This window comes from Streptomyces sp. NPDC051217, from assembly GCF_044455465.1.
Taxonomy (GTDB): Bacteria; Actinomycetota; Actinomycetes; order Streptomycetales; family Streptomycetaceae; genus Streptomyces.
The window spans coordinates 565,634-623,154 of record NZ_JBITEV010000001.1 but is presented as its reverse complement, the minus strand read 5'-3'; the positions used below and the strand labels follow the sequence as shown (position 1 = coordinate 623,154).

Sequence of the window (57,521 nt, the reverse complement as noted above, 5' to 3'; positions counted from 1 at the left end):
TCCAGGGCAGGCTGGTAGCCGCGGCCCTTCTCGGTCAGGCAGTGCACCAGTACGGGGCCGGTGAAACGGCTCGCGCGGCGCAGCGCCGACTCGACGGCTCCGACGTCGTGTCCGTCGATGGGGCCCACGTATTTGAGCCCGAGGTCCTCGAACATGCCCTGCGGGGCGACGGCGTCCTTGAAGCCCTTCTTCGCGCCGTGCAGCGACCCGTAGAGCGGCCGGCCCACCACGGGGGTCCCCCGGAGGACTTCCTTGCCCCACGCGAGCACCTGCTCGTAGCCGTCGGTGGTACGCAGGATGGCGAGGTGCCTGGCGAGGCCGCCGATGGTGGGACCGTACGAACGCTCGTTGTCGTTCACCACGATGATCAGCGGGCGGTCCTTCGCGGCGGCGATGTTGTTGAGCGCCTCCCAGGCCATGCCGCCGGTGAGCGCCCCGTCCCCGATGACCGCCACGACGTGGTCGCGGCCGCCGCGCACCTGGCGGGCCTTGGCGAGCCCGTCGGCCCAGCCGAGCACGGTGGAGGCGTGGGAGTTCTCGATGACGTCGTGGTCGGACTCCTCGCGCGAGGGGTAGCCGGAGAGGCCGCCCTTCGTCCGCAGCTTGGAGAAGTCCTGCCGGCCGGTGAGCAGTTTGTGAACGTAGCTCTGGTGTCCGGTGTCCCACAGGATGCGGTCGGCCGGTGAGTCGAAGACCCGGTGCAGGGCGACGGTCAGCTCCACCACCCCGAGGTTGGGCCCCAGATGGCCCCCGGTCCTGGCCACCGCGTGGATCAGGAACTCCCTGATGTCCCGGGCCAGTTCGTCAAGTTCGGCCCGGCCCAGCGCCTTCAGGTCGCGCGGCCCCCGGATGTTCTCCAGCATCGACATGCTCGGCCCCCTCTGGATCCTCTCGCGGATCCGTCAGCTCTCTGTGACTGCCGGTCATGGCGCCGGAAGGACAGCGGCGGGGTGCGCCGCTGTCCTTCCGGTGGCCACGACGTCACAGGCCGCCGGTGTCACTTGCTCCCGGCGACCGTCTCCCGCACCGCTCGCAGCGACTCCTTGAGGGAGCCCATGGTGGCGAGTACGGCCGTCGGCTCGTAGCCGCAGTGCGCCATGCAGTTGGCGCAGCGCGGGTCCTTGCCCCGGCCGTACTTGTCCCAGTCGGTCTTCTCGACGAGTTCCCTGTATGTGGGGACGTACCCGTCGCTCATCAGATAGCAGGGGCGCTGCCAGCCGAAGAGCGAGTAGTTGGGGATCGCCCAGGCCGTGCAGGGGAAGTCGGCCTTGCCCTCCAGGAAGTCCAGGAAGAGGGGTGAGTGGTTCAGACGCCAGCGCCCCCTGTTGCCGCCGGCGAAGGCCTTCTTGAACAGCTCCCTCGTCTGCTCGACGCCCAGGAAGTGCTCCTGGTCGGGTGCCTTCTCGTAGGCGTAGGCGGGCGAGATCATCATCTCGTCGACCTTCAGGTCGTCGTTGAGGTAGTTGAGGACCTCGATGATGGTCTGCGGGGTGTCGGTGTTGAAGAAGGTGGAGTTGGTGGTGACCCGGAAGCCGCGCTTCTTGGCTTCCTTCATCGCCTCCACGGCCTCGTCGAAGACCCCTTCCTTGGCGACGGACTCGTCGTGCCGCTCGCGCAGCCCGTCGATGTGCACGGCGAACGCGAAGTACGGCGAGGGAGTGAACTTCTCCAGCTTCTTGCGCATCAGCATCGCGTTGGTGCAGAGGAAGACGTACTTCTTCTTCGCGACCAACTGCCTGACGATCTCATCGATCTGCGGGTGCATCAGCGGCTCGCCGCCGGCGATGGAGACCATCGGCGCCCCGGATTCGAGCACCGCCCCCACCGCCTGCGCCACGGGCATACGCTGCTTCAGGACCCCGGCAGGGTGCTGGATCTTGCCGCAGCCCTCACATGCGAGATTGCAGGCGAAGAGGGGTTCCAGCTCGACGATGAGTGGAAACTTCTCACGCCTGCGTAGCTTCTGTTCAACGAGGTATGTCCCGACCCTGATGGTCTGACGGAGCGGCATGGCCATCTAGCTCACCTCCTGGGGAGCAGCAAAGAACGGTGCCATTCAAGAAAAGCCGGAATGACGGCACGAAGGACACGGAAAGCCGATATTCCACCGCTCACCGTGCCAATTCGGACTAGCTCATGCTCTGGAGCGTCCACGACCACCCGTACGGCCGCAACCGGGCGGGGCCCGGCGCTCAGAGCGGTGCGCAGTGTCGCGGCGGACTCCATGTCCACGGCGACGGCTCCCGTGGCACGCAGCCCGGCCCTCTCGGGACCGCGCACCACATGGTCGGATCCGGCCAGTGGACCGGTGTGGACCGTGCGTCCGGGCAGCGCCAGGGACAGCGCCTCCACGAGCAGACCTGTTTCCGTACAACGCGTCAGGCCGTGGGAGTCCCGGGTCTCGTCGGCGACGATCAGGTCCCCCGGGTTCATCCCGGGGACCAGGCCGGCACAGAATCCGGACGCGATGACGGCCGCGTCCCCGTACCGGTCGGTTCCGAGCGCGCGCGCCGTCGCACGCTCGGCGTTCTTGGGGCCCATGCCCGTACGCAGGACGGTGACGGGCCCGGTCTCGCGTGTCCGGCCGCCCCTGCCCGCCAGACCTCTCCGCAGGGCGCTGCGCAGGGCCACCTGCTCGATGCCGAGGGCGCAGGCGATCAGCAGCGGCGTGGCGGCGGGGGCGGCTACTCCGTTCGTGGGAGCGGCGCTGTCGGCGCTGTCGGGGGGCGGCGAGTCCATCAGGCCCCCTTGCGGCTGTCCGCCCGGCTGTCGGGTCGTCGCTCCTGGACGTTCCTGGTCCGGCCTTCCCCCAGCAGCTCGGCGCGGGCGGGCCCACGGTCCGCGAACGGTTCCCCGTTGACGTACCGGCCGAGGGCCGTGAGCGGGAACACCTGCCGGTAGAGGTGGTAGTTGATGGAGAAGTCCCACGGGAACCCGGTGCCGGTGAAGTACGGCTCGTCCCAGGAGCCGTCCTCCCGCTGGGCCGCCGCGAGCCACGCCACCGCGCGCTCGACGGCCGGCGTCTCGCGCCGTCCGGCCGCCAGGAGCGCGAGCAGCGCCCACGCGGTCTGCGAGGCGGTCGACGCGCCGTGCCCGATCCACTTCTCCTCGCGGTACGAGCGCAGGTCCTCGCCCCAGCCGCCGTCGTCGTTCTGTACGGATTCGACCCAGCCGACCGCGCGGCGGATCGACGGGTGGCCGACAGGCAGCCCGGCGGCGACGAGCGCCGGTACGACGGACCCCGTTCCGTACACGTAGTTGACGCCCCAGCGGCCGAACCAGGAGCCGTCCGCCTCCTGTTCGGTGAGCAGCCACTCGATACCGCGCCGGGTGTCGGGGTGCTCGGCCATGCCCTCGTACGCCAGCATCTCCACGACGTGCGCGGTGACGTCGGCCGACGGCGGGTCGATGACCTCGCCGAAGTCGCAGAACGGCAGCCGGTTGGGGAACGGGCTGACGTTGTCGGCGTCGAACGCGCCCCAGGCGCCGTTCTTCGACTGCATGCCGAGCGTCCAGCGCGCGCCCCGCTCGACGGCCGTGTCCATCCGCCCGGTGTCCGGGTGCGCGACCCGGCGCAGCGCGAGGATGACCTCGGCGGTGTCGTCGATGTCCGGGTAGTTGTCGTTGTGGAACTCGAACGCCCAGCCGCCGGGGGCGAGTCCGGGCCTGCGTACGGCCCAGTCGCCGGGGCGCACGATCTGCTCGTCCAGCATCCACTCGGCGGCCTTCACGAGCGCGGGGTGGTCCGGGCTCACACCGGCGTCGGCGAGCGCGATCGTGGCGAGGCAGGTGTCCCACACCGGGGACTGACAGGCCTCGATCATGCGCGCGCCGTCCTCGCGCCAGACGGCGAAGCGGTCGAGCGATTCGAGTCCGGCGCGCATCACCGGGTGCTTCAGGTCGTAGCCGAGCAGATGCAGGGCGATGATCGAGTAGACGGCCGGCGGCTGGATACCGCCCCAACACCCGTCGTTCTCCTGGCGTTCGACGATCCAGCGGGCCGCCGCGTTCATCGCCGTGCGGCGTACGGCGCGCGGTGCGACCTTGTGGTACAGGCGCAGCACCTTGTCGACGCGCTGGAAGAGTCCGTCCCAACTGGCCGCCGGAGCCAGGGGCTTCACGGGATTCGGGCGCCGCACGTCCGCGTGCAGTTCGTCCAGCGCGAAGGGCGCGGGACGGACGGGGCGCAGGGCCGAGACGATCGTGAGAGGCACGATGGTCTGCCGGGCCCAGCAGCCGAACGAGTAGATGTTCAGCGGGAACCACTTGGGCAGGAAGATCACCTCGGGCGGGACCTCGGGGAGGTCGTCCCACTTCCACCAGCCGAAGAGCGCGAGCCAGATCCGGGTGAAGACCCGGCTCTCGGCGATGCCGCCCTGTTCACGGATCCAGGCGGCGGCGCGCGCCATGTGCGGGTCGTCGGGCCGGTCCCCGGCCAGACGCAGCGCGACGTATCCCTCGATGGTGGTGGAGAGTTCACCGGGCCCGCCGTAGAAGGTGGCCCAGGTCCCGTCGGCGCGCTGTTCGCCCCGGATGAACCGGCCGGCCGCCTCGGTGGTTCTCGCGTCCTGCACACCGAGGAACTGACGGAGCAGCAAGTCCTCGGCGTCCATGGTCACATTGGTCTCCAGGTCGCCCTTCCACCAGCCCTGGGCGTCCTGTTGGCCGAGCAGATGCTCGACGGATCGTGCGGTGGCACGCCGTGCGACCTCCCCGATGTCCCTCACGACGGGAGTGGTGTCGGACGGTTCGCTCGCCGCGGCAGCGCGGGGTCCCACGGCCCCGGTGCTTCCGTCGGTCGTCGCTGTCATGGCTTCCCCTTACGTGCAGTTGGTCCTCTGCTGTGCTGGGGTCTCCGTCGTCCGGGGGATCGGTCACGAACCGACGGACGGCGCGACTACGGAGGCTTTCGGTGCGTCAGCCTCCGGTGAGCGTGGATATACAGATGGCGATGGTGATCATCTCTTTCGTACGACGACGAAGTCCGCGAGCGCGGTGAGCTGCGCGCGGACCCGTTCCGGCATGTCGATACCGCTCAGGGCCTCGATGGCGACGGCGTGCTGCCTGCGGGCCTCCTGGGAGGTCCACTCCCGGCCGCCCGCCTCCTCGATGAGTGCGGCCCTGGTCGCGAACTCCTCTTCGGAGAAGCTCGCGAAGTCCGTGCTCTTGGCATCGGCGGCCAGCAGTTCGCCGAGCTGTGCCGACGCGGGGCCTCCGGCGGCGAGAGCGGCGACGACCGGCAGGGACTTCTTGCGCTGGCGCAGATCGCTCCATGTCTGCTTGCCGGTGGCCCCGGGGTCGCCCCAGATGCCGAGCAGGTCGTCGACGGCCTGGAAGGCGAGGCCGAGGTGGTGGCCGTACGACTCCAGGACGTCGGCCGTCCGGTCGTCGGCGCCGCCGAGGACGGCGCCGATGGAGACGGCGCAGGCGAGCAGCGCGCCCGTCTTGTTGCCCTCCATCTCCAGGCACTCCTCGACGGTGACCCGCTCGCGGTGCTCGAAGGAGATGTCCTGCGCCTGGCCGTCGATCAGCTTGCGGCTGGCGACGGTGAGCCGGCGGGTGGCGCGGCCGGCCTCGGCGGTGCCGATCTCCAGCAGGATCTCGTTGGCGAGCGCGAACAGGGCGTCACCGACGAGGATCGCCTGGGCGGGGCCGTGCACCTTCCAGACGGTGTCGCGGTGGCGGCGCTGCTCGTCTCCGTCCATCAGGTCGTCGTGCAACAGCGAGAAGTTGTGCACCAGTTCCACGGCGACGGCTCCGGGGACACCGGTCTCGGCCGGCGATCCCGCCGCCTCGGCGGAAAGCAGCGCGAGCGCGGGGCGCACCGCCTTGCCACCGTCACCGTCGGCGGGCCGGCCCTCGGCGTCGATCCAGCCGAAGTGGTAGGCGGCGACGGTGTCCATCGGCGAGGCGAGCCGGCCGATGGCGGCCCGCAGCACGGGGGTGGACAGGGCTCGGCCGCGCTCCAGCAGCGCGAAGACGTCCGCGGTGTCGACAGCCGGATTCGCCGGGGGCACAGTCGGCACGGTTTCTCCTCTTTTTGCAGTACTGATGGGTCCCGTACGCGTCGTCGCCGTACTCGTCCTTGCCGGGCCATTACTCATCGCGCCGTCACTCACCGCGCCTCCGCTCGCCGCACCCTTCACCGCGGCGTCCGGCCTCACGCGGCCTCCCGAAGGGGATGCCGATGGGTGCGGCCGAGTTCGGACAGGGCCTCGCCCGCCGCACTGAAACCGCTGCGAACCGCGCCCTCCATAGTCGCGGGCCAGCCGGTCGCGGTCCACGCCCCCGCCAGGAAGAGGCCGGACGCGCGGGTCCGCGCGGGCGGTCGCAGCCGCCCGACGCCGGGCGTGGGCGCGAATGTCGCCGTGCGCTCCCGTGTCACGAAGAAGTCCCGCACCTCGGCGCTCCGCGCGGCCGGGAGGAGACGTTTCAGCTCGGGCAGATAGCGGGCGCGAAGCTCGGCGACAGGCAGGTCGATCTCGTCCGCGACCGCCGACTGCGACAGCGCCACGTACTGGCCCTCCTTCAGGCCCGAGGCGTCCGTCCGGTCGAAGACCCACTGGACGGGGGTGCCGAGCGCGGCGAAGAAGGGGCGGCGCAGCACCTTGCGGTCGTAGACGACGTGCACGTTGAGGATCGGTGACGTGCCGATGTCGAGGAGCCGGCTCGGCTGGTCGAGCGCGCCGTCGGGCAGCAGCGTGTGCGTCTCGTTCTGCGGTACGGCGAGGATCACCGTGTCCGCCTCGATGCGCTCGCCCGGTACGTCGACGCTCCAGCTGCCGTCCCCGGTGCGGGTCACCGCCGTGACACGGGTGCGCAGTTCGGTCCGTACGCCCGCCGCTTCGAGGGCCTTGCGGGCCAGTGTGTCGTGCAGTTCACCGAGCGGCACTCGGGCCCAGCCGATGTCGGCGGCGCCGCGCTCGGAGAGCAGTCCGGTCTTGAAGACCATCGCGGCCAGGCCCATGGAGGCCTGCTCGGCGGGGACGTTGAGGGTGGCGACGCAGACGAGGTTCCACAACGCCTCGACGGCGCGCGCCGACTGGCCGTGGCGCCCGAGCCAGGTCGCGAAGTCGATGCCGTCGAGGGCGGGGTCGGCCGGGTCGAGCGCCTTGAGCGCCAGCGCCGCGCGTCCTACGGAGGCCTTCTCGGCGAGCGAGAGGTGCGGGTAGGCCGCGAGCCCGCCGGCGAGATGCAGGGGTACGGGCAGGGCGTTGCGGCTCAGCCGTCCGACCCGGGGCCGGCCCGCGCGGCCCACGTCGAGTACGGGGACGTCGAGCCGGTCCTGTACGGGGGCGAGGTCGGCGCCGCCGACCCGGTCGAGGAACCAGCGGTAGGCCGTGCAGCAGCGCAGATACACGTGCTGGCCGTTGTCGACGGTCAACTCGCCGCGGGTGAAGGAGAAGGCGAGGCCCCCGAGACGCGGCCGGCCCTCGACGAGCGTCACACGGACCCCGGCGTCGGCGAGCTGGAGCGCGGCCGTCACACCGGCGATGCCGCCGCCGACGACGACCGCGTGACGTGATGGCGTACTTCCGGATGTCGTCATGCGCCCTCCCCCGCGGCTGTCGCAGTCAGGGACGCGTCAGATCCCCGGGGGGTTGATCTCGGAACTCCGGAGCCCCCGGCCCCGGTGCCGGGCAGGGTCGTCACGGGCGCCTCCTGACGGCCTGACGGGAGATGCTCCTGGCGTCGAGTCCGGACAGGCCGCGCACCGCGACGTACGCCTTCTCGCGTCCGGGCAGCGAGACCCGGCCGCGCAGGACGGCCTCGGGGTCGCGTTCGATCCGGTCGAGCAGCCTGCGGTAGATGCCCGCCATGGCGGCGACGCAGGCGCCGCTGCGCCGGTCGAGCAGGGGCAGCAGCCGGTAGCCCTCGGCGAAGAGCGTGCGGGCGCGTCTGACCTCGAAGTGGACGAGCCCGGCGAAGTCGGAGCCGGGGGGCGGCGTGGCGCTGTCGAATCCGGCGGAGCAGCCGAACTTGGCGAGGTCGTCGGCGGGCAGATAGGTGCGCGCGTTGCCGGCGTCCTCGCGTACGTCACGCAGGATGTTGGTCAACTGGAGTGCCAGGCCGAGGGTGTCGGCGTACTCGGACGCGCGCTCGGCGCCGGGCGCTGCGGGGTCGATGCCGAAGACCCCGAGCGAGAGCCGGCCGATGGCTCCGGCGACGCACCGGCAGTAGATCTTGAGGTCGTCCCATGTCTCGTACGTCTCGCCCTTGACATCCATCAGGACGCCGTCGATCAGTTCGTCGAGCCCGCCGAGCGGGAGCGGGAAGCGGCGGGCCGCGTCGGTGAGCGCGACGGCGACGGGGTCGGTGTCGTCCTCCTCGACGCCGCCGTGTCTGATCCGTCCGAGGAGGGCACGGGTGTCCTCAAGTCTCGACTGCTTGGCCCCGGGCTCCAGCGTGCCGTCGCCGATGTCGTCGACGCGCCGCGAGAACGCGTACAGCGCCGACATGGCCTGCCGTTTGTCGGCGGGCAGCAGCCGGATGCCATAGGCGAAATTACGGGCCTGCTGCCCGGTGACGGTCTCGCAGTAGCTGTACGCGGCCAGTACCGGCGCCGACACGGGGGACTGTCCCTCCACGATCCGGCTCACCCCTTTCTGTGCGTTTTCCGCAGGACTGCTCCCATTTCACGCAGCAGACGTGGTGTGGTCGCTCTGGGCGGTCCGGGCAGTACATCGTGGCCCACGGCGGCGACCGAGGAGAGGGCGGCGCGCCCCCCGCCGACGAATCCGGCCAGCAGAAGTCTGAGCCTGCCCCGGACGCTGTGCACCAACGGCCCTCCCTCGTCGAGGAGTTGACCTGCGCGGTCGGCCTCGAAGGCGATCAGGCTCCGTACGGAGGCGTTCGCGGTCGGCGCGGCCAGGTCCGCCTCGGTGACCTGGAACCGCTTCATGTCGTCGGCGGGCAGATAGATCCGGTCGCTCGCCAGGTCCTCGGCGACGTCCTGGAGATGTTCGACGATCTGGAGCGCGGTGCAGACGGCGTCGGAGCGCCGGACGCGTTCGGGGGTCGCGGTGCCGGTGATCGCGAGGACGAGACGGCCGACGGGATTGGCCGAGAGTTCACAGTAGGCGACGAGGTCGTCGTAGGTGCCGTAGCGGCGTACGGACTGGTCCTGGCGGTTGGCCTCGATCAGGCCGAGGAACGGCTCGGGGGTGAGCGCGTGGCGCCGTACGGTCGGGGTGAGGTCTCTGAGCAGCGGGTGGCCGGGGGCCGGGCCGGCGGGGTCGAACACCCGGCGCAGGTCGGCCTCGAAGGCGTCCAGCATGGCGAGCCTGTCGTCGGTCGCCGCGGGGTCGAGGCCGAGGTGGCGGGCGTCGGCGCCGCCGGGTGCGAGGTCGCCGTCCCCGATGTCGTCGACGAGGCGGGCGAAGCCGTAGACGGCCATCAGATCCGCGCGCCAGGCGCGCGGCAGGAAGAAGGGGGCGACGGGAAAGTTCTCACCCGACGCCTTGTCGAGCGTGGCCCGCGAGGAGGTCTCGGTCTGCCTCTGGGAGGCGCCCGTCACCGCGGACCGCCTGCTGCGGGGACGGCGCGACCCTCGCGGAGCTGGAGATCAACCGTCATTGCCGTCACGTCTCCCGTTCTACACTGCCGACCCAAACATCCCATTTCGGACACGCCGCGCGGCCTGGCGACTGGGATACCGCCGATATGGGCGGGTCCGCGGCCGGTCAGCCGGGGCTTACGGACGTATCGCCGCTCTTGCCACGAATCAGCACCGGTACAGCTTACGTTGTACAACGCCCAGGCCCGCGCCGGGGCGTCTCGCGCACAACGACAACATCACGGCCCGCTTCAACCTTCCTCGGCGGCACGGGACTTGACGCAACTTTGACGATTGCCGGGCGGCGGGCGGGAGCGGGCGACCACCGGGCGACGCCGGGCGGCGTCCGGCGGCGGATGCCACGCGGGACCGCTTCACGCTCCGGCGGGGCGCTCCCGGGGCACCAGCAGACCGGCGACGATGGTGTCGACAGAGCGTTCGATCACGCCCTCCCGGTCCTCCCGCGAGAGGCCGGCCATGGGCCCGTCGAGGATGAGCATCGCGACGCCGTGCGCGGTCGACCACGCGGCGGCCTCGGCGCCGGGGCGGTTCGCGGCGGGCATCCGGCCGACGGCGACCAGTTCGTCGAGCGCCGCACTGAGAATGTTGTACGAGCGGAACTCCGGATTGTCGGCGACCGACGTCACGCCGCCCCATCCGGCACCCTCCTCCTCGCCCGTCATCGCGTGGTAGAAGGCCGTACGGAAGAGGCCGGGGTGCTCCAGGGCGAAGCCGACGTAGCCCCGGCCGATCCCCACCAGGCGCCGCTCGGCGGCGGCCCCGGGGCGACCGTCGCCGGGCAGCCCCGCCGCGACCCGCTCCATGGCGTCCGCGAGCATCTGCTGCGCCTCCATCTTGACCGCGTGGAGCAGTTCACCCTGGCCGGCGAAGTGGCGGTAGGCGGCGGTGGCCGAGACGCCCGCGCGGCGGGCCACCTCACGCAGGACCACCTTGGTCGGCCCGCCGTCGGTCGCGAGTTCCAGTCCGGCGCCGATCAGCGCGTTGCGCAGGTCGCCGTGGTGGTAGCCCGCCTTGCCCCCCTGACCGGTCCGACTGTTCTCCATGCCTTCATCCTGCCCGATGTTGACAGCGCTCACATCCACTGCCAGGGTCAGTGTTGACGTCGTTAACATTCTATGAGGGGGATCCCGTGCTGTCCAAGATCGCTGAGCTGGCCCTGAAGAGGGCGCGGCTCCTGCTCGTATTGGCGACCGTCGCCGTCGTCGCCATGGGCGCGCTCGGTGCCGGCGCCTTCGGCAAACTGCTGGGCGGCGGCTTCGAGGACCCGGACGCGCAGTCGTCGCGCGCGACCGTCCGGATCGACGAGAAGTTCGGGGGCCAGACCAACCTGCTGTTCCTGGTCGGCCAGGAGGGAAGCAGCCGGGAGGGGCCGGGCTCCCCCGCCGCCGACGAGCGGGGCCGCTCCATCACGGACGGCCTCAAGGACGACGGCACCGTGAGCAACGTCGTCTCGTACTGGGACACCAGAAGTCCGCGGCTCATCTCCGAGAGCGGCGGCGAAGCACTGATCGCCCTCCATGTGAAGGGCGACGAGACGAAGCGCGCCGAACGCGCCGAGGAGCTGATCGACCTCTACACGGGCGAACGCGACGGGGTCGAGGTCCGGGCCGGCGGCGCGGCAGCCATCAACATGAACATCAGCACCCAGGTCTCCGGCGACCTCGCCATCGCCGAGGCGATCGCCATCCCCGTGACCCTCCTGCTCCTCGTCCTCGCCTTCGGCAGTCTGGTGGCGGCGACGCTGCCCCTGGTCATCGGGCTGATCGCGATCGTCGGCACCTTCGCCCTGCTCTTCGTCCTCGGCAGCCTGACCGAGGTGTCGGTCTTCGCGATCAACCTCACGACCGCGCTCGGTCTCGGCCTCGGCATCGACTACGCGCTGCTGCTCGTCAGCCGCTTCCGTGAACAGCTCGGCGCGGGCGACGAGGTCGCCGACGCGCTGCGGACCACCGTGAGGACGGCCGGGCGCACGATCCTGTTCTCGGCCGCGACCGTCGCCGCAGCCCTCGCCGCGCTGCTCGTCTTCCCGGCGTTCTTCCTGCGGTCCTTCGCCTACGCGGGGATCGGCGTGGTCCTGATCGCGGTCGCCGCCGCCCTGTTCGTCGTGCCCCCGCTGCTCGCCGTGCTCGGCCACCGGGTCAACAAGGGCCGGGTGCCGTGGGCGAAGAACGTAGAACGCTCCGACGCGCCCTTCTGGGGACGGCTCGCCTCGCTCGTCATGCGCCGGCCCGCCCTCACCGCCCTGCCGGTGCTCGCGCTGCTGCTGCTCGTCGCGAGTCCGCTGCTCGGTGTCACCTTCGGCACTCCCGACGAGCGGGTGCTGCCCGAGGACGCCAACGGCCGTCAGGTGGCGACAGCCGTGCGGAACGATTTCCCGACCGACGAGGCGGGCGCCGTCCAGATCGTGAGCACCTCGGCCGTCGAGGCGGGCCCGCTCGCGGCGTACGCGGGCGAGCTCTCCCGGCTGGACGGTGTCGTACGCGTCGACTCCGCCGCCGGCACCTACACCGACGGGCGGGCGCGGGCGCCGGGCCCGGCGAACGCGGGTCTCGCCCGGCCGGACGCTCAGCGCCTGGTGGCCGTCACCGACACGGTGCCCAAGTCCGGAGCCGCCCAGGAACTGGTGGCGGACATCCGGGCGCTGGACCGGCCGGCGGGCGTCGGGATGCTGGTGGGCGGCACGGACGCCATGCTGGTCGATTCCCGGCAGTCCATCGGTGACCGGCTGCCGCTCGCCATCGGGCTGGTCGCCGTGACGACCTTCGTGCTGCTGTTCCTGTTCACCGGCAGCGTCGTCCAGCCGCTGCGCGCGCTGCTGCTCAACGTGATCAGCCTGTCGGCCGCGATCGGCGCGATGGTGTGGATCTTCCAGGACGGTCATCTGTCGTCGCTGCTGGGCTTCACGCCGCAGCCCATGGACACCTCGATGACCGTGCTGCTGTTCTGCGTCGCCTTCGGGCTGTCGATGGACTACGAGGTGTTCGTCACGAGCCGGATGAAGGAGCTGCACGACTCGGGCGTGGACCGGACGACGACCGTCACGCAGGGCCTGGCCCGCACCGGGCGGATCGTCAGCATGGCGGCCGGACTGCTGGCGGTGAGCTTCTTCGCGTTCGGTACGAGCCAGATCAGCTTCCTCCAGATGTTCGGCATCGGGAGCGGCCTGGCGATCGTCATCGACGCGGTGGCGGTGCGCGGTGTGCTCGTACCCGCCGCGATGCGGTTGCTGGGACGAAGCGCCTGGTACGCGCCGCCCGCGCTGCGCAGGCTGCACGGGAAGGTGGGTCTCACCGAGGAGCCGGCCGAATCCGGGCGGGAGCGCGCCACGGTCGGCGTCTGACGGCTTCCGCACAGAACGGGGCGGCCCCCGCCGGATGTGATCCGGCGGGGGCCGCCCCGTTCTGTGCGGAAGCCTCGAACTCCCCCGGGAATCCGGCTACTTGCCGGTCTCCTTCTCGTACGCCTTGAGCACCTCGTCCGTCGGGCCGTCCATCAGGAGCTCGCCCCTCTCCAGCCACAGCACCCGGTCGCAGGTGTCCCTGATCGACTTGTTGCTGTGGCTGACCAGGAAGACCGTGCCCGCCTCCTTGCGCAGCTCACGGATCCGCGCCTCGGAGCGGATCTGGAACTTGCGGTCACCGGTGGCCAGCGCCTCGTCGATCATGAGGACGTCGTGGTCCTTGGCCGCCGCGATGGAGAAACGGAGCCGGGCGGCCATGCCGGAGGAGTACGTGCGCATCGGCAGGGTTATGAAGTCGCCCTTCTCGTTGATGCCGGAGAAGTCGATGATGGACTGGTAGCGCTCACGCACCTGCTCGCGCGACATTCCCATGGCCAGACCGCCGAGGATGACGTTGCGCTCGCCGGTGAGGTCGTTCATCAGCGCGGCGTTGACACCGAGCAGCGAGGGCTGGCCGTCGGTGAACACCTTGCCGTGCTCCGTGGGCAGCAGCCCCGCGATGGCGCGCAGCAGGGTCGACTTGCCGGATCCGTTGGTGCCGATCAGGCCGATCGCCTCGCCGCGGTACGCGGTGAAGGTGACCCCCCTCACGGCGTGCACCTTGCGGACTCCGCGCTCCTCGCTCTTGTCGCGCCTGAGTATGCGGCTCAGCGCCGCGGTCGCGTTGCCCTTGCCACCGCCTCCGCCGTTGACGCGGTACACGATGTGCACGTCGTCGGCGATGACGGTGGGGATACGTCCCTGCTCGATGAGGTCAGCCACGGCCGTACCGTTCCTCAGCCTTCCAGAAGTACACAAAGCCGGCGATGCCGACGAGCAGCGACCAGGCGAGACCCGACGCCCACACATGCTGGGGCAGGTTCTCGGAGCCGTAACCGTCGATCAGCGCGAAGCGGATGAGGTCCATGTAGATGGCGGCGGGGTTGTACTGGAGGACGTCGACGATCCAGCTCGGCCAGTCCGGCTTGCTCGCGAGCATCAGGGGGATCGAGAACATCACGCCGGACGCGTACATCCAGGTGCGCATGATGAACGGCATGAGCTGCGCGAGGTCGGGCGTCTTGCTGCCCAGCCGCGCCATGATCAGCGCCAGGCCGGTGTTGAAGAAGAACTGGAGCACCAGGACGGGCAGCACCAGCAGCCACGACAGGCCCGGGAGGCTCCCGAAGGCGACCACCACGGCCAGCAGCACGATCATCGAGAACAGCAGCTGCTGGAGCTGCTGGAGCGCGAAGGAGATCGGCAGCGAGGCCCGGGGGAAGTGCAGGGCGCGCACCAGCCCGAGGTTGCCCGAGATCGACTTCACGCCCGCCATCACGGACGTCTGGGTGAAGGCGAACACGAACACGCCCGTCACCAGGAACGGGATGTAGACGCGGATCTCCATCCCGCGGCCGGCGTTCAGGATCAGGCCGAAGATCAAGAAGTAGACGAAGGCATTGAGCAGCGGGGTCGCCACCTGCCAGAGCTGACCGAGCTTCGCCTGGCTGTACTGGGCCGTCAGCTTCGCCTGGGAGAAGGCGAAGATGAAATGGCGCCGGCCCCACAGCTTGCGGACGTACTCGGCCAGTCCCGGACGGGCACCGCTCACCGACAGGCCGTACTTGGCGGCCAGTTCGGTCGAGGACAGACCGTCGTCGGGAGACGGCGGGGCGCTGATCGCGATCGCGCCGTCATGGGTTGTCTCACTCACAAGTTGAAACTTTCGTGTTCAAGATGCGCAGCCGGTCGGGCCCAGGCGTGGACGGCCGTGACCCGGAAGTTATCCCCGATGCTCTCAGAACCGAGCCTCTCAGATGACAGGCGGTCGGCCCAGTCGGGTCAGCCGCCACACCGTACGCCACTTCATGGGCCGGCGGGGACCGCACGGAGTCGTCCAGCCTTCCCGGAATCCGCCGAACCATGCCTTGAGCGCGGGGACGGTGGGGCGCCGGGCCAGGGTGAGCAGGATCCAGACGCCGAGATAGACGGGGACGACGGGCGCCGGCAGGTTGCGGCGGGCGAGCCAGACCCGGTTGCGGGCCACCATGCGGTGGTAGACCGCGTGCCGTGACGGCGGCATCGTGGGGTGGAAGAGAACCATGTCGGCGCGGTAGTCGATCATCCAGCCGGCGTCCAGCGCCCGCCAGGCCAGGTCGGTCTCCTCGTGGGCGTAGAAGAAGTCGCCGGGCAGGGAGCCGACCTCGGCGAGGACTCTCGTACGGACGGCGTTGGCACCGCCCAGGAAGGTCGTCACCCGGGACGAGCGCAGCGGATCGGAGGCGCGCAGCCGGGGGACGTGGCGGCGCTGGGTGAGACCGGTGTCGGGGTCGGCGATCCGGAAGCTGACGATGCCGAGGACCGGGTCGGCGGCGAACGCCTCGCGGACCAGTTCGGCGGTGTCGGTGCCGGGCAGCAGCCCGTCGTCGTCGAGGAAGAGCAGGACGTCCACGTCGGAGCCGCAGGGCCCGAAGGCTTCGATGCCGACGTTACGGCCGCCGGGGATGCCGAGGTTCTCGGGCAGCTCGACGGTCCGTACGCCGTCGGGCACGTCGCCGATCGGGGCGCCGTTGCCCACGACCACGACGTCGATCGGGTCACCGTCCTGCTTGGCGACGGAGTCGATGAGGGCGCGGAGGTCGTCGGGGCGGTTGCCCATGGTGATGATCACCGCACCGAGACGCATGTCACTCACCTCAGCCTGCTGGAGGCGAGTACGGACACCAGGTGCAGCAGTGTCTGTACGAGGGCGATGCCGGCCAGCACGGCGACGCCGAGGCGGGAGAAGAACAGATCGTCCCTGACCGAGTCCAGGATCGCCAGGACCAGGATCAGCAGGGACGCCTCGATGCCGAGGATGAGCCGGTGGAACTTCAGCGCCCCGGCGGCCCTGCGGGCCAGCGCCATGCCGGACGAGCGCGGCTCGGAGGCCGCCTCCTTGACCGGGGCGAGGCCCTGCTGGTGACGGGCGACGCCCACCAGGTCGGTCTCGGCCTTGATCAGGATGGCGCCGAGGGCGGCGAGCGTGCCGAGGAAGGCCCACAGCCAGTCGATCCGCCCCGGGCCCCAGAGGTCGGCGGCGCGCAGCCCGAAGCCGACCAGGACGGCGGCGTCGCACAGATAGGCGGCGACCCGGTCCAGATACACCCCGGTCATCGAGTACTGCTTCTTCCAGCGGGCGACCTCACCGTCGACGCAGTCGAGCAGCAGATAGAGCTGGACCATCAGCACACCGAGCACCGCGCCCGCGATCCCCGGCACCAGGAGGGCGGGGGCGGCCAGGGCACCGGCGACGGTCATCACATAGGTCAGCTGGTTGGGCGTGACCCGTGTGTTCACCAGGTACCGGTCGACGCGCAGGGAGATCTCGCGCATGTAGAGCCGGCCCCCCCAGTGCTCGCCGCTCCGCCGGTCCTTGACGCCCGGCGGGTGCACGACAGGACGGAGTTCAGCTACTGATGGTCTTGGCATAGTCGGCGTACGCGTCCCTGATCTGGTCGGTGGACAGGTCGAGGTGCTCCAGGATCGTGAAGCGGCCCGGTCGGGTCTGCGGTGCGTATTCGACGGCCCGCACGAACTCGTCGGCGGTGAAGCCGATCTGCTCGGGCAGCACCGGCATCTCATGTCTGCGCAGGACCTCGGCGATGAGCCCGGACCGCTCACGGGCGCCGCGCAGATGCATCGCGAAGGCGGCGCCGATGCCGACCTGCTCGCCGTGGCTCGCCGCCCTCTTGGAGTAGAGCAGGTCGAAGGCGTGACTGATCTCGTGGCAGGCGCCGGACGACGGGCGGGAGTCGCCGCTGATCGACATGGCGATACCGGTCAGGACGAGCGCCTCGGCCAGGACGGTCAGGAAATCGTCGTCGCCGACGGTGCCGGGGTGGCGCAGGACGGCCTCACCGGCGGTACGGCCCATGGCCGCGGCCAGGCCGTCCACGGGCTCGCCGTTGATCTCGTGGGACAGCTCCCAGTCGGCGATGGCGGAGAGGTTGGAGAGCGCGTCGCCGATGCCGGAGCGGACGAAGCGGGCCGGGGCGTCACGGATGACGTCCAGGTCCACGACGATCGCGATGGGCGTCGGGACGCCGTACGAGCCACGGCCGTTGTCGTTGTCGAGCGTGGAGATCGGCGAACAGATCCCGTCGTGCGAGAGGTTGGTGGCGACGGCCACCATCGGCAGGCCCACGCGGGCCGCCGCGTACTTCGCGACGTCGATGATCTTGCCGCCGCCGAGCCCGACGACCGCGTCGTAACGCTTGCCCTTTATGTCGTCGGCGAGCTTCACCGCGCAGTCGATGGTGCCGTCGGCGACCAGGAACCAGTCCGCGTCGGGCAGCACGGGCGCCAGCTTCTCGCGCAGCGCCTGGCCGGAGCCGCCGCTGACGGCGAGGGCGAGCCTGCCGGACGCGGAGATCCGCTGGTCGGCGAGGAGGCCGGCGAGATCGTCCATGGCGCCGCTGGTGATGTCGACGACGACCGGGGACGGGATGAGTCGGGTCAGTACTGGCACGCGATGACACGGCCCTTCGCGAGGTCGTCGTGGTTGTCGATCTCCACCCAGGGGACATCGCCGATGGGGGCGACGTCGATGGTGAAGCCTCTGTCCACGAGTTCCTGGTAGCCGTCCTCGTAGTAGAGGTCGGGGTCGCGCTCGAAGGTGGCCTTCAGCGCGTCGGCGAGTTCGTCGGCGGCCTCGGGCTCGATGAGCGTGACGCCGATGTACTCGCCGGTGGCGGTGGCGGGGTCCATCAGCTTCGTGATGCGCCGTACGCCCTTGTCCGCCTCGGTGATGACCTTCATCTCCTCGTCGGCGAGCTGCTTCACCGCGTCGAGGGCGAGGATGATCTTCCGGCCCTCGCCACGGGCCGCGAGCAGCGTGCGCTCGACGGAGACGGGGTGGACGGTGTCGCCGTTGGCGAGGATCACGCCGCGTTTGATGACGTCGCGGGCGCACCACAGGGAGTAGGCGTTGTTCCACTCCTCGGCCTTGTCGTTGTCGACCAGCGTGAGGGTGAGGCCGTACTTCGCCTCCAGGGCCGCCTTGCGCTCGTACACGGCCTTCTTGCGGTAGCCGACGACGATCGCGGCCTCGGTGAGCCCGATCTCCGCGAAGTTGCCGAGGGTCAGGTCGAGGACGGTCGTGTCGCCGTCCACGGGCACGAGGGCCTTGGGGAGCGTGTCGGTGTAGGGGCGCAGACGCCTTCCGGCACCCGCTGCCAGAACAAGGCCGATCATGCGGTTTCTCCTTCGTCGTGTACGGCGGGGGCTCCCGATGACACCCAGAACTGGATGGACTCGGCGAGCGCGATCACGGCGACGACGACGGCGAGGAGCGTCAGTCCCAGCGGCAGGTCGGATCCGGCCGTGGAGAGGGCGGCGAGTACGGCGACGAGGAGCGTGCGGCCCTCGTGTCCGCCGAGTGACCGGACCAGCCCGCGGGGCGGGGCTCCGGCGCCGCCACGGATGCGGTACACCGTGTCGTAGTGGTGGTAGGCGACCGCCGCGACCAGCCCGAACGCCGCGGGCAGGGCCCCGGGGGCGTCGGCGCGGGCGGCGAGGATCAGGACGACGCAGTACTCCGTCGCCCTGAAGACCGGCGGGACGAGCCAGTCGAGCGGGCCGCCCATCCGGTGGGCGACGGCGATCCCCGAGGTGACGACGTACACCAGGGCGCCGAGGACGACTACGGGACTGTCGAGCGGGGCGAAGGCGGCCACCGCGACGGCGGCGGCGCCGCCCGCGAAGGCGATCAGGAGCGGCAGTACACCGGGCAGTGCGCGGGCCGGGCGCCGCACCGCGCGGGCGACCAGCTCGGCGAGCGGTCCCGTGTCGGCGAGGTCGGCGAGCGCCTGGGCGGCGCGGTCGGTCCGGACGGCCTTGCGGGTCACCGAGCGCAGGACGCGGCCGGCGGTGGTGTAGCAGGCGGCGAAGGCACAGCCGACGAGGAGCGCGTAGAAGACGATCCGGGGGGTGGCCACCGCGGTGAGGACCGCGATCATCGCCCAGCGCTCGCCGATCGGCAGGACGATCATCCGGCGTACCCAGACGGTCCAGCCGACACTGTCGAGCCTGCTGGAGAGGGCGGTGGTGGGGGTGCCGACGACGGCCTTGCCGTTGACCGTCGCGGCCGTGCTGTCGGCGTTGGCCTCGTTGAAGGCGAAGTCGACGAAGTGGCGGACGGACTGGAGGACCATCGCGGCGAGCGCCAGTGCCCATACGTCGTCACCGCCGCGGGCCGCGCCGAGTGCGAGACCCGCGTAGTACGCGTACTCCTTGGCCCGGTCGAAGGTCGCGTCCAGCCAGGCGCCCAGCGTGGAGTACTGGAGCGAGTAGCGGGCGAGCTGTCCGTCGGTGCAGTCGAGTACGAAGGAGAAGAGCAGCAGCAGTCCGGCGGCGGCATAGCCGCCCCGGGTGCCGGTGGCCGCGCAGCCCGCCGCGATCAGGGCGGTGAACAGGGACGCGGTGGTGACCTGGTTGGGGGTCAGACCGCGCCGGGCGCACCACCGGGCGAGGTAGCGGGAGTAGGGGCTGATGCAGAAGGTGGTGAAGAAGCCGTCGCGGGCCTTCACGGCGGAGCGCAGCCGTACGGCCTCGTCGTCGACGGCCGCGACAGCGGCGAGCGCCTGTTCGCGGGCGGCCGGCTCGTCGGGGACGGCGGCGACGAGCGAGCCGAGTTCGGGGTGCCGTACGTCGGTGCCGTCGGCTTCGAGCGCGGCGGTGACCCGGTCGGCGAGGGGAAGTCCGGCGGTCGCGGGCGCGGTGTGCGTGACGGGCTGGTCGGCCTCGGTGACCACGCCGGTGCCACCGGTCCGTACGGCGGGGGCGTCCGTCGTCGCGGCGGTACGGCCGGCGGCCGTGCCGTTCGTCACGGTGGTCAGCGCCACGGCGAGCGCCGCACGCGCGTCGGGCCGCGCCGTCAGCGCGCCGGTGACGGCCGCCGCCGGGAACCGGGGATCGGTCAACGCCAGCCGCAGCGTGTGGAGATGACCGACGAAGCGCTGGTCGACCAGGGCGACTCGGTCAGCGGCGGGCACCGCGGCGAGCAGGCTCAGGGCCGCGGCCGCGTCGGGCGCGGTGCGCACGTCGAATCCCAGCGACCGCAGATCGCCTTCGAGCGACGATCCGGGTACCGGCGTGCCGGTGAGGATGGCGGTCGACAGACGAATTCACTCCTTGACACTGACAGGGCGGACGTGCGGCGGCTCTGCCCGGGGTCCGGGTCGGCGGCATGTCGGCAGAGGCTATCGGATGAACGGAAGACCGCGTTCATCGCCCGTTCACGCCCCGGACGCCATGAGCCGGGCCAATTCCGACCCGCCGGGAGATCATCATTGTCGATCGGTGCCCCGCCTCACAAACCGTGGCCGCCGGAGACCCGCATGGGCTCCGTAAGACATATCCGACTCCGCACGGTCTGCACCGTCGAAGCCGCGACCGCGAGGTGAACGTCCGGTAACCGTACGACTACCGGGGCGGTCGGGGCGACCCGGCGGCAGACGAACGGCAGGCTCTAGGGTGACGGCATGACTTGGCTGATCACAGGTGGAGCGGGGTACATCGGGGCGCATGTGGCGCGATCCATGGCCGAGGCGGGTGAGCGGGTCGTCGTTCTCGACGATGTCTCGTCCGGCGTCGTTGACCGGCTGCCCGCCGAAATCCCCCTGGTGCGGGGCTCGTTGCTCGACCGGGAGGCCGTCGACCGGGCGCTGGCCGACCACGCGGTGACCGGTGTGGTGCATCTCGCCGCCAAGAAGCAGGTCGGGGAATCGGTCGAGCGGCCGCTCACCTACTACCGGGAGAACGTGCACGGTCTGACGGTGCTGCTGGAGGCCGTGGTCGCCGCCGGGGTCGAGCGGTTCCTGTTCTCGTCGTCGGCCGCGGTGTACGGCGTGCCCGACGTGGAGCTGATCACCGAGAAGACCCCGGCCGTGCCGATCAATCCGTACGGCGAGACGAAGCTCACGGGCGAGTGGCTGGTACGCGCCACGGGCCGGGCCCACTCGCTGTCCACCGCGTGTCTGCGCTACTTCAACGTGGCGGGGGCGGCGCGCCCCGAGCTGGCGGACACCGGGGTGTTCAACATCATCCCGATGTTCTTCGACCGGATCACCCGCGGCGAGCCGGTGCGGATCTTCGGCGCGGACTATCCGACACCGGACGGCACCTGCGTACGGGACTACATCCATGTCGCCGATCTCGCCGACGCCCATCTGGCGGTGGCTCGGCGGCTGGCCGCGCAGGACGCGCCCGGCGACGTGACGTACAACATCGGGCGCGGCGAGGGCGTGTCGGTGCGCGAGCTCGCGGATCTGGTGGGCGAGGTCACGGGCCTCAGGACTCCCCCGGTCGTCGAACCGCGCCGGCCCGGCGACGCGGCGAAGGCCGTCGCGTCGGTCGCGTCGATCACCACGGATCTGGGCTGGACGGCGCGGCGCGGGGTACGTGAAATGGTCGAATCGGCGTGGGAAGGCTGGCGGCTGCGGCACCCCGAACTGTCGGTGGACTGACCCGTAAACGATCTTGTCACTTCGCTGGCCTGCGGGCATTACCGCAGGTCAGGGGTAATGACAACAGTGTTCAGTCCCGTGTTGCTAGATACCCCCCACCCGTAGTTCACTGACTGCATCGACTCGAACACACCGGGAGGCAACCGCATGGGGGCTGGGCACGATCACGGGCACTCACACGGCGGTGCGCCACCGCCGGGGACCGCGACCGCCGCGTACGCCGGGCGGCTGCGGATCGCGCTGGGGATCACCCTCTCCGTCATGGTCATGGAGATCATCGGCGGCATCGTCTCCGACTCCCTGGCCCTGGTCGCCGACGCCGCCCATATGGCGACGGACGCCGTCGGGCTCGCCCTCGCGCTGCTCGCGATCCACTTCGCCAACCGCCCGTCGACGGGAAACCGTACGTTCGGACTGGCCCGCGCCGAGATCCTGGCCGCGCTCGCCAACTGTCTGCTGCTGCTCGGCGTCGGCGGCTTCCTGCTCTTCGAGGCGGTCGAACGCTTCATCACCCCCGCCGAGACCAAGGGCGGGCTCGCGATCATCTTCGCGGCCGTCGGTATGGTCGCCAATCTGATCTCGCTCTCCCTGCTGGTGCGCGGGCAGAAGGAGAGCCTCAATGTGCGCGGCGCCTATCTGGAGGTGCTGGCCGACACCCTCGGCTCGGTCACGGTCCTGATCTCCGCGACGATCATCCTGACCACCGGCTGGCAGGCGGCCGACCCGATCGCCTCCCTGGTGATCGGCCTGATGATCGTCCCGAGAACGGTGAAGCTCCTGCGGGAGACACTGAACGTGCTGCTGGAGGCGGCGCCCAAGGGCGTGGACATGGGCGAGGTCAGGGCGCACATAGTGGCGCTCCCCGGCGTGGTGGACGTGCACGACCTGCACGCGTGGACGATCACGTCGGGCATGCCGGTGCTCTCGGCGCATGTGGTGGTGAGCCAGTCCGTGCTGGACAGCGTCGGACACGAGAAGATGCTGCACGATCTCCAGGGCTGCCTCGGCAGCCACTTCGACGTGGAGCACTGCACCTTCCAGCTGGAGCCGGTGGGGCACGCGGAGCACGAGGCGAATCTCTGCCACTGAGCGGTGCCGTGACCGGCGGTACGGGCTGTTAGAGTCCCGGCCGGGGACAACACCGTCTCCCCCGTCGTGAGAGGAGCTGAGGTTGATGACCGTCGCAGTGGAGGCCGCCGCGCGCGGCACACGGTCCTTCCTCATCTTCCGGGCTGCCGGCTGACCGGTCCGCACCACACCGGTCCCGCGTCGGCCGGAGCCCCTCACACAAGGGTTCTCACGTTGTCCGACAACGACACGACCGATTCAACCGCTGTATACGACGCCTTCTTCGCCCTGCACCACGGGCTGCCGCGGCAGGGCCCCGGCTCCGACGCCACCACCCGGCGGCTGCTGTCCTTCACCGGACCGCAGGCGTCCCGTCCGCGCGCGCTCGACCTGGGCTGCGGCCCCGGCCGGGCGTCGCTCCTGCTTGCCGCCGAAGCCGGCGCGCGGGTGACCGCGGTCGATCTGCACGAGCCGTTCCTCGACGAGCTGCGGCACGTCGCCGCCGCCCGCGGGCTCACCGGGTCGATCAGCACGGAAGCGGTCGACATGGCGGAACTCCCTTACCCGGACGGGTCGTTCGACCTGGTCTGGGCGGAGAGCTCGATCTACTCCATCGGCTTCGACAAGGGGCTGCGTCTCTGGCGGCGGCTGCTCGCACCCGGCGGCGCCCTGGTCGTCACCGAGTGCGAGTGGACGACGGCGGAGCCGAGCGCCGAGGCGCGTGCCTTCTGGGACGCGGAGTATCCGCTCCGTACGGCCGAGGAGAACACGGCCGCGGCCGTCGCCGCCGGATACACCGTGCTGGAGGTGTACCCGCAGCCGGAGAGCGACTGGGACGAGTACTACGGCCCCCTCGCCGAGCGGGCCGACGCGGCGGACCCGCAGGCGCCCGGCATGTCGCGGGCGCTCGCCCTCACCCGTACGGAGATCGCGATGCGACGCGAGCACGGCACGGAGTACGGCTACACCGGTTATGTCCTGCGCCCCGGGCAGCCCGTAGAGGCCCAGAGGACGCAAGGGACAGAAGGGACAGAAGGGTTGCCCGTGGCGTGACGGCCCTCCCCCCGGCGGAAGCCGGGACGTAACACCCATGTCCGCCCCCGCGGAGCACATTCCGGGGGCGGACATGCCCGTTTCGCGGAAGTACGGACAGGACGCTCTTGTACGGCAGACTTGGGGGCCGAGGACCGAAGCGAAGGATGGCTATGCCGACCACACCTGTCACTGCGACGAGCAGCTCGCCGAACGGCGCACAAGAAGCGATCATGCTGGAGCTGGTCGACGAGGACGGCAACACCATCGGCACGGCGGAGAAGCTCGCGGCACACCAGGCACCGGGTCAGCTGCACCGGGCGTTCTCCGTCTTCCTCTTCGACGAGCAGGGCAGGCTGCTGATCCAGCGCCGCGCGCTCGGCAAGTACCACTCCCCCGGCGTCTGGTCGAACACCTGCTGCGGACACCCGTATCCCGGTGAAGCGCCCTTCGCCGCCGCCGCCCGGCGCACGTACGAAGAACTCGGCATCTCGCCCACGCTCCTCGCCGAGGCGGGCACGGTCCGCTACAACCACCCGGACCCGGGGTCCGGGCTGGTCGAGCAGGAGTACAACCACCTCTTCGTGGGGCTCGCGCAGGCGTCGCTGCGGCCGGACCCGACGGAGATCGGCGACACGGCGTACGTCACACCGGCGGAGCTGGCGGAGCGGCACCGGTCGGCGCCGTTCTCCGCGTGGTTCATGACCGTGCTGGACGCGGCGCGCCCGGCGGTCCAGGAACTCACGGGGCCCGCCGGGGGCTGGTAGTCCTCCGCGCGGGCCCTCCGGATCAGGGGGCCGGGGGTACCGGATGCCCCTGGGCCTCGTGGACCGGCAGGACCTCCTGGGCGGGCAGCACCACGGTGTCGGGCGACAGCGGGAGCAGCGCCCAGACGATCTTCCCACCGCTCGCCGTGTGCTCGACGTCGCAGGTGCCGCCCGCCTCCCGGGTGATCTCCCGGACGAGAAGCAGGCCGCGTCCGCCGGTCTGCGCGTAGTCCCGTTCCAGCGGCTTGGGCCGGTACGGGTGGTCGTCCTCCACGGACACCCGGATCCAGGCGGCGGCGATGGCGACCTCCACCGCGAGCTCGGGCGAGAGCAGGGCCGCGTGCCGTACGGCGTTGGTCACCAGCTCCGAGACGATCAGCAGCAGCCCCTGGACGGTCTCGTCGGACGCCGGGGCGCGCTGCCGGACGAGCAGATCACGCACGGCGTGCCGGGCGTGCGGTACGGAGAGCTCGACCGCGGGGGCCGTGAAACGCCAGACCCCCTCGTACGGCATCGGTCTCGCCGGAACACTCCCGAGGCTCTCCATCACCGCGGCACCCACCCTCGGTTCCCCAGCGCTCCGAGCGCGCTGTACATCGGACCCCGAGTCTTGGTAACGAGGCTGGACGGACCAGGGAACTGAACAGAAGTCAGCACCTATCGACGCATTGCGGCCGGGTGCGTTTCATCGCGTCGGACGGCTGACCGACCGTGTCGCTTTCCTGTCCTCCTGTGAAAAGCGCGTGCCCGAGCGGGCCGCCCGTCCGATCCGCCCGGTCCGCGCGGTTCCTCCGGACGGAGGGTCCCGCCGGCCAGGAACAGCGGGTTCGGCATGCCCGGATAGCATCCGGCCCATGGAGCCCACCGAGCCCGCACCGCCACGGCTGACCGCCGCCGTCGCCGACGGGATCGCCACCGTCACCATCACACATCCCGCCAAGCGCAACGCGCTGACCCCGGACATGTGGCGGGCGCTGCCCGGACTGCTGGCCGACATGGCGACGGATCCCGCCGTACACGCCCTGGTGCTGACCGGCGCCGGCGACTCCTTCAGCGCGGGCGCCGACATCGGTGCGCTGCGCGAGCCCGGCGACGCGATACAGGACCTCAGCGTGCGGGCGGAGGAGGCGCTGGCCGCGTTCCCGAAGCCGACGCTCGCGGCCGTACGGGGCTACTGCGTGGGCGGCGGCGCCCAGTTGGCGGTCGCGTGCGACCTGCGGTTCGCGGAGGAGGGCGCGCGCTTCGGGATCACGCCCGCGAAGCTCGGTGTCGTCTACCGGTCGTCGTCGACCCGCCGGCTGGTCTCGCTGGTCGGTCCCTCGACCGCCAAGTACCTGCTGTTCTCCGGGGAGTTGATCGAGACCGAGCGGGCACTGCGGGTCGGCCTGGTGGACGAGGTGCTCGCTCCGGGCGAACTGGGCAAGCGGGTGGCCGAGTTCACCCGGGTACTGGCCGCGCGCTCGCGACTGACGCAGGCGGCGGCGAAGGAGTACGCGGCGGGCCGTGAGGACCGGGACGCGTACTGGGAGGAGCAGGCGCGCGACAGCGGTGACCGGGCGGAGGGCGTGGCGGCGTTCCTGGAACGCCGGGCGCCGCGGTTCGGGTGGACGGTGCGGGAGTAGGAGACCTGCGGGCCGGGGCCTGCCGGCCGGGACGCGCGTGGTCACCTACCCGGGGTTCCGGGCGTACCGACCAGTCGGTAACGTACCGGCATGACCACTCTCGCCCCCCGCGCCGGACGCCGCTGTCACAACGCCGTCAATCCGCTCCACTCGACGGTCTACTTCTCCCCGGACCTCGGCAAGGAGCTCGCCGGCGCCGGCGTCGACAACCCGAGAGCCGTGTACTTCGCCGGGCGCGGCGCCGCGATGGGCGCGGTCGGGCCCGGTGTGATCGCCGCCGCCTTCTACAACTTCAGCTACGACCTGGTCGCCCAGCACGTCCCCGCCGTCTGGCGCGCCGCCACGCCCGAGACCGTCCTCGACGCCAGGCTGCGCGCCGTCGACTCCACCCTGCGGCGTGTCCTCGGTGAGGAGGTCGTCGCGTCCGACGAGATGGCCGAGGCGGCCGAGCTCGCGCTGCGCGCCACCGAGGCGTGCACCCGCAACGCCCGGCCGCTCTACGCCGCGCACGCCGACCTGCCGGTCCCCGAACAGCCGCACCTCGCCTACTGGCACGCGGCGACGCTGCTGCGCGAACACCGCGGCGACGGCCATCTCACCGCGCTGCTGTCCGCCGGGCTCGACCCGGTCGAGGCGCTCGTCAGCCATACCGCGACCGGCAAGGGCATGTCGCCTCGCTGGGTGCTCGGGACCCGGGGCTGGCACCGTACGGACTGGGACGCCGCGGCCGGCCGGCTGCGCAAGCGCGGACTGCTGGACGAGGCGGGCGAACTGACCGAGGCGGGCGCCGCGCTCCGCGCCGAGCTGGAGGATCACACCGACCGGCTCGACAGCGCGCCCTACGAGCACCTGGGCGCCGACGGGGTGGAGCGTCTGACGGAGCTGGCGCGCGGGTTCCTCCTGGCGGCGGCCGGTGCCGGTGCATTTCCGGAAGATCTCATCGGGAAGGGCTGACGTTTGCGAAGGCGCTCAGCGGCAAACCGGAGAGGTGTGGGTCATCAAGGCAGACCCGCGGATCTACCAGGAGGTTTTACGTCATGCGTGCCATCGCAGATGCACTTCGCGCCGTCGGTGGCGCCATCGCCACCGTGGTCAGCCTGCCGTTCCGGCTCGTCGCCAAGCTGTTCGGCGGCGCTTCACGCGGGACCCGTGGTGGAGGCCGCGCCCGCCGCGCCTGACCCGGTCCCGTCCCGCCACGACTCTCTTCCGAGAGAGGGCGCGCGACACGGCCCCCGGCCACCCGGCACAATGCAGGCTCAAGCACAGCCAGCACGAGAGCCGGGTCGGGGAGAACGTGACGACGTCCATCGAAGGCAGGATCGCCGAGGAACTCGGCGTACGTGAGCGGCAGGTGAAGGCGGCCGTCGAGCTGCTGGACGGCGGGTCGACCGTCCCGTTCATCGCTCGCTACCGCAAGGAAGCGACCGAGATGCTCGACGACGCGCAGTTGCGCACGCTCGAAGAGCGGTTGCGCTACCTGCGCGAACTGGAAGAGCGCCGGACGGCGATCCTGGAGTCCGTACGCGAGCAGGGCAAGCTGGACGAGTCCCTGGAGGCGCAGATCCGGGCCGCCGACACCAAGTCCCGGCTTGAGGACATCTATCTGCCGTTCAAGCCCAAGCGGCGCACGAAGGCGCAGATCGCCCGCGAGGCCGGGCTCGAACCGCTCGCCGACGGCCTGCTCTCCGATCCGTCGGTGGACCCCCTCGCCGCCGCGGCGGCGTTCGTCGACGCCGACAAGGGCGTCGCGGACGCCGCCGCGGCGCTGGACGGCGCCCGCGCCGTCCTCACCGAGCGCTTCTCCGAGGACGCCGACCTCATCGGTGAGCTGCGGGAGCGCATGTGGACGCGCGGCCGGCTCACGGCGAAGGTGCGCGAGGGCAAGGGCAACGCCACGGAGGGTCCGGCCGCCAAGTTCGCCGACTACTTCGACTTCGCCGAGGCCTTCACCGCGCTCCCCTCGCACCGGATGCTCGCGCTCTTCCGGGGCGAGAAGGAGGAGATCCTCGACCTCAGCCTGGAGCCGGAGGCGGACGACGCCGCCGCGCAGCCGGGCCCCAGCATGTACGAGTCCATGGTCGCCCGCCGCTTCGGCGTCGCGGACCGCGGCCGGCCCGGCGACAAGTGGCTCGCCGACACGGTCCGTTGGGCCTGGCGCACCCGGATCCTCGTCCACCTCGGCATCGACCTGCGCCTTCGGCTGCGTACGGCCGCCGAGGACGAGGCGGTACGGGTCTTCGCGTCGAACCTGCGCGATCTGCTGCTGGCCGCGCCCGCGGGGACGCGTGCCACGCTCGGGCTGGACCCGGGGTTCCGTACCGGGGTCAAGGTCGCCGTCGTCGACGCGACGGGCAAGGTCGTCGGCATCGACACGATCTATCCGCATGTCCCGGCGAACAAGTGGGACGAGTCCCTGGCGAAGCTGGCGCGGCTCTGCGCCGAGCACTCCGTCGACCTGATCGCCATCGGCAACGGGACGGCGTCCCGTGAGACGGACAAGCTGGCGGGCGAACTGATCGCGAAACACCCGGAGTTGAAGCTCACGAAGGTGATGGTCTCGGAGGCGGGCGCCTCCGTGTACTCCGCCTCCGCGTTCGCCTCCCAGGAGCTGCCCGACCTCGACGTGTCGATCCGCGGCGCCGTCTCGATCGCGCGGCGGCTGCAGGACCCGCTCGCCGAGCTGGTCAAGATCGACCCGAAGTCGATCGGTGTCGGCCAGTACCAGCACGACCTGTCCGAGGTGAAGCTCTCCCGCTCGCTCGACGCGGTCGTCGAGGACTGTGTGAACGGCGTCGGTGTCGACGTCAACACCGCGTCCGCGCCGCTGCTTTCACGGGTTTCCGGCATCGGCGCCGGTCTCGCGGAGAACATCGTCGCCCACCGCGACTCCAACGGACCGTTCCGCTCGCGGCGCTCGCTGAAGGATGTGGCACGGCTGGGGCCGAAGGCGTACGAGCAGTGCGCGGGCTTCCTGCGGATCCGGGACGGGGACGATCCGCTGGACGCGTCGTCCGTCCATCCGGAGGCGTATCCGGTGGTCCGCGCGATGGTGAAGACGACGGGCAGCGAGGTCGCGACGCTGATGGGCAACGCGGGGGCGCTGCGCTCGCTGCGGCCCGCGGACTTCGTCAGCGACGCGTTCGGGCTGCCGACGGTCACGGACATCCTGCGCGAGCTGGAGAAGCCGGGCCGGGACCCGCGGCCGGCGTTCAAGACGGCGACGTTCAAGGACGGCGTCGAGAAGATCGGCGACCTCACCGCCGGGATGGTGCTGGAGGGCGTGGTCACGAACGTGGCGGCGTTCGGGGCGTTCGTGGACATCGGGGTGCACCAGGACGGGCTGGTGCATGTGTCGGCGATGTCGAAGACATTCGTGAAGGACCCGCGCGACGTGGTGAAGCCGGGCGACGTGGTGAGGGTGAAGGTGCGGGAGGTCGACATCCCCCGGAAGCGGATCTCGCTGACGCTGCGTCTGGACGACGAGGCGGAGCCGGCGGGCGGGGAGCGCGCGCCGAAGCAGCGGGGCGGTGGCGGGGGCGGCGGCAAGCAGCGCGGCTCAGGCGGCACGAAGCGCCAGCCCCCCACTCAGCCGCCGAAACCGGCACCGACGAACAGCGCGATGGCGGACGCACTGCGGAGGGCGGGGCTGGGGGGTTGACGGGGCGGGCGGCGCGTTCTGTCCCCAATCGTCGGACGAGCTGTATGTGCGGTCCTCCGGCCGCTCGTTCTGGTGTGCCATCTGGAGCGGGGAGTACCGTCGTTCGCATGATCTCGGAGGCGGGTGACGAGGCGGCAGGGCGGCGGGAGTTCACGGCGGAGACGGCTGGTGCAGCACTGCGTGAGGCGTCTGGCGCCGCCGGTGTCGACGCGTCCGGGGCGGAGCTGCTGCGGCTGGGCTCGAACGCGGTGTACCGGTTGCCGTCCGCTCCGGTTGTCGTCCGCGTCGCCCGGGATGTCGACGCGGCGGGGGAGATGGAACGTGCCATCGCAGTGGCCCGCTGGCTGGAGGAGCAGGACTTCCCCGCTACTCGGGTACTGCCTGGCATTGAGCAGCCGCTGACCGTCGGCGGCCGGGTGGTGACGTTCTGGGAGAGCGCGCAGGAGCGGGAGGAGTACGCGACGGTCACCGAGTTGGCCGACCTGCTGAAACGCCTGCACCGGCTGGAGGAACCGGAGTCGCTACACCTGACGTTCTTCGATCCGGTGGGCAAGCTGCGGTCATCGCTGGGCACGCTGCGCGGCGTGGAGGCAGAGGACGCGGAGTTTCTGCAACAGCATGTGGTGCACCTGGCCAAGGAGTACAAGCAGCTGGACTTCGTTCTGCCCTTTGGAATGATCCACGGCGATGCGAACGTCGGCAACGTCCTACGGCACCGCGACGGCCACGCGATCCTGATCGACCTTGACGGCTTCACCCTCGCCCCACGGGAATGGGACCTGATCCTGACGGCGATCTACTACGACCGGTTCGGCTGGCATACGTGGGAGCAGTACGAGAGCTTCGTCCACCACTACGGCTTCGACATTATGAACTGGCCCGGCTACTCGGTCATGGCGGATATGCGCGAGTTGATGATGGTCTTGTGGCTGGGGCGGCAGGTCCGTGGTAGCGAGAAGTCGATGGCGGAGTTCGCACGGAGGCTGGAGACACTGCGTACGGACGGCAGTCGGCGGGAGTGGAACGCGTTCTGAGACTGAGAGGCGTTTCTCTCTTCTCACTCCCTGTTCATGGCGGCGTGTGCCGCACCGATGAAGGCATCCAGCCGGGTGCGAAAGACCTGATGCGCTTCGTCGTAGAGCTGCCGCGCATCCGGTTCGCCCCGAGAGACCGGCCATAAGGAACTGTTGCACGTAGACGCAGCTTTCAAGAGCGCTTCGGCGCTCTCGCCCACCTCCTGCGGTCCTTCCAGGACGATGACGCGTACGCAGCGCATCAACGGAGCGAAACCGTCTCTGAGATCGACACGAATCTGTTCGACACGGGCTCGCAGAGCCTCTTCGTCGTCCACCTGCATGTAAGCATCGCCGACCCGCCAGTAGGTCTCGCCCATGGCATGAGCCTGCTCGATGAGCGCGAGATAGGCCGTGCGCCGTATCTCGCGAACCTGGACCCGCTGTTGCACCTGCACTGCGGTCTCTGCCTGGACTTTGGCCGCCTTGGCGTTCCCCCGGCTCGTCACCCAACTAGCCAGCACCGCAGTTCCGCCCGTCAACGCTGCGACCAACACGGCAGTGTCGGCCACGCCACCTAATTCCATGCAACGCCTCTCCGGTGGAGCCGGTGTGATTGGTGACGGTTCTAGACGGAATGATTCTCTTCGGTACCTGCCCACAAACGGGTGTCGGCAGCCTGCTCGAAGAAGTCCCGAGAGGCAGACGATGAACCGATGCCTTCGAGGTGTCGGCGGAACTCCGCGAGGTACGCGACGCACCGGGCCGACTTCAGCTGTTCGCCCAGGTCCAGGGCGTCGAGAGTCACCCGGCATGCCTCCTCGGTATCGCCGGCGTGTAGATGCGCGTCCGCGAGGACCATGGTGGCGAAGAAGTCGCTGCGGACGTGGCTGCCGCTCATGGCGTTCTCCGCGTGGGCCACGGCTTCGCGTGCTCGGTGGACATCGCGGAAGCAGTGCGCCGTCTCTGCCGCCAGTTCCGCGGCGTCGAAGTAGGTGATCCACCCGGGTTCGTCGTCTTCGTCGGCACTGTCCAGAGACTTGGCGGCCTCGCTGAGTGCCGTCTCGGTTGCTCGGCGGTCTCCGGTACGGGCCAGGGCGCGGGCTTCCATGGCGTGGAACTGCGCGCGCAGCGTCGGTGTGGCCACTCCGGAGATTCCCATCAGCGCGGCGCGGGCCAGGGTCGCGCCGTGGGTGTACCGGCCGAGGAAGGTGGCCTGGTGGCTCATGGCGGACAGGATGCTGCCTGCGAGGCGCCGGTCGTCGCCGTCCTGAGCAAGTCTTAGGGCCTGGAGGAAATAGCGCTGGGCGAGCCCGTGGTGACCGGCGTCGTAGGACATCCATCCGGCGAGCAAGGTGGCTTCGGCGACCGTCGCGAACAATGCACCTCCCACCGCCTCGGTGTAGCGGCCGGTGAGCAACGGTGCGACATCCCGGCTGAGGTACTGAACAACCGACTGCCGTGCGTGGTCTCCGCCGAACTGGTCGTCGAGTCGGGCGAACATGTCGCTCGTCGCCTTCACCACGGCCACATCCGTGAGCCCGACTCTCGGACTCTGTCCGTGTCTCGGCTCGGGGAAGGACGCTTCGGGAGCCACCAGCCAGCGAAGGGAGGCTTCGTTCCAAGCCGGTTCGGACGGTTCGGCCCGGAGCAGCGGCTCGTATCCGTTCAGGTCGGCACGCCACAGCCGGTCGACGGTCCTGATCGCCGCGTCCGGGCTGGCGGGGTAGTCGGCGTCCAGCAGGGCGAAGTCGTGGCCAGAGAGGTGGTTCAGCCCCAGCTCGGCGGCCGAGAGGCCGAACGCTTCGCACAGGATGGGGCCGTAAAACTCGTCCGGCGTGCTGTGCCCGTTCTCCCAACTCGCCAGCCGGCGCTTGACGCTCGCGTCGGTCGGCAGAGCTTGGCCGTGTCGCGCCGCAGTCCGCCGTAGCTCGCTGACCAGGCGGAGCTGGCTCCAGCCACGCCGTGCGCGGGCGTCTCGCAAGAGGACACCGACCGGCTGCGCTACCGGCACCCGTCATCGCCTCCACGAACCGTCGGGCACGGGCACGGCGCCCGCACTATCCGACGAATGTACGCAATCCGCAAGCCCCTTGAGTACTTTCCGTGCGCATAACTGCGCTCGCGGTGACCCCGACGGGGGATGACGCGCCCTCACGCATCTCGTCATCCCCCGTCACCTCTCGTCATCTGCCCAGCTCGGCACGGACGCAGGAGTCTGTTCGCACAGCGACCGCACTGGTCGGTGACGGAAAGTCAGACCGAGGTGGATAACGTGCAGAGGATGACGAAGCGAGGCATGGAGTGGCTGTCCGCTGTCGCGGACGACCCGGAATTGTGCCGCAAACACTGGGCGGATGACCCGAGGCGCCCCCATGCACTGCCGACAGGTGTTGCCTTCGACGTCGTGGTGACCGAACAGCGCCTCGGCGTCGAGACGTTCGACCAACTGGAACGTCGGCGAATGCCGGTAGGGCCGGTGCTGGTCGACCGGGCCGCTCGCCGGATGGGCTTCTTCCTTCCGCCAACGTCGAAGGACCGCTTCACGCGGGTGATCGCGCAGGAGACGGACACACCCCCCGCGTACCGCTATCTCCAGCGCGATTCCTTCATCGTCGTACCAGGCCCCATCCCCCTGGCCGGCGACCGCCATCAGTGGCTTCGTGCCCCCAACCACCGCCCCGAGTCGAGCCCGCTGCGCACGGTCTCTCTCGCAGTCATGCTGGTCGCCTCTGCCGCGCTGATGGAACGGGCGGACCACTACGGTGAGCAGTACACCGGCGCTGCCCGCGCCAGCGAAGTCGAAGGCTTGGGCGGCGAAGAGAACCCGGTGCCCAGCGATGACGAGTAGCGACGAAAACCTGGACGCCGCGCGCTGGTCCCCACCCCACACCAACGAGTGGTGCGCGGCCCGCAACGCCACCTCGGCACTGCGCGACGTACTCGCTGCGGCAGGCATGGCCCGCGACTTCCCCTACCTGCGTGCCGACCTCAACGCCTTCGGACACGGCCTCATCGACCTGGACCGCATCTCACCCGGCCACCGCCGAACGCTTGGCGGAACTGCTCCGCCGAGCTCTGTCCTGCACACGCGGCGAACGCGATGCCGCGGACACCTGCCACCCCAAGAACTGACGGGAGAGACGACATACCCGACGCGATGGACCCCCGCCGAGTCGTGGCCCGGCGAGCGGAGAATCTGTCGGAGGCCCGCCCCTACGTCCGTCGCTGGGCCCAGGCCAAGCACCCAGCCGAGACATTGGCGGAGCAACGCCGCTTGGGGGCTTGGAAACGGACTTCCCCGGCCTCAAGGCCGATGTATCTGTCTTCTGAGACGGCCTGGTCTGCCTCGGCATCCTGCGTCCCGATGCTGCCGAACTACCCGCACGGCTGGTTGCCACGGGGCTCACGACGGAGATGTCAGACCAAGCATCTCTACTGAACCGACCGGACACCCCGGGCCGCATAGCGACGAGCCGAGTCAGCCCTGCTACGGTCTCCGGGATCGATCGGTGAAACTGCTCGTTGTCCCAGGGCCCCGGGGCGCAGCCGCGTCCGGCAACCGAACGGCACCGGCACACCCCAGCTCCGTACCCCGCACGAGCCGTCGGCAACAAGGCACTTGGCCTGTGGACGCCTCCAACTCTGCGAGGCCTGTTCGTCCTGGTTCACGGTTACCCGTGGGCCGAGTTCCTGGATTGCGCACTGGGCTACTGACGCCCACGAACAGCTGCGAAGGGGACTGTGAGCCCGCATGGACAACCAGCGAGCGTTGTGATCCCAGAGTGCCTACCGCTTCTTGCGAAGATGACGCTTCTTCGCTTTGGCTTCTTTCTCCTTGCGCTGCGCGACGCCGTAGGCCGACAGGGGCCCCTGGTGTTTTGCGCAACGAGACGTGCCGATCATCGTGAGGTGGGCTGAGATGCCATCGCATGCCTCCCCTACTCCGAACCCAGATCTCTGGACTTCTCGAACCTTCGCGCGCGGCAGATGGGCAGGGGAAGGCGCATGCAGGACACAGAAGAAGCACAGCCGCGCACGCCTTCTGATCCGTAGCTAAGGACGGCCCGATACGCGCCCAGTGACCGCTCACTTCAACGCAGAGTCTCGTCGCCAGGGATCAAATTTGGCACCCACAGCAACCGTCCTCGGATTCGATCATGCAGATGGCAAGTATGAGCAAATCCGCCAAATGGTAGACCATCATGGGCTCTAGGCCAGTAAGGTACGCACATGGGGACAGAAAGGCGCTCGTTCGGTGAGTGGCACTTGCGTGGAGGGCGATACGAACAACACGGCCTCCCCGTGGAGATGCTCTCGGAATTTGTCAGGTATGAGCGACTAGTAATTAATGTGGCCAAAGGGTTGTACAAACAGCGAAACTGGCGGCGACAGCGAGTTCCACGGGGCTTCGCGTCTGGATTCGGCCTCCGCCTAGCGGCGGTCAAACCTGGAAGCGTCATGCCTGTTTTGGAGATTTCACAAAGCACCGAGAGTGAACTTTTCGAGCGAGAATCTGAAGGGATTTTCGACGAAGCTCGATTCTTGATTCAAGACACGTTGAGGTCCGTAGCAGACGGCGGCGCTATCCCGCCAAGGTTCCCACATGCCGCCCTGAAAGAATTCTCCAGCTTTGGGCGAAGCTTGCAAGATGACGAGAAGATTTATTTCGATGAGGGATCACCTCACGAAGCGACTTTCTCTCAGGAGATTCGAAGGATTCTACAAGAACGCGCCTCGATCGAGCAATTTGAAGTCGAGGTTCATATGCTGGGACAGATCATCGGTGTACTTGCCGATAAGTCAACCTTCGAGTTCCTGCCTGTAGGCGCAACCAGGCCCATTTTGGGCCGGTTCTCTTCAGCTGAATTCGTGCCAGAATTAACCCAGCACCTTGGCCATTCCACGATGGCTCCAACTGTAGCCATGAGCGCAGTCGCTCTACAGACACCTGACGCCGGAACGATTGCATTCCAAGACATCCTATCTATTGAGGCAGCTCTCCCCGCAGAGTGGTCATCACGTCTCGCTGAGCTAAGCAAACTTGAGCCCGGTTGGCTTGAAAGCGGCGGGGAGGCTATAGCGCTTCAGGTCCTAAGGGCAACCGAATCGCTCTTGCTGGAATGCTTGGACGCGAGTATCCCCAGGCCAAACATCTACCCAGCTGACGGAGGTGCCGTTCAGCTTGAATGGGTTTCAACCCAAGGGGAAGTCTCCGTTGAAATAGCACCGAGCAGAGAAATTGAACTCTACGCCTTTTCAAAGGTAGACGACGCCGATGAAACGGAAAACGTAGTCAACTGGGCAGATCTTGAGTCTGCTGTCGAATTCATCGCCAGGGGGATTGGCAAGTATGTCCGTGGAGTCGCATGAACTACGCACTGGCGAACACGAATTAGACACACCTCATGAATTCCTGTGGCGACAAATCAGTCCGAGTCACGTCGAGAATGGTGCTATCTCAAAGCTTGCATTCGTACCAAGTGACAACGACAAGGGGCAACTTTCCACGGCGCGGAGTAACTCGGTAACCGCCGAGGCAGCCTATGACCACCACATTCTCGTGCTACAACTCGGATCCATCGGATCGTACGCCCTAACCGTTGGGGAGATAACAGCCGAAGGGCTGCGCGCAGTGGACGATTCGGCTATCCAGGAGCAGGATCCTCCGACTCCTGGGCACACATACATAGACTATCGCGTGCTCTCCACAAAAAATCAGCGAAAAAAACTCGGGGCCAAGCTACGCGATAAGGCGGTTGCACACGGCTGCCAATACAACGGGTAACAGGTAGGTGAGGGCGGCGGAGCGGGTTTGGCCGGTGTGGGTGCGGCATGATCAGGAGGGCCGTACGGTAGCTGGCAACTCGGGCAGACTGTGATTATCCTGCCCGGAATTGGAACAAGTGGCCCCTGCTCTTGCTCGACGCGGGGCCCGCTCCGGGGAGGTGGGTAAAGCCGTGGAGCCGACCGACCCAGCCACAGCGGGCTTCTCTCTCCCCCCGACTGGCGTTCACTCTCTTGTCGCGCGACAAGCGTAGCCGGGGCCTGAGGCGGGGAGGAGACAGAAGCGAGGGCCCGGCGGGAAGCCGGGAGCCGCGGGGTGAGCGGAGCGAGCGTCTTGGAGACGTAGAGAGAGTTTGACCCACTGCTCCCCTCGTGCGTCAGAGGTGGTAGCTCAGTTCCATGTCGTCTCCCGGGAGTTGGAACTCCTACAGTGAAAGGGGCTCGTGGTCCACGTTGAGTGTTACGCGGAGGACGTGCAGCAGGGGCACGCTGTCGGAAGCGGCATGTAGGTGCGTAGGTACTCCGTGAACTGGATGCCCGAGAGCGGGGCCGGTGGGAGCGCCTCTTCCTCGTATTTCGTGTTGATGAGAACTGGGAACGGCACATACGTGCGGTGGAGTTGGCGCAGGTCGCCTCCGTCATACATCGGCTCGCCCGGCGGCATGTCCGGTAGCTCCGCGAGAGCCAGCTGGGCATCTGTGTGGGTGACTGGGGGTTCCTCGGCGTCCGTGCAGCGCGGGCAGTCCCTCTTCTTCTGGCTTCAGACCCAACTCCCCTGCTGAGCAACGGCTGAGGGCCAGCTCGCGTAGGTTCTGCTGTGTTGGGTCGCTCAGGAGCGTGGCTGTGCGCCAGTGTTGATGTCAGGCATAGATGTCAGGACCGGAACAGCTCGGGGTTCGGGCATGCCTCCAGCGGGTCGCCCGGACGGTCCGCCCACTTCCACCAGACGTGCGGGGAGGAGCACCCCCACAGCGTGCGGCAGGCTCGCGCGCCGTCGTCCTCTCGGTGGGAAAGGAGGAACGCGCCGGCCTTCAACGGCTGATCGCACTCGGGACACATGGGTGGATCGTCGGGCATGGAGCGCGACATACCCTGGCCCCGAGGCGCGGCGGCATGGGCTTGGGGAGCTCAGGGGCGGGTGGGTGAGAGTTCCGAGAGCTTGCCCGACGTGACCTCGATTCGGCGGCCCGTTCGGACAGAGCCCAGCATGCGGCGGTCGTGGGTGACGAGCAGGAGAGTTCCCTCGTACGAGTCGAGCGCCGACTCCAGCTGTTCGATCGCCACGAGGTCGAGGTGGTTCGTCGGCTCGTCCAGGACCAGCAGGTTCACTCCCCGGCCCTGGAGCAGTGCCAGGGCCGCGCGGGTGCGTTCGCCCGGGGAGAGCGTGGTCGCCGGGCGCAGTACGTGGGCCGCCTTGAGGCCGAACTTGGCCAGCAGCGTGCGGACTTCGGCCGGTTCCGTGTCCGGGACCGCCGCGCAGAACGCGTCGAGCAGCGTCTCGGGGCCGTGGAACAGCGCGCGCGCCTGGTCGACCTCGCCGACCACCACGCCCGAGCCGAGCGAGGCCGCGCCCGCGTCGGGGGCCAGCCGGCCGAGGAGGAGCGCCAGCAGGGTGGACTTGCCCGCGCCGTTCGCGCCGGTGATCGCGACCCGGTCCGCCCAGTCGATCTGGAGCGAGGCCGGCCCGAAGTGGAAGTCGCCGCGCCGGACTTCGGCGCCGTTCAGGGTCGCGACCACCGAACCGGAGCGCGGCGCCGAGGCGATCTCCATCCGGAGTTCCCACTCCTTGCGGGGCTCGTCGACGGCGTCGGCGTCCAGGCGTTCGATCAGGCGCTGGGTCTGGCGGGCCTTCGCCGCCTGCTTCTCCGTGGACTCGGAGCGGAACTTGCGGCCGATCTTGTCGTTGTCCGTGGCCTTGCGGCGCGCGTTCTTGACGCCCTTCTCCATCCAGGAGCGCTGCGTCTGGGCGCGCCCCTGGAGGGCCGTGCGCTTGTCGGCGTACTCGTCGTACTCCTCGCGGGCGTGCTGCCGGGCCCGCTCGCGCTCTTCGAGATACGCCGAGTAGCCACCACCGAAGAGGTTCACCTGCTGCTGGGCCAGGTCGAGTTCGAGGACCTTGGTGACGGTGCGGGTGAGGAACTCGCGGTCGTGGCTGACGAGGACCGTGCCCGCGCGGAGGCCGCTGACGAAGGATTCGAGGCGTTCGAGGCCGTCGAGATCGAGGTCGTTGGTCGGCTCGTCCAGGAGGAAGACGTCGTAGCGGGACAGCAGCAGCGACGCGAGCCCGGCGCGGGCGGCCTCGCCGCCGGAGAGGGCGGTCATCGGCTGGTCGAGGCCGACAGTCAGACCGAGGGACGCGACGACTTCCTCGGCGCGTTCGTCGAGGTCGGCGCCGCCGAGTCCGAGCCAGCGCTCCAGACCTGCCGCGTACGCGTCGTCCGCGCCGGGCGCGCCGTCGACGAGTGCCTGGGTGGCCGCGTCGAGGGTGGCCTGGGCCTCGGTGACGCCCGTACGCCGGGCGAGGAAGTCACGCACGGATTCGCCGGGGTGCCGCTCGGGCTCCTGCGGAAGGTGGCCCACGGTGGCGGTGGGCGGGGAGAGGCTCAGCGCCCCGTCCTCGGGGGTGTCCAGCCCGGCGAGCAGCCGGAGCAGGGTCGATTTCCCGGCGCCGTTGACCCCGACGAGACCGATCACGTCGCCGGGCGCGACGACGAGGTCGAGCCCGGTGAAGAGTGAGCGGTCGCCGTGGCCCGCGGCAAGATTCTTGGCGACGAGAGTGGCAGTCATCAGACCGTCGATTCTAAGGGCTGTCCCGGCATCCCCGGCGGGCGCACGACGACAGCTACGGGACAGCCCTTCGGGCGCGCGGGACGTAGGGCCGTGGTCAGAGGAGGCCCGCCAGTCTGTAGAGGGCCAGGCTGCCGGCGACCGCGACATTGAGGCTGGCGCCCGTGCCGATCATGGGGATCTCCACGCAGGTGTCCAGCAGGTCCAGTGCTTCGGGCGGGATGCCGTTCTGTTCGTGGCCGAGGACCATCACCGTGGGCTGCCGGGCGGCGGGCAGGTCCGCCAGGCGCACCGCCTCGTCGGCGAGTTCCACCCCGACCACGCGCGCCCCGCGCTCCCGCTGTCTGCCGAGCCAGCCGAGCGGATCACCGGTCCAGTGGACGCACACGGGCCTGCGCAGGGTGTTGCCGCGTGCCAGGGCCTCGGGGACCCAGGGGAAGCGCGGCAGCGCGAGGCAGGCGCCGACCGCGTCGCAGGTGCGGGCGAGGGTGCCGAGATTGGCCCCGTGCAGGGGCCACAGCGGCGCCGCGTAGAGGTGGTCCCAGCAGGAGTGGGCTCTCGGCCGGCGGCTGCGGCGCAGTTCGCCCGGCGTGCGCGGGCGGATCGCGGTCATCGGCGCGAGGCCGTCGGCCTCCGGGGCGCTGTGTTCCTGTCCGTCATGTCGTACGGCGATTCGCGGCTCGCCGGGGCCATCGTCGGTCAGGTGTGTCGTCTCGTACGTGAACGAGCTTGGCGCCGGGTCCGCGGGCTGTCCACCGAATTCCGCCTGGGCTACGGTCCCGGCATGGGTGACACGGTGATCGTGGTCGGTGGCGGGGTCGTCGGGCTGACGACCGCCGTCGTGCTCGCCGAGCGGGGCCGACGGGTCCGGGTGTGGTCGCGGGACCCCGCCGCGCGCACCACGTCGGCGGTGGCGGGCGCGCTGTTCTGGCCGTACCGGATAGAGCCCGCCGCGCGGGTCGGCCCGTGGTCCCTGCGGTCGTTGCGCGAGTACGTGGCGCTGGCGCGGGATCCGGCGGCGACGGGCGTACGCGTGACGGCGGGGCTGATGACCGACACCGAGCTGAGCGGGCTGGGGAGTTGGGCGGTCGAACTTCCCGAGCTGCGGGAGGCACGTCCCGACGAGCTCCCGGACGGGTGCGCCCAGGCGTTGCGCGGCCGGCTGCCGCTGATCGACATGCCCGCGCACCTGCGGTACTTGGAGGAGCGGCTGCGCGCCGCCGGCGGGAGTGTGGAGCGGCGAACCGTCGATGCCCTGGAGGAGCCGGCCGCGCAGGCCCCCGTCGTGGTCAACTGCTCGGGGCTCGGCGCCCGCGAGCTCGTGCCGGACGCGTCGGTGTTCCCGGTGCGCGGGCAGCTCGTGGTGGTCGAGAACCCGGGGATCGAGGAGTGGCTGGTGTCGGCGGCCGGGGACGCGGCCGGTACGTCGTACCTCTTCCCGCAGCCGTTCGGGCTGATCCTCGGCGGCACCGCCGAAGACCACGCGTGGGACACGCGGCCCGACCCGGCGACCGCCGCCGCGATCATCGAGCGCTGCGCCGCGCTGCGTCCGCGGGTGCGGGGCGCGCGGGTGCTCGCGCACCGGGTGGGGCTGCGCCCGGCGCGACCGCGCGTACGGGTCGAGGCCGTCCAACTGCCGGGCGGCGCAAGGCTGGTGCACAACTACGGCCATGGCGGCGCAGGCGTCACCGTGGCCTGGGGCTGTGCGGAGGAGGCCGCCCGGCTGGCGGGGTGAACCCGCCCGGCGGCCTCCGCGGGCACCGATCCGATCAGTGGGGCGTCGACTTCTCCGGCGTGCTTCCGGCCGACCCTTCGTCCGGGGCCGGGCCGATCCGGATCTCGAAATCGCCGTCGTACCGCTCGTGGCCGGCGATGACGGCCGACTCGACGACCTCCACCCCCCGCTCCCCGCGGATGATCAGCGCGTCGCGGCGCAGGTCGCGCATCAGGGCCACACACATGCCGATCATGACGAGCGCGAACGGCGCGGCCACCAGGATGGTCAGATTCTGGAGCCCTTGCAGCGCGTCGCCCTGACCGTCGCCGACGAGCAGCATCACCGCGGCGACGGCTCCGGTCAGTACACCCCAGAAGACGATCACGTACTTGCTGGGCTCGAAGTGGCCCCTCTGGGAGAGGGTGCCCATCACGATCGACGCGGCGTCGGCGCCGGAGACGAAGAAGATGCCGACGAGGATCATCACCAGCAGGCTGGTGACGGTGGCGATCGGGAAGTCCTGGAGAAGCGCGAAGAGCTGGCCCTCGGGCGTCGCCTCGTTGGTGAGCCGGCCTTCCCTCTCCTGGAGCCGGATGGCCGATCCGCCGAAGATGGCGAACCAGATCAGGCTCACGGTGCTGGGGACGAGGATGACGCCGCCCACGAACTGACGGATCGTCCGGCCGCGGCTGATGCGGGCGATGAACATGCCGACGAAGGGCGTCCAGGAGATCCACCAGGCCCAGTAGAAGACCGTCCAGCTGCCGAGCCACTCGGGGACGCCCCTGCCGCTGCTGGCCTCGGTGCGGCCCGCGAGCTGGGCGAGGTCGCCGAAGTAGGACGCGATCGACGTCGGCAGCAGGTCGAGCACGAAGACGGTCGGACCGAGGATGAACACGAACAGGGCCAGCACCAGCGCCAGCACCATGTTGGTGTTGGAGAGCCACTGGATGCCCTTCTCGACGCCGGAGACCGCGGAGGCGACAAACGCCAGGGTCAGGACGGCGATGATGGTGACGAGGAGTCCGGTGCTGACGGTGTCGAGCCAGTTCAGCTCGGTGAACCCGCTGCCGATCTGGAGAGCGCCGAGGCCCAGTGAGGCGGCAGAGCCGAAGAGCGTCGCGAAGATGGCGAGGATGTCGATGACGCGCCCCGTGGTGCCGTAGGCGTGCCTCTCGCCGATGAGCGGCACGAAGACCGCGCTGATCGTCTGGCGGCGCTTGCGCCGGAAGGTGCTGTACGCGATGGCGAGGCCGACCACGGCGTAGATGGCCCAGGGGTGCAGCGTCCAGTGGAACAGCGTGGTGGCCATGGCCGTTTCGGTGGCCGCCGCCGGGTCCGGGGGGTCGGTGCCGGGGGGCGGGTCGGTGAAGAAGGTGAGCGGTTCGTTCACGCCGAAGAACATCAGGCCGATGCCCATGCCGGCGCTGAACATCATGGCGACCCAGGAGACGGTCCTGAACTCGGGCTTCTCACCCTCGTCACCGAGGGTGATCTTGCCGTAGCGGCTGATCGCCAGCCAGAGGGCGAAGACGACGAAGCCCGAGGCCACCAGGACGAAGGCCCAGCCTCCGTTGTGGATGAGGCCGGAGAGCATGGAGCTGGACACGTCCTCCAAGGAGTCGGTGCCGACGGAACCCCAGACGACGAAGGCGAGCGTGAGGACGGCTGTGACACCGAACACCACCCGGTCGGTCTGGGGGCGCCGGGATTCCTGGGGATGGCCCGGCTCACCGGGCGTGACCGGCGGCGGACCTCCTTCGGCTCCCGCTTTCTCTGCGTCCTTCGGCACGAGCAACACCTTTCGGGGTTTCACGGAGCATGCGTGGGCACTCCGTTACGCCTGAGGGCCTGTCCGCCGGGTCTCGCCGGGCTCATGGCCCGATCCGGCAGACAGGCCCTCACACGTGTGACTTGAGTCTCTTTCTATCAACAAGCCGTGACAGGTTCTCCAACGGTGAGGGGGTAGGTGGCGCGTCCGTCGAGCAGGAGCGGGATCAGCTTGCGCTGGGACTGACGCAGCGGAACGAAGGCGCCGTCGCCGCGCGCGGGCAGGGCCTTCACACCGTGCAACGCCAGTTCGTCCTTCACATCCGCGTACTGGGCGGCGTCGAGCCGGTATCCGCAGGGCGGGTTCTTCAGGGTGTCCTCGGGGGTCGCGGGCTCGTTGTCGCCGCCGCCGAGGTAGACCGTGCCGTGGTCGAGCAGCCCGGCGGCGCGGGAGAGCGCGGTCGCGGCCGAGAGCTGTACGCGGCGCTCGTCGGCGTAACCGAACAGGCCGTTCAGGGAGTCGAGTTGGCTGTCGACGCGGCGCCGGTGGTTCAGCGACGGGTCGTTCTCCTCGGCCTCCGACCTGGGGTCGACGCGGCTCTCGATGAGCAGGCCGACGGAGTGCTTGACGCCGGAGGCGTTGCGCAGGATCCGCTCCTGGCCGTCGCCAGCGGTCTGCCTGATCGGGTCGCCGGTGACGGGGTCGGTCCAGATGCCGTACGTGCCGATGGAGTGGTCGCCGTCGCGGGCGGCCGGGCGTACGTACGCCTCCGACAGGGTCTGGGCCTCCTTGTGCACCTGCGAGGAGGTGTTGAGGTTGCGCGGCCAGAGGTCGAAGAGGTCCTTGTCGTAGTACGGCGGTGTGGCCCCGTACTCGTGCAGGTCGTAGATGACGTCGGGCTTGCGGTCGCGCGTGAGGGCGGCCATGGTGCGGCCCTCGGCGGTCTTCAGCGCGATGTGGTCGCGGTTGATGTCGACGCCGTCCGAGTTGCCGCGCGTGTCGGCGGCGCGGCCGTCGGGGTTGGCCGTCGGGACGACCAGCACGCTCGTACGGTCCAGGAAGCGCTTCGTCGCGCGGTCCTTGGGATAGGCCAGGTCACGGACGGTGGTGAGGCACGCCTCACGGCCCGACGGTTCGTCACCGTGCTGGCTGCAGATGAGGAGGAGGCTGCTCACCGAGCGTTTGTCGCCCAGCTCGACCAGGTTGAGCGGGCGGCCCTGCTTGGTGGTCCCGATGGTGCTGACGGTGACTCCGTCGCCGCCGCGGTCGACGGCGGCGAGGAACTCCTGCTCCTGCGCCAGGGTGGTCCACTCGGCGCCGCCGCTCTCTTCGAAGCCCGTACGCGGCGGTGCGTCGGCCGGGGCCGCGGCGACGGCCGTCGAGGGAAGTGCGGTGAGGGGGACGACGAGGGCGGCTGCCGCCACCGACAGGACGAGCGTGCGAATCCGGGACGTCATCAGGTGCGGTCTCCGAGGCTCGGCGGGGCGGCCCGGCGGAGGGAGGCCCCGTGAACGGAATTCCTTGGTGCGGAAAGCTACCCCGGTGAACAAAGGTGCGACAGGGGGCTGTCCGCGATCAGCCGGATGTCGGGGATTGCGCGCCGTCCCTGCCGAGGCGGGTGCACGAGGGGCTTGGGAGCGCTCTCTGAGTGGAGGGGGCAGCGGATACCCTGTACCGGTCCCGGCTGCCCGTACGGTCATCCGTCCCCGCCGCCGGGTCCGTCCAGAGCGTGGACGTAGTCCGTCGGCCGGAACTCCACCGGCCGGAACAGGGCCGTGCCCACCCGCGCGGCCACCGACGAGGAGTGCCCGCCTTGCCCGAGCAGTCACCTGGGTCCCGGCCCACACTGGAAGCCGTCGCGGCACGTGCCGGCGTCTCCCGGGCCACCGCGTCCCGGGTCGTCAACGGCGGTGCCGGGGTGCGGCAGCCGCTCGTCGACAAGGTGCTGAGGGCCGTGGAGGAGCTGGGGTACGTGCCGAACCACGCGGCCCGTACGCTGGTCACCCGGCGGACCGGCGCGGTCGCGGTGATCATCGCCGAGCCTGAGATCCGGATCTTCTCCGACCCGTTCTTCTCGCAGCAGATACGCGGCATCAGCAAGGAACTGACCGCCCACGACACCCAGTTGGTGCTCCTCCTGCTCGAAGGCCCCGGCGACTTCGAACGGATCGCCCGGTATCTGGCGGGCGGCCATGTCGACGGCGCCCTCGCCTTCTCGCTGCACATCGACGACCCGCTGCCGGCCATCATCCGCCGGTCGGGGACTCCGACGGTGTACGGCGGCCGGCCCAGCTGGACGTCGGCCCCCAGCGATCAGGGCGTGCCGTACGTGGACGCCGACAATCGCGGCGGCGCGCGGGCGGCCGTGCAGTATCTGCGCGACCTCGGGCGCGAGCGCATCGCGCACATCGCGGGGCCCCGCGACCAGACCTCCTCCACCGACCGGCTCGACGGCTACCGCGACGTACTGCTGGACGCCGACCCCGGGCTGATCACCGAGGGCGAGTTCACGGTGGAGAGCGGCGCGCGGGCGATGAAGGAACTGCTGGACCGGCGCCCGGACCTGGACGCGGTGTTCGCGGCCAACGACCTGATGGCGTCCGGCGCGCTGCGGGTGCTGCGTGAGCGCGGGATCCCGGTGCCCGACGAGGTGGCGCTGGTCGGTTTCGACGACATGGTGTCCGTCGCCGAGGACACCGACCCGCCGCTGACCACGATCCGGCAGGACGTGGAGGGGCAGGGCCGGCTGATGGCCCGGCTGCTGCTGCGCGGTCTCGACAAGGACAGCGCGGAGACGCACGCGCCCGCGTCCGTGATCACGCCGACGACGCTGGTGCGGCGGGCCTCGGCCTGAGGAGTCGCCTCAGGCCGAGACCCGCCGCTGGTGGGGGGTGGGGCGAGGCTCCCGGGGTGGTCGGCCCCGGGGTGGCCTCGGGGCGGGATCAGCCGGTGGTGCTCGCCGTGGAGCGTGCGGGCACCGTGAGCGTCGTGCCGTCCGAGAACATGACCGTCTGCTCCGTCGACGCGAAGTTGTGCGCGGCGTACGTGCTCACCCCGCCCTTGGTGAAGACGGCCGAGGTCGGGATCGACCCGGTCACCGTCGGGTCGGGGGCGCCGACCGCGTCGAGGGTGCCGATCCAGTGGTGGACATGGGCCTTGGACTCGCCCGCCTCCGGGGACAGGGCCGCCTGGCCCGCGTCCCACTTGGCCTTGGCCCCCGCCGGGTCGGAGATGGCCTCGAACTCCCAGAGGATGTCGCGCCATTCGACGGCGGGCCCGCCGTTCTGCTCCTCCATCTCGGCGATGTTGCGGCCGATGGCCTCCTTCTCCCGGCCCAGGTGGAGTGAACCCCCGGTCACGGGAAGGACGTTGATGCCATGGATCTCCTCGGGGTTGGCGGTCCACCAGGTGGAGTACGCGCCGCCGCTCCCCCACACCATGCCGACGGTGCCGCGCGCGAACTCGGCCGGGAAGACCTCCTGATCGGCGTCGAACCAGTACTGGCCGATCGCCTCGGACTCGGTGGCCAGCAAGTACGAGCCCAGGTCACGCAGTTCGTCGTCGCCGGTCGCCGAGCCCCACAGGACGAGTCCCGCGCTGAGGTTGATGGACTCCGACGACGACTCCTGATTGTTGCCCGCGGCGAAGCCCTGGTGTCCGGAGGCCCAGCTGTGGCCCGCGTACACGTCGAAGCCGCGCAGGAACGGGAAGTCGCTGTCCGTACGGCTCGGGTTGGCCGCGTCGCGTACCAGCGTCTCGACCATGCCGCCCCAGGCGGACTCGGCGGCCCACGCCTGGTCGTACTGGGCGACGATCGCGGCGGCGTAGACGTAGTAGCTGTAGTGGAAGTGGTGGTCGTTGAGTTCGGTGTCGCTGCCGTACGAAGCGGGGTAACCGGTCAGCGTCTTCCAGTCGTTGTCGTAGCTGAACTCACTGGCGCCGCCCGCCGTGAACCACTCCTCCAAGCGGCCCTTCAGCAGATCCACGATCTTGTCGCGCGTCGCGGTCTCGCCGATCTGGTCCGCGATCGGGGCCAGTTGGGCGAGCCGGCCGAGCGCCTTGCCCGTCCAGTAGGTGTCCGTCGCGCCCGAGAACGGGTCGCCGGCGTTCACCACGTCGTCCAACTGCGCCTTGAGCGCCGCCGCGTCGACCCCGCTCGACTCGGGCAGCGCGGGCAGCACACCGGACGCCTGCTGACGAGTGGTGAAGGCGGTGGACTCGCGCACCTTCATCGTGCCGCGCGGTGACACATAGGTGTACGGGGTCAGCGCGTCGGTCGTGTTGAGCCACTGGTGCCGGTAGAGGGCCTGGAGTGTGCCCTTCTCGGTGCCCTCCTGCGGCTCGGTGGTGAGGGTGTACGTCGCCTCGACCTCGCCTCCCTCTGCGTTCCAACTCGTCGTGGAGCCGGTGACGAAGCTGAAGGCGTACGTGGTGTACGTGGCGAGCGCGTCCTCAGAGGGCAGGAGCGCGAGCGAGAAGTAGTCCTTGTCGCCGAGTCCGGCCGTGACGGTGGAGCCCGAGACCGACCAGTCGCTGCCGGTCGGCGCGAAGAGCGCGTAGTGGTGTCCGGCGACGGTGATGCCGAGGACGTTGCCGTCGTCGGAGAAGACGGTCGGGGCCGACGCGGTGGTGATGCTGGCGTCGCCGCCCGAGCCCTTCGCATAGACGTAGGGCATGCCGTGGCCGATGGTGGTCCGCAGCGTGCGGGTGCCGTCGGACCAGTAGGGCGTGACGGTCCAGTCGGACCAGTCGTCGGCCTTGGTGTCGGCGGAGTTGAGGCCGGTCAGGCCCAGGGTGAGATCGGCCTTGTGCGCGTACTCGTACTGCCGTCCGTCACCCACGACGGCGGGGTTCGTCGGGTGTCCGACCTCCAGTCCTCCGGCGGTGGCCTGGTAGGTGAGGGGGTGGCCGTACATCGGGGTGGAGTACGGGTTGTCGCCGTACCGCTGATAGGCGAGCGACGTCCACCAGTCGTTGGTGGGCACCGGCCTGTCCTTGGCCTGCTCGGTCAGCTTGGGCGTGACCGGCGCGCCCACATTGTTCGTGGGGCCCGACGCGCCCGCGGGGCGGGTGTCGGAGTAACTGCCCGAGCCGACGGGGATGTTCGCGGCCGACGCGGGACCGGCGGCGGGACCCAGTCCTACGGCGGCCATGGCGGTGACCAGAACCAGCACCGAGGCGGGTCTGGAGCGGGAGGTGGGCATGGACGGCACCTCGAAGTCATGGGGGGAAGGGAGTCCGAGAGCGCTCTCAGACGTAAAGGAACGTAAAACTCCTGAAACCTGAGTGTCAATAGAGCTGACAGAGAAGGCAGTTGGGCGTCGGTCGACGCGGTTCTGCGTTCGAGTCTTGACGGAGTGACGTCGGCGGGGGTCCACGGCGGCGGGGGCACGCCCTAGCGGCCCCGGGGGTCCGGGGTGAGTGCCACGGGTCCCAGCCGGGCGCCCCGGAGCTGGGCGACGATGACCGTGGCGTCCCACTCCTCGGAGGTCACGACCCGGGGAGCGAGTCCGGCGCCCCTGACCGTGCCGACGGCGCCGGGCACCTGGCGTTCGCTGGTCTCGAACAGCAGATGGCCCCCGGGCGCCAGCCAGTCGGGCGCCCGCGCCGTCACGCGCCGCAGGACGTCGAGCCCGTCGGCGCCGCCGTCGAGCGCCACCAACGGCTCGTGCTCGCGCGCCTCGGACGGCAGCAGGGGGACCTCCTCGGTCGGTACGTAGGGCACGTTGGCGAGCAGGATGTCGATACGGCCCCGAAGGTCGTCCGGCAGCGGATCGAAGAGGTCCCCTTCGAGGACCGTGCCGCCGGCGGCGACGTTGCGGCGGGCGCAGGCCACGGCCGCCGGGTCGATGTCGGAGGCGTACAGCTCCACGGGGGCATGCGCCGTAGCGAGCAGCGCGGCGCCGAGCGCGCCGGAGCCACAGCAGAGGTCGACGACGACGGGCCGTCCGGCGGGGGTCTGATGGATCAGGGCCGTCGCCTGGCGCACGAGGAATTCCGTACGGCGCCGGGGGACGAAGACACCGGTGTCGACGGCGATCCGCAGGCCGTGGAACTCGGCCCAGCCGACGACATGCTCCAGGGGCTGTCCGGCGGCGCGGCGGCTCACCATGTCGGTGAGCTCGGCGGGAGTTTCCGCGGCGGAGACCAGAAGCCGTGCCTCGTCCTCGGCGAAGACGCAGCCTGCGGCGCGGAGCGTGGTGACGACGGCGGTGAGGGAAGGCAGCGAGGAAGGGGAGAACGGGGAGGTGGGTGTTGCCGACATGGAAACCTTTCGGGGCGCTTCTCGGGCGCTCCCGCGGTCTCAGCCTGTCGGACGGACCGCGCGGCCGTGAGTGGGGAGCACCCGGCCTGACACTGCGGTAATGGGTCCCACCTCCTCGGTCGAGCTCTGCGTAGGTCGGGTCACAGTACCCCACCGGCCGGGGACACTCGCGCGGTCTGTTCGAATGACGCCCCCCTCCGGTGGGGAGGCGTGATGCGGTGAGCGCGCCCCCAGGGCGGCGTCAGGACTGTGTGAGCTGCCGCTTCAGATCGGTGTCTCCGCCCGACGCGGCGTGGGTCCTCCGCCTTTTCTTTCGCAGTACCGGTGAGACAGCAATACTGTCGGTATGGACACAGAGGCCGGATCGGAGAACCGGGCAGCGACCGGAACCGCCGACGACGGAGCGCCCGAGGAGCCGACGCTCACCGTCGACGAGCTGGCCGCCCGCGCCGGGGTCACCGTGCGCACCATCCGCTTCTACAGCACCCGTGGTCTGCTGCCGCCCCCGGTGATCGGCCTCCGCCGCGTCGGCCACTACGGCCGGGACCACCTCTCACGGCTCGCGCTCATCGAGGAGCTTCAGCACCAGGGCATGACCCTCGCCGCCATCGAGCGGTATCTGGAGCAGCTGCCGCCGGACTTGAGCGCGCACGATCTGGCGATCCACCGGGCGCTGGTGGCGACCTGGGCGCCCGACTCGGCCGAGGACGCGACGCGGGCCGAGCTGGAGCGGCGCGCCGGGCGGGCACTCACCGACGAGGACGTGGACCGGCTCGCGGCGATGGGCGTCCTGGCCCGTGCCGACTCCTCCGACTCCCCCGTCCACTACCGGCTCGATCCGGGGCTGCTGCGCCTCGGGGTCGAGCTGCTGGACGTGCCGATCGCGCACGAGACGATCCTCGCCGCCCGTACGATCCTGCTGGAGCACACCCGCTCGGCCGCGCGCGAGCTGTCGCGCCTCTTCCGGGACGAGGTGTGGAATCCGTACGAGGAGAGCGAGCCGGATCCGCAGCGGGTGGCCGCGATGAAGTCGCTGTCGGCACATATGCGGCCGATGGTCGTGCAGGCGCTGGTCACCGCGTTCCAGCGGTCGCTCAAGGAGGAGCTGCGGGCCGCGTTCACGGAGGCGTGAGGCGGCCCGCGTGAGGGTTCAGCCGTCGTGGTACGTCTCGCCCCGCTCCGCCTTCGCCACCAGCGACGCGGGCGGCGTGAACCGCTCCCCGTACGTCCCGGCCAGTTCACGCGCCCGCGCGACGAAGCCGGGCAGGCCGCCCTCGTACCCGTTGATGTACTGGAGAACGCCGCCGGTCCAGGCGGGAAAGCCGATGCCCATGATGGAGCCGATGTTGGCGTCGGCGACCGTCGTCAGGACGTTCTCCTCCAGGCAGCGCACTGAGTCCAGCGCCTCGGAGAAGAGCATCCGCTCCTTCAGGTCGGTGAACGGCACGTCCACATCAGCCTTGGTGAAGTGCTCGCGCAGGCCCGGCCAGAGGCCGGCGCGGCTGCCGTCCTCCGCGTAGTCGTAAAAGCCGGCGCCGCCGCTGCGTCCCGGGCGGCCGAAGTCGTCCACCATGCGGTCGATGACCGCGTCCGCGGGGTGCGGGGTCCAGGTGCCGCCCGCCTCCTCGGTCGCGCGCCGTGTCTCATCACGGATCCTGCGCGGCAGGGTGAGGGTCAGTTCGTCCATCAGGGAGAGGACCTTGGCCGGATAGCCGGCCTGCGCCGCCGCCTGCTCGACGGATGCGGGCTCGACGCCCTCGGCGACCATCGCGACGCCCTCGTTGATGAACTGCCCGATGACGCGCGAGGTGAAGAAGCCACGGGAGTCGTTGACGACGATCGGCGTCTTCTTGATCTGCCGTACCAGGTCGAAGGCGCGCGCGAGCGCTTCGTCGCCGGTCTTCTCGCCCTTGATGATCTCCACGAGCGGCATCTTGTCGACGGGTGAGAAGAAGTGCAGGCCGATGAAGTCCAGGGGCCGGGTGACGCCGTTGGCGAGGGCGGTGATGGGCAGCGTCGAGGTGTTGGAGCACAGGAGCGCGTCGGGCTCGACCACGTCCTGGATCTCCCGGAAGACCTTGTGCTTGAGCGCGGTGTCCTCGAAGACCGCCTCGATCACGGCGTCGCAGCCCGCGAGGTCGGCCACCTCGCCGGTGGGGGTGATCCGCGACAGGAGCGCGTCGCGGTCGGCCTCGCTCGCACGGCCCCGGGAGACCGCCTTGGCCAGCAGCTTCTCCGAGTACGCCTTGCCCTTGGCCGCGGCCTCCGCCGTGACGTCCTTGAGGACGACGTCGATACCGGCGCGGGCGCAGGAGTAGGCGATGCCCGCGCCCATCATTCCGGCGCCGAGGACGGCGACCCTGCGCACCGGGCGCTTCTCGATGCCCTGGGGGCGGCTGGCGCCCGAGTTGACCGCCTGGAGGTCGAAGAAGAACGCCTGGATCATGTTCTTGGCGGTCTGCCCGGTGACCAGCTCGGTGAAGTATCTGGCCTCGATGACCTGCGCGGTCTCGAAGTCGACCTGCGAGCCCTCGACCGCGGCGGCCAGGATGTTACGGGGGGCGGGGTAGGGCGCGCCGCCGGTCTGCTTCTTGAGGTTGGCGGGGAAGGCGGGGAGGTTGGCGGCGAGGCGGGGGCTGGACGGCGTTCCGCCGGGGATCTTGTAGCCCTTGACGTCCCAGGGCTGCGACGACTCGGGGTGCGCGTCGATGAACGCGCGCGCCCGGTCCAGCATCTCCTCGGTGGTGGCGGCGACTTCGTGGATGAGCCCGTTCTCCAGCGCGCGGCGCGGTGAGTACTGGGTGCCCTGGAGCAGCACCTTGAGCAGCGCGTCGGCGATGCCGAGGAGCCGTACGGTACGGGTGACGCCGCCGCCCGCCGGCAGCAGGCCGAGGGTGACCTCGGGCAGGCCGATCTTCGAGCCCGGCGCGTCGAGCGCGATCCGGTGGTGGCAGGCGAGGGCGATCTCGTAACCGCCGCCCAGGGCCGCGCCGTTGATGGCCGCGACGACGGGCTTGCCGAGTGTCTCGATGGCGCGCAGGGCGCGCTTGACGGCGAGGCCCGCGTCGAACGCCTGCTGGGCGTCGTCCGGACCGATCTTGATCATGTCCTTGAGGTCTCCGCCGGCGAAGAAGGTCTTCTTGGCGGAGGTGACGATGATGCCGCGGATGCTGTCCTTCTCGGCCTCCGCGCGTTCCGCGACGGCGGCGACGGAGGTCCGGAAGGCCTGGTTCATGGTGTTCGCCGACTGGGCGGGGTCGTCGAGGACGAGGGTGACGACGCCTGTCCCGTCCTGCTCCCAGCGGATGGTGGTGGACTCGCTCATGCTGCTGCTCCGTAGAGGTGCGTGGGGTGTTGGCCCGTGCGGAGGGGGACGGTCAGACGCGTTCGACGATGGTGGCGACGCCCATGCCGCCGCCGACGCAGAGCGTGGCGAGGCCGTACCGCTTGTCCTGGCGCTCCAGTTCGTCCACGAGGGTGCCGAGGATCATCGCGCCGGTGGCGCCGAGCGGGTGGCCGAGCGCGATGGCGCCGCCGTTGACGTTGACCTTGTCCAGCGGGAGCCCCATCTCGGCGACGTAGCGCAGGACGACGGCGGCGAACGCCTCGTTGATCTCCACGAGGTCGACGTCGTCGATGGTCAGTCCGGCCTTGGCGAGTGCCTTGCGGCTGGCGGGCGCGGGCCCGGTGAGCATGATCGTCGGCTCGGAGCCGGACACGGCGGCCGAGACGATACGGGCGCGGGGCCTCATGCCGTAGCGCTCGCCGGTCTCCTTCGAGCCGATCGCGACGAGGGAGGCGCCGTCCACGATGCCGGAGGAGTTGCCCGCGTGGTGGACGTGGTCGATCTTCTCGACCCAGTGGTACTTCTGGAGGGCCACCGCGTCGAATCCGCCGAGCTCGCCGATCTGCGCGAAGGAGGGCTTGAGCGCGGCGAGCGAGTCGGCCGTGGTGCCGGGGCGCAGATGCTCGTCGTGGTCAAGGACGGTGAGTCCGTTGACGTCGACGACGGGTACGACGGAGCGGGCGAACCGGCCGTCCTTCCAGGCCGCCGCCGCGCGCTCCTGCGACAGCGCGGCGAACTCGTCCACGTCGCGCCGGGTGAAGCCGCCGATGGTGGCGATCAGATCGGCGCCGATGCCCTGAGGGGCGAAGCCCGTACGGATGCTGGTCATCGGGTCCATCGCCCAGGCACCGCCGTCGGAGCCCATCGGGACGCGTGACATCGACTCGACGCCGCCCGCCAGGACCAGGTCCTCCCAGCCCGAACGGATCTTGGCGGCGGCCAGGTTGACGGCTTCGAGGCCGGAGGCGCAGAAGCGGTTCTCCTGGACGCCGGCGACGGTGTCGGGCAGTCCGGCGGCGACGGCGGCGGTCCGCGCGATGTCGGAGCCCTGGTCGCCGAGGGGGCTGACGACTCCGAGGACGACATCGTCGATCGCCGCCGGGTCTAGGCCGGGGAACCGGTCGCGGATCTCGTGGATCAGACCGACGACGAGATCGATCGGCTTGGTGCCGTGCAGGGCACCGTTGGCCTTGCCGCGACCGCGCGGGGTGCGGATCGCGTCGTAAACGAACGCTTCGGTACTCAAGTCAGCGGCCTTTCGGAGTCGTTGGAGGTGCTGGGGGTGCTGGAGGTGCTGGAGGTGCTGAGGGTGGTGGTGCTGGTCCTGATGCTCGGTACGTCCCAGTCGTCGGCGATCCCCTCGGCGTCCGCCCCCGGCAGCGCGGGCGCGCTCCGTACGGAGGTGGGTGTTGCCGAGAAACGCGGCGCGGGGGCCGGCTGGGTGATACCCGCGTGGTCGATGAAGGTGCCGCGGGCCACGAGGTGCGGGTGGGCGGGGGCCTCGCGCAGCGACAGTACGGGCGCCACGCAGGCGTCGGACTCCTCGAAGACGGCCGTCCACTCGGCGCGGGTCTTCTCCTTGAAGCGGGCGGTGATCGCCTCCTTCAGTCCGTCCCAGCGGGCGAAGTCCTTGCGGGCGGGGACGTCGTCCTTGATGCCGAGCAGCTCGATGAACTCGTTGTAGAACCGCTGCTCCAGCGCGCCGACGGCCATGTATTCGCCGTCGGCCGTCTCGTAGTTGCCGTAGAAGGGGGCGCCCCCGTCCAGCAGGTTCGCCCCGCGCCGGTCCTGCCAGCCGCCGGCCGCCGTCATCGCGTGGATCATCGTGGTCAGGTGGGCGGCGCCGTCGACGATCGCCGCGTCCACGACCTGTCCGGTCCCGCCGGGGGTACGGGCGTGCTGGAGGGCGGCAAGGACGCCGATGACGAGGTAGAGCGAGCCGCCCGCGTAGTCGCCGACGAGGTTGGCGGGGACGGTGGGCGGCTGGTCGGCCCGGCCGAACATGGAGAGGGTGCCGGCGACGGCGATGTAGTCGATGTCGTGTCCGGCGCGCTGGGCGAGCGGGCCGTCCTGGCCCCAGCCGGTCATCCGGCCGTACACCAGCCGGGGATTGCGGGCGAGGCACTCCTCGGGGCCGATGCCGAGGCGTTCCGCGACCCCCGGCCGGTAGCCCTCGATGAGGACGTCGGCGCGCTCGACGAGGTCGAGAAGCTGGGCGGGTCCGTCGTCGGTTTTGAGGTCGAGGAGTACGGAGCGTTTGTTGCGGTTCATCAGGTCGTACCGCGGATCGATCCCGAGCCCGGCGCCGCCCGGCCGGTCGACCCGTACGACGTCGGCGCCGAGGTCGGCCAGCTGCATGGCGGCGAACGGGCCGGGCCCGATGCCGGCCAGCTCGACCACCCGCACCCCGGCCAGCGGGCCGTTCGCCGCCGGGCCGTCGGCGCCGCGGCCGTTCGCTGTCGCTGTCATGGTGAGCCCCCAGCAGTGTGACACCAACGCTGTAACAGCGATGATGTTAGGAACGCCCGCCACTCCGCACAAGCCCCGCCGGGGCCGCTCGGCGAGCAAGCGCTTGTTCTTTTCCGATGGTCGCAGACTTCCACGAAATGACATCCCGCGCGGGCACCCGCACCCGTGTGGTGGCCGATGCGGGTCACCCCCTCACCCGGCCCACCGCCCCAGGCGCTAGCCTTCGCCCCCGACAGCGGCCCGGCAACGGCGAGGACTGGATGAACAGGCAGAACGGCGCAGAACGCCCGTACGACATAGTGCTCTTCGGGGCGACAGGCTTCGTCGGAACGCTCACGGCCGAATATCTCGCCCTGAGCGCGCCGGAGAACTGCCGATGGGCGATAGCCGGCCGCGACCGGGCCAGGCTGGAGAGGCTGCGGACCCGGCTGGCCAAGCTCGCGCCGCGCTGCGCGGACCTCTCCCTGCTGGTGGCCGACTCCACCGACCCGGCCTCGCTACGGGAACTCGCCGAGTCCACCCAGGTCCTCGCCACGACCGTCGGTCCGTACCTCTGGCACGGCGAGGGCCTCGTCGCCGCCTGCGCGGAAGCCGGGACGGACTACGCGGACGTATCCGGGGAGCAGGAGTTCGTCGACCGGATGTATGTCGCGTACGAGGACCGTGCCCGCCAGACCGGGGCGCGGCTCCTGCACGCCTGCGGGTTCGACTGCGTACCGCACGATCTGGGCGCGTACTTCACGGTCAAGCACCTGCCCGAGGACGTGCCGCTGCGTATCGACGGGTTCGTCCGCACCAACGCGTTCTTCTCCGGCGGGACCCTCGCCACGGCCATGAACGTGCTGAGCCGCGGCCGGCAGACCATGGAGGCCGCGAAACAGCGCCGGCTGCACGAGCCCCGGCTGGTGGGACGGCGGGCGGTCGGGCCGCTGGGCACGCCGCACTTCAGCAAGGAGACGGGCCTCTGGGCGCTGCCGCTGCCCACGCTGGACGCGCGGGTGGTGGCACGCTCGGCGGCGGCGCTGCCCCGGTACGGCCCCGACTTCCGTTACCGCCACTTCGCCGGCGTCAAGACGCTGCCGGTCGCGCTGGGCGGCACGATGGCGGCGGGGACGGGCGCCGCGCTGGCGCGGATACCGGCGGTCCGGCGCGCCCTGATGGACCGCTTCGCGCCGGGTACCGGGCCCGGCGAGGCACGCAGGAGCAGCAGTTGGTTCACGGCGCGTTTCGTGGGCGAGGGCGGGGGGCGCCGGGTGTTCACCGAGGTCACGGGCGGCGACCCGGGCTACGACGAGACGGCGAAGATGCTCGCCGAGACGGCGCTGAGCCTGGCCTTCGACGACCTTCCCCGGACGGCGGGGCAGGTCACCACGGCCGCCGCGATGGGTGACGCGCTGCTGGCACGTCTGCGGTCCGCCGGGATGGTCTTCCGGGTCGCGCACTCACACTGACCCGTCCGCTCCAGGCGCGGGAACGCGGCGGCCCGCCCCCAGCACGGGCCGCCGCGCTTGTACCCCTCCGACGGGCAGACCCCGGCGGCGCGCGAAACTCATCGCTCCGCGCCGGATCAATTTCCGCGCGTCGCCTCCGGGTCCCCGGCTCCGTCGGTCGCCTCCACGGCCTCGCGCAGTGCCCGACGGCAGAGCGTGTCCGCCCGGCGGGTCGTCTCCGGGAGACGGAAGTCGGGGGCGAGGCGCAGGGTGTGCGCGCAGGCGGTGTCCAGACCGGTGCGGTGGCCGACGGAGACGAAGACGGGCTTCACCCCGTCCCGCGTACGCAGCGCCCGGCCCACCTCCTCACCGTCGTCGGCCAGCAGCTGCGTGAACTCGCCGCGCCGGGTGCCGGGTTGCTCGTAGGAGAAGGTGAAGGGGTTCTTGGCGACACCGATCACCGGCAGCCCTGTCAGCACCCCGAGATGGCTGGCGAGTCCGAACCGGCGGGGGTGGGCGCGGCCGTAACCGTCGCAGACGACCAGTCCCGGGTCCGACGTCAGGGCGTCGAGGGCCGCGAGGACGGTCGGGATCTCGCGGAAGGCGAGCAGGCCCGGTACGTAGGGGAAGGCGACCCGGCCGACAGCGGTGGCCTCGTCCACGACGGCGAGGGTGGCCGCGTCGAGGACGACGGCAGCGGCGACGACGATGTCGCGGTCGTCGTCGTACGCGACGTCGACCCCGGTCACCAGCCCCGTCCCGGCCTCCGGGCCCGCTTCGTCGAGCACGACCAGTTCGCGCAACTCGTCCTGGATCGCCCTGGCTTCGGCCTCGTCGGCGGGTGTCGGAAACGTCATCATGGTGCGCCAGGCGTAGTGCCGCGAGTGGCCGCGACCGATTTCGTCCCGAGCCGGGCGGTGCCGTGGGGACCAACCCGCGAGTAGGAAAAACGGTGACGTAGGTCACGCCGTTCACCGAGCACTCTTCAGCGCGTTGCGTCGTCTTTCCCTGTAGCGGAAGACACTCATCCGCCCGAGCCGTGCGAAGGGGAGCTGGCCTTGTCCACCGTCATCGAGCAGGCCCTGCAAGCCCGGCTGGTCGCCTCGGCGCCACAGCTGGAGACCGTTCCCGCGACCCTGCGCTACGACGGCGAGGATCCCTTCGCCGTACGGATGGCGTTCCCGCCCACGGCGACGCTGGAGGGAACGGAGGTTTCCTGGGCGTTCTCGCGGGAGTTGCTGACCGTCGGGATGGACGAACCGGCCG

At 70.1% G+C, this 57,521-nt stretch carries 45 protein-coding genes and 2 pseudogenes (2 of these 47 running past the window's edge); 18 read left to right on the top strand and 29 right to left on the bottom strand.

Translation table 11 applies throughout. The annotated features are described in order from the left end of the window. The 9 genes from dxs to ACIBBB_RS02815 form a co-directional block, all read right to left on the bottom strand. Positions 1 to 869, bottom strand: partial view of a 1-deoxy-D-xylulose-5-phosphate synthase gene (gene dxs / locus ACIBBB_RS02855; RefSeq protein ID WP_398978011.1) — the 5' end (the start) only. Its footprint begins 1,030 nt before the window's first position; the window shows 869 of its 1,899 coding nt (coding positions 1-869); the start codon lies at positions 867 to 869; its stop codon lies off the left edge, out of view. A gap of 128 nt (positions 870 to 997) precedes the next feature. Continuing rightward, positions 998 to 2,017 (bottom strand): adenosyl-hopene transferase HpnH, encoded by a 1,020-nt coding sequence (hpnH, locus tag ACIBBB_RS02850; protein ID WP_398978009.1) that lies wholly within the window; start codon positions 2,015 to 2,017, stop codon positions 998 to 1,000. A gap of 5 nt (positions 2,018 to 2,022) precedes the next feature. Beyond that, positions 2,023 to 2,739 carry a 1-hydroxy-2-methyl-2-butenyl 4-diphosphate reductase gene (locus ACIBBB_RS02845; RefSeq protein ID WP_398978007.1) on the bottom strand — a complete coding sequence of 239 codons (717 nt, stop codon included), beginning with the start codon at positions 2,737 to 2,739 and terminating at the stop codon, positions 2,023 to 2,025. Continuing rightward, a complete protein-coding gene (gene shc / locus ACIBBB_RS02840) occupies positions 2,739 to 4,811 on the bottom strand; it encodes a squalene--hopene cyclase (protein ID WP_398978005.1) in 2,073 nt (690 codons plus the stop codon). The genes ACIBBB_RS02845 and shc overlap by 1 nt, the downstream gene beginning before the upstream one ends. A gap of 147 nt (positions 4,812 to 4,958) precedes the next feature. Further along, positions 4,959 to 6,017 (bottom strand): polyprenyl synthetase family protein, encoded by a 1,059-nt coding sequence (locus ACIBBB_RS02835; protein WP_398978794.1) that lies wholly within the window; start codon positions 6,015 to 6,017, stop codon positions 4,959 to 4,961. Positions 6,018 to 6,160: 143 nt separating this feature from the next. After that, complete coding sequence (gene hpnE / locus ACIBBB_RS02830) at positions 6,161 to 7,549, bottom strand: hydroxysqualene dehydroxylase HpnE (protein ID WP_398978004.1); 1,389 nt, start codon at positions 7,547 to 7,549, stop codon at positions 6,161 to 6,163. 100 nt (positions 7,550 to 7,649) lie between these two features. Next, positions 7,650 to 8,600 carry a presqualene diphosphate synthase HpnD gene (gene hpnD, locus ACIBBB_RS02825; RefSeq protein WP_398978002.1) on the bottom strand — a complete coding sequence of 317 codons (951 nt, stop codon included), beginning with the start codon at positions 8,598 to 8,600 and terminating at the stop codon, positions 7,650 to 7,652. Continuing rightward, complete coding sequence (hpnC, locus tag ACIBBB_RS02820) at positions 8,597 to 9,517, bottom strand: squalene synthase HpnC (RefSeq protein WP_398978000.1); 921 nt, start codon at positions 9,515 to 9,517, stop codon at positions 8,597 to 8,599. The genes hpnD and hpnC overlap by 4 nt, the downstream gene beginning before the upstream one ends. 413 nt (positions 9,518 to 9,930) lie before the next feature. Next, positions 9,931 to 10,620 carry a TetR/AcrR family transcriptional regulator gene (locus tag ACIBBB_RS02815; protein WP_398977998.1) on the bottom strand — a complete coding sequence of 230 codons (690 nt, stop codon included), beginning with the start codon at positions 10,618 to 10,620 and terminating at the stop codon, positions 9,931 to 9,933. Positions 10,621 to 10,706: 86 nt separating this feature from the next. On the opposite strand from ACIBBB_RS02815, the gene ACIBBB_RS02810 reads away from it, so the two are divergent. Next, positions 10,707 to 12,917, top strand: coding sequence for an MMPL family transporter (locus tag ACIBBB_RS02810; protein WP_398977995.1), 2,211 nt, complete (start codon positions 10,707 to 10,709; stop codon positions 12,915 to 12,917). 96 nt (positions 12,918 to 13,013) lie between these two features. Here ACIBBB_RS02810 and ACIBBB_RS02805 read toward each other — a convergent pair whose 3' ends face one another. From ACIBBB_RS02805 to ACIBBB_RS02775, 7 genes are all read right to left on the bottom strand, one after another. After that, entirely contained in the window at positions 13,014 to 13,799 is a 786-nt protein-coding gene (locus ACIBBB_RS02805; protein ID WP_398977993.1) for an ABC transporter ATP-binding protein, read from the bottom strand. Continuing rightward, positions 13,792 to 14,730, bottom strand: coding sequence for an ABC transporter permease (locus ACIBBB_RS02800; protein ID WP_398977990.1), 939 nt, complete (start codon positions 14,728 to 14,730; stop codon positions 13,792 to 13,794). The genes ACIBBB_RS02805 and ACIBBB_RS02800 overlap by 8 nt, the downstream gene beginning before the upstream one ends. Before the next feature lie 99 nt (positions 14,731 to 14,829). Further along, complete coding sequence (locus tag ACIBBB_RS02795; RefSeq protein WP_398977988.1) at positions 14,830 to 15,702, bottom strand: glycosyltransferase family 2 protein; 873 nt, start codon at positions 15,700 to 15,702, stop codon at positions 14,830 to 14,832. A gap of 5 nt (positions 15,703 to 15,707) precedes the next feature. Next, on the bottom strand, positions 15,708 to 16,487 hold the full coding sequence (locus tag ACIBBB_RS02790) for a CDP-alcohol phosphatidyltransferase family protein (RefSeq protein ID WP_398977986.1): 780 nt from the start codon (positions 16,485 to 16,487) through the stop codon (positions 15,708 to 15,710). Beyond that, entirely contained in the window at positions 16,465 to 17,526 is a 1,062-nt protein-coding gene (locus tag ACIBBB_RS02785) for an iron-containing alcohol dehydrogenase family protein (protein ID WP_398977984.1), read from the bottom strand. Before ACIBBB_RS02785 ends, ACIBBB_RS02790 begins: the two co-directional genes overlap by 23 nt. Continuing rightward, positions 17,514 to 18,251: a sugar phosphate nucleotidyltransferase gene (locus ACIBBB_RS02780; RefSeq protein ID WP_398977982.1), complete on the bottom strand. Its 738-nt coding sequence runs from the start codon at positions 18,249 to 18,251 to the stop codon at positions 17,514 to 17,516. Before ACIBBB_RS02780 ends, ACIBBB_RS02785 begins: the two co-directional genes overlap by 13 nt. After that, positions 18,248 to 20,176: a DUF5941 domain-containing protein gene (locus tag ACIBBB_RS02775; protein WP_398978792.1), complete on the bottom strand. Its 1,929-nt coding sequence runs from the start codon at positions 20,174 to 20,176 to the stop codon at positions 18,248 to 18,250. Before ACIBBB_RS02775 ends, ACIBBB_RS02780 begins: the two co-directional genes overlap by 4 nt. 363 nt (positions 20,177 to 20,539) lie before the next feature. Between ACIBBB_RS02775 and galE the strand changes: the two genes are divergently transcribed. The 4 genes and pseudogenes from galE (at position 20,540) to idi (ending at position 24,390) form a co-directional block, all read left to right on the top strand. Continuing rightward, positions 20,540 to 21,523: a UDP-glucose 4-epimerase GalE gene (galE, locus tag ACIBBB_RS02770; protein ID WP_398977980.1), complete on the top strand. Its 984-nt coding sequence runs from the start codon at positions 20,540 to 20,542 to the stop codon at positions 21,521 to 21,523. A 147-nt stretch (positions 21,524 to 21,670) separates the two neighbouring features. Then, positions 21,671 to 22,612, top strand: coding sequence for a cation diffusion facilitator family transporter (locus tag ACIBBB_RS02765; protein ID WP_398977978.1), 942 nt, complete (start codon positions 21,671 to 21,673; stop codon positions 22,610 to 22,612). A 213-nt stretch (positions 22,613 to 22,825) separates the two neighbouring features. After that, positions 22,826 to 23,587, top strand: a pseudogene (locus tag ACIBBB_RS02760) (class I SAM-dependent methyltransferase); the annotation flags it as partial. A gap of 209 nt (positions 23,588 to 23,796) precedes the next feature. Continuing rightward, positions 23,797 to 24,390, top strand: a complete 594-nt coding sequence (gene idi / locus ACIBBB_RS02755) for an isopentenyl-diphosphate Delta-isomerase (protein ID WP_398977976.1) — start codon at positions 23,797 to 23,799, stop codon at positions 24,388 to 24,390. 22 nt (positions 24,391 to 24,412) lie between these two features. Here idi and ACIBBB_RS02750 read toward each other — a convergent pair whose 3' ends face one another. Then, positions 24,413 to 24,937, bottom strand: a complete 525-nt coding sequence (locus ACIBBB_RS02750; RefSeq protein WP_398978791.1) for an ATP-binding protein — start codon at positions 24,935 to 24,937, stop codon at positions 24,413 to 24,415. A gap of 307 nt (positions 24,938 to 25,244) precedes the next feature. Here ACIBBB_RS02750 and ACIBBB_RS02745 point away from each other — a divergent pair, with 307 nt between their 5' ends. The 5 genes from ACIBBB_RS02745 (at position 25,245) to ACIBBB_RS02725 (ending at position 30,704) form a co-directional block, all read left to right on the top strand. Beyond that, positions 25,245 to 26,012, top strand: a complete 768-nt coding sequence (locus tag ACIBBB_RS02745) for an enoyl-CoA hydratase/isomerase family protein (RefSeq protein WP_398977974.1) — start codon at positions 25,245 to 25,247, stop codon at positions 26,010 to 26,012. Positions 26,013 to 26,102: 90 nt separating this feature from the next. Then, entirely contained in the window at positions 26,103 to 26,966 is an 864-nt protein-coding gene (locus ACIBBB_RS02740; RefSeq protein WP_398977972.1) for a hypothetical protein, read from the top strand. 83 nt (positions 26,967 to 27,049) lie between these two features. Beyond that, entirely contained in the window at positions 27,050 to 27,190 is a 141-nt protein-coding gene (locus ACIBBB_RS02735) for an LPFR motif small protein (RefSeq protein ID WP_398977970.1), read from the top strand. A gap of 116 nt (positions 27,191 to 27,306) precedes the next feature. Further along, positions 27,307 to 29,670 carry a Tex family protein gene (locus tag ACIBBB_RS02730; RefSeq protein ID WP_398977968.1) on the top strand — a complete coding sequence of 788 codons (2,364 nt, stop codon included), beginning with the start codon at positions 27,307 to 27,309 and terminating at the stop codon, positions 29,668 to 29,670. Between the two features lie 107 nt (positions 29,671 to 29,777). Next, positions 29,778 to 30,704 carry a phosphotransferase family protein gene (locus ACIBBB_RS02725; protein WP_398977966.1) on the top strand — a complete coding sequence of 309 codons (927 nt, stop codon included), beginning with the start codon at positions 29,778 to 29,780 and terminating at the stop codon, positions 30,702 to 30,704. Positions 30,705 to 30,727: 23 nt separating this feature from the next. Here ACIBBB_RS02725 and ACIBBB_RS02720 read toward each other — a convergent pair whose 3' ends face one another. Next, positions 30,728 to 31,255 (bottom strand): hypothetical protein, encoded by a 528-nt coding sequence (locus tag ACIBBB_RS02720; protein WP_398977964.1) that lies wholly within the window; start codon positions 31,253 to 31,255, stop codon positions 30,728 to 30,730. 56 nt (positions 31,256 to 31,311) lie between these two features. Continuing rightward, positions 31,312 to 32,667, bottom strand: a complete 1,356-nt coding sequence (locus ACIBBB_RS02715) for a hypothetical protein (RefSeq protein ID WP_398977961.1) — start codon at positions 32,665 to 32,667, stop codon at positions 31,312 to 31,314. Positions 32,668 to 32,826: 159 nt separating this feature from the next. Here ACIBBB_RS02715 and ACIBBB_RS02710 point away from each other — a divergent pair, with 159 nt between their 5' ends. From ACIBBB_RS02710 to ACIBBB_RS02700, 3 genes and pseudogenes are all read left to right on the top strand, one after another. After that, on the top strand, positions 32,827 to 33,534 hold the full coding sequence (locus ACIBBB_RS02710; protein WP_398977959.1) for a bifunctional DNA primase/polymerase: 708 nt from the start codon (positions 32,827 to 32,829) through the stop codon (positions 33,532 to 33,534). After that, positions 33,524 to 33,818 (top strand): annotated as a pseudogene (locus tag ACIBBB_RS02705) (hypothetical protein). Before ACIBBB_RS02710 ends, ACIBBB_RS02705 begins: the two are co-directional and overlap by 11 nt. A gap of 1,170 nt (positions 33,819 to 34,988) precedes the next feature. Next, positions 34,989 to 36,056, top strand: a complete 1,068-nt coding sequence (locus tag ACIBBB_RS02700) for a hypothetical protein (protein WP_398977957.1) — start codon at positions 34,989 to 34,991, stop codon at positions 36,054 to 36,056. Positions 36,057 to 37,598: 1,542 nt separating this feature from the next. On the opposite strand, the gene ACIBBB_RS02695 is transcribed toward ACIBBB_RS02700, so the two are convergent. Further along, entirely contained in the window at positions 37,599 to 39,257 is a 1,659-nt protein-coding gene (locus tag ACIBBB_RS02695) for an ABC-F family ATP-binding cassette domain-containing protein (RefSeq protein WP_398977955.1), read from the bottom strand. Positions 39,258 to 39,354: 97 nt separating this feature from the next. Continuing rightward, the gene (locus tag ACIBBB_RS02690) at positions 39,355 to 39,870 is read right to left on the bottom strand and encodes a TrmH family RNA methyltransferase (protein ID WP_398977953.1); all 516 of its coding nucleotides are present in this window, start codon (positions 39,868 to 39,870) and stop codon (positions 39,355 to 39,357) included. 171 nt (positions 39,871 to 40,041) lie between these two features. Here ACIBBB_RS02690 and ACIBBB_RS02685 point away from each other — a divergent pair, with 171 nt between their 5' ends. Continuing rightward, on the top strand, positions 40,042 to 40,992 hold the full coding sequence (locus ACIBBB_RS02685) for an FAD-dependent oxidoreductase (RefSeq protein ID WP_398977951.1): 951 nt from the start codon (positions 40,042 to 40,044) through the stop codon (positions 40,990 to 40,992). A gap of 34 nt (positions 40,993 to 41,026) precedes the next feature. On the opposite strand, the gene ACIBBB_RS02680 is transcribed toward ACIBBB_RS02685, so the two are convergent. Beyond that, entirely contained in the window at positions 41,027 to 42,766 is a 1,740-nt protein-coding gene (locus tag ACIBBB_RS02680; protein ID WP_398977949.1) for a BCCT family transporter, read from the bottom strand. Positions 42,767 to 42,903: 137 nt separating this feature from the next. After that, positions 42,904 to 44,202: a M14 family metallocarboxypeptidase gene (locus ACIBBB_RS02675; RefSeq protein ID WP_398977947.1), complete on the bottom strand. Its 1,299-nt coding sequence runs from the start codon at positions 44,200 to 44,202 to the stop codon at positions 42,904 to 42,906. Positions 44,203 to 44,558: 356 nt separating this feature from the next. Here ACIBBB_RS02675 and ACIBBB_RS02670 point away from each other — a divergent pair, with 356 nt between their 5' ends. Continuing rightward, entirely contained in the window at positions 44,559 to 45,599 is a 1,041-nt protein-coding gene (locus tag ACIBBB_RS02670) for a LacI family DNA-binding transcriptional regulator (protein ID WP_398977945.1), read from the top strand. Between the two features lie 88 nt (positions 45,600 to 45,687). Here ACIBBB_RS02670 and ACIBBB_RS02665 read toward each other — a convergent pair whose 3' ends face one another. Next, positions 45,688 to 47,949, bottom strand: coding sequence for a glycosyl hydrolase (locus tag ACIBBB_RS02665; RefSeq protein WP_398977942.1), 2,262 nt, complete (start codon positions 47,947 to 47,949; stop codon positions 45,688 to 45,690). A 191-nt stretch (positions 47,950 to 48,140) separates the two neighbouring features. Continuing rightward, positions 48,141 to 49,010, bottom strand: a complete 870-nt coding sequence (locus ACIBBB_RS02660) for a putative protein N(5)-glutamine methyltransferase (RefSeq protein ID WP_398977940.1) — start codon at positions 49,008 to 49,010, stop codon at positions 48,141 to 48,143. Between the two features lie 346 nt (positions 49,011 to 49,356). Here ACIBBB_RS02660 and ACIBBB_RS02655 point away from each other — a divergent pair, with 346 nt between their 5' ends. Then, positions 49,357 to 50,142: a MerR family transcriptional regulator gene (locus ACIBBB_RS02655; RefSeq protein WP_398977938.1), complete on the top strand. Its 786-nt coding sequence runs from the start codon at positions 49,357 to 49,359 to the stop codon at positions 50,140 to 50,142. A gap of 18 nt (positions 50,143 to 50,160) precedes the next feature. Here ACIBBB_RS02655 and ACIBBB_RS02650 read toward each other — a convergent pair whose 3' ends face one another. Genes ACIBBB_RS02650 through ACIBBB_RS02640 form a run of 3 tightly spaced genes read right to left on the bottom strand, consistent with a single transcriptional unit; the run spans position 50,161 to position 54,825 of the window. Then, positions 50,161 to 52,335: a 3-hydroxyacyl-CoA dehydrogenase NAD-binding domain-containing protein gene (locus ACIBBB_RS02650; RefSeq protein WP_398977936.1), complete on the bottom strand. Its 2,175-nt coding sequence runs from the start codon at positions 52,333 to 52,335 to the stop codon at positions 50,161 to 50,163. 52 nt (positions 52,336 to 52,387) lie between these two features. Beyond that, positions 52,388 to 53,602 (bottom strand): acetyl-CoA C-acetyltransferase, encoded by a 1,215-nt coding sequence (locus ACIBBB_RS02645; RefSeq protein ID WP_398977933.1) that lies wholly within the window; start codon positions 53,600 to 53,602, stop codon positions 52,388 to 52,390. Further along, complete coding sequence (locus ACIBBB_RS02640) at positions 53,599 to 54,825, bottom strand: CaiB/BaiF CoA transferase family protein (RefSeq protein ID WP_398977932.1); 1,227 nt, start codon at positions 54,823 to 54,825, stop codon at positions 53,599 to 53,601. Before ACIBBB_RS02640 ends, ACIBBB_RS02645 begins: the two co-directional genes overlap by 4 nt. Positions 54,826 to 55,085: 260 nt before the next feature. On the opposite strand from ACIBBB_RS02640, the gene ACIBBB_RS02635 reads away from it, so the two are divergent. After that, positions 55,086 to 56,276 (top strand): saccharopine dehydrogenase family protein, encoded by a 1,191-nt coding sequence (locus ACIBBB_RS02635; RefSeq protein WP_398977930.1) that lies wholly within the window; start codon positions 55,086 to 55,088, stop codon positions 56,274 to 56,276. Between the two features lie 116 nt (positions 56,277 to 56,392). On the opposite strand, the gene ACIBBB_RS02630 is transcribed toward ACIBBB_RS02635, so the two are convergent. Then, positions 56,393 to 57,115, bottom strand: coding sequence for an endonuclease V (locus ACIBBB_RS02630; protein ID WP_398977928.1), 723 nt, complete (start codon positions 57,113 to 57,115; stop codon positions 56,393 to 56,395). Positions 57,116 to 57,313: 198 nt separating this feature from the next. On the opposite strand from ACIBBB_RS02630, the gene ACIBBB_RS02625 reads away from it, so the two are divergent. Then, positions 57,314 to 57,521: the start of an SsgA family sporulation/cell division regulator gene (locus ACIBBB_RS02625; RefSeq protein WP_384317863.1), read on the top strand. The gene runs 209 nt beyond the window's last position; the window shows 208 of its 417 coding nt (coding positions 1-208); its start codon is at positions 57,314 to 57,316; its stop codon lies off the right edge, out of view.

Bases quoted from the DNA above. Each gene is read 5' to 3' on its own strand.
- ACIBBB_RS02740 (WP_398977972.1), top strand. From the start codon at position 26,103: ATGACCACTCTCGCCCCCCGCGCCGGACGCCGCTGTCACAACGCCGTC.
- ACIBBB_RS02790 (WP_398977986.1), bottom strand. From the start codon at position 16,487: ATGCCAAGACCATCAGTAGCTGAACTCCGTCCTGTCGTGCACCCGCCG.
- ACIBBB_RS02630 (WP_398977928.1), bottom strand. From the start codon at position 57,115: ATGATGACGTTTCCGACACCCGCCGACGAGGCCGAAGCCAGGGCGATC.
- ACIBBB_RS02660 (WP_398977940.1), bottom strand. From the start codon at position 49,010: ATGTCGGCAACACCCACCTCCCCGTTCTCCCCTTCCTCGCTGCCTTCC.
- ACIBBB_RS02735 (WP_398977970.1), top strand. From the start codon at position 27,050: ATGCGTGCCATCGCAGATGCACTTCGCGCCGTCGGTGGCGCCATCGCC.
- ACIBBB_RS02685 (WP_398977951.1), top strand. From the start codon at position 40,042: ATGGGTGACACGGTGATCGTGGTCGGTGGCGGGGTCGTCGGGCTGACG.
- galE (WP_398977980.1), top strand. From the start codon at position 20,540: ATGACTTGGCTGATCACAGGTGGAGCGGGGTACATCGGGGCGCATGTG.
- ACIBBB_RS02690 (WP_398977953.1), bottom strand. From the start codon at position 39,870: ATGACCGCGATCCGCCCGCGCACGCCGGGCGAACTGCGCCGCAGCCGC.
- ACIBBB_RS02750 (WP_398978791.1), bottom strand. From the start codon at position 24,937: ATGGAGAGCCTCGGGAGTGTTCCGGCGAGACCGATGCCGTACGAGGGG.
- ACIBBB_RS02710 (WP_398977959.1), top strand. From the start codon at position 32,827: ATGACGCGCCCTCACGCATCTCGTCATCCCCCGTCACCTCTCGTCATC.
- hpnE (WP_398978004.1), bottom strand. From the start codon at position 7,549: ATGACGACATCCGGAAGTACGCCATCACGTCACGCGGTCGTCGTCGGC.
- ACIBBB_RS02635 (WP_398977930.1), top strand. From the start codon at position 55,086: ATGAACAGGCAGAACGGCGCAGAACGCCCGTACGACATAGTGCTCTTC.
- ACIBBB_RS02665 (WP_398977942.1), bottom strand. From the start codon at position 47,949: ATGCCCACCTCCCGCTCCAGACCCGCCTCGGTGCTGGTTCTGGTCACC.
- hpnH (WP_398978009.1), bottom strand. From the start codon at position 2,017: ATGGCCATGCCGCTCCGTCAGACCATCAGGGTCGGGACATACCTCGTT.
- ACIBBB_RS02780 (WP_398977982.1), bottom strand. From the start codon at position 18,251: ATGATCGGCCTTGTTCTGGCAGCGGGTGCCGGAAGGCGTCTGCGCCCC.
- idi (WP_398977976.1), top strand. From the start codon at position 23,797: ATGCCGACCACACCTGTCACTGCGACGAGCAGCTCGCCGAACGGCGCA.
- ACIBBB_RS02765 (WP_398977978.1), top strand. From the start codon at position 21,671: ATGGGGGCTGGGCACGATCACGGGCACTCACACGGCGGTGCGCCACCG.
- ACIBBB_RS02795 (WP_398977988.1), bottom strand. From the start codon at position 15,702: ATGCGTCTCGGTGCGGTGATCATCACCATGGGCAACCGCCCCGACGAC.
- ACIBBB_RS02695 (WP_398977955.1), bottom strand. From the start codon at position 39,257: ATGACTGCCACTCTCGTCGCCAAGAATCTTGCCGCGGGCCACGGCGAC.
- ACIBBB_RS02640 (WP_398977932.1), bottom strand. From the start codon at position 54,825: ATGACAGCGACAGCGAACGGCCGCGGCGCCGACGGCCCGGCGGCGAAC.
- ACIBBB_RS02845 (WP_398978007.1), bottom strand. From the start codon at position 2,739: ATGGACTCGCCGCCCCCCGACAGCGCCGACAGCGCCGCTCCCACGAAC.
- ACIBBB_RS02725 (WP_398977966.1), top strand. From the start codon at position 29,778: ATGATCTCGGAGGCGGGTGACGAGGCGGCAGGGCGGCGGGAGTTCACG.
- ACIBBB_RS02655 (WP_398977938.1), top strand. From the start codon at position 49,357: ATGGACACAGAGGCCGGATCGGAGAACCGGGCAGCGACCGGAACCGCC.
- shc (WP_398978005.1), bottom strand. From the start codon at position 4,811: ATGACAGCGACGACCGACGGAAGCACCGGGGCCGTGGGACCCCGCGCT.
- ACIBBB_RS02650 (WP_398977936.1), bottom strand. From the start codon at position 52,335: ATGAGCGAGTCCACCACCATCCGCTGGGAGCAGGACGGGACAGGCGTC.
- ACIBBB_RS02815 (WP_398977998.1), bottom strand. From the start codon at position 10,620: ATGGAGAACAGTCGGACCGGTCAGGGGGGCAAGGCGGGCTACCACCAC.
- ACIBBB_RS02675 (WP_398977947.1), bottom strand. From the start codon at position 44,202: ATGACGTCCCGGATTCGCACGCTCGTCCTGTCGGTGGCGGCAGCCGCC.
- ACIBBB_RS02745 (WP_398977974.1), top strand. From the start codon at position 25,245: ATGGAGCCCACCGAGCCCGCACCGCCACGGCTGACCGCCGCCGTCGCC.